45 protein-coding genes (2 of these 45 running past the window's edge) are annotated in these 57,671 nt (G+C 45.6%); 11 read left to right on the plus strand and 34 right to left on the minus strand.

The window, feature by feature from the left end; genetic code table 11:
- A protein-coding gene (locus AC1DFM_RS04505; RefSeq protein WP_477075532.1) for a UbiA-like polyprenyltransferase crosses the window boundary here: on the minus strand, positions 1-402 show its 5' portion. Its footprint begins 465 nt before the window's first position; 402 of the gene's 867 nt are visible here — the first part of the coding sequence; it begins with the start codon at positions 400-402; its stop codon lies off the left edge, out of view.
- An 86-nt stretch (positions 403-488) separates the two neighbouring features.
- Positions 489-1,028 (minus strand): RNA methyltransferase, encoded by a 540-nt coding sequence (locus AC1DFM_RS04510; protein ID WP_477075533.1) that lies wholly within the window; start codon positions 1,026-1,028, stop codon positions 489-491.
- A gap of 46 nt (positions 1,029-1,074) precedes the next feature.
- Here AC1DFM_RS04510 and mutS point away from each other — a divergent pair, with 46 nt between their 5' ends.
- Entirely contained in the window at positions 1,075-3,684 is a 2,610-nt protein-coding gene (gene mutS, locus AC1DFM_RS04515) for a DNA mismatch repair protein MutS (protein WP_477075534.1), read from the plus strand.
- A gap of 72 nt (positions 3,685-3,756) precedes the next feature.
- On the opposite strand, the gene AC1DFM_RS04520 is transcribed toward mutS, so the two are convergent.
- The 5 genes from AC1DFM_RS04520 to AC1DFM_RS04540 all read right to left on the minus strand — a co-directional run bounded on the left by AC1DFM_RS04520 (position 3,757) and on the right by AC1DFM_RS04540 (position 15,276).
- Positions 3,757-5,463: a SusD/RagB family nutrient-binding outer membrane lipoprotein gene (locus tag AC1DFM_RS04520; protein WP_477075535.1), complete on the minus strand. Its 1,707-nt coding sequence runs from the start codon at positions 5,461-5,463 to the stop codon at positions 3,757-3,759.
- A gap of 30 nt (positions 5,464-5,493) precedes the next feature.
- Entirely contained in the window at positions 5,494-8,742 is a 3,249-nt protein-coding gene (locus AC1DFM_RS04525; RefSeq protein WP_477075536.1) for a SusC/RagA family TonB-linked outer membrane protein, read from the minus strand.
- 616 nt (positions 8,743-9,358) lie between these two features.
- The gene (locus AC1DFM_RS04530) at positions 9,359-10,927 is read right to left on the minus strand and encodes a SusD/RagB family nutrient-binding outer membrane lipoprotein (RefSeq protein WP_477075537.1); all 1,569 of its coding nucleotides are present in this window, start codon (positions 10,925-10,927) and stop codon (positions 9,359-9,361) included.
- An 11-nt stretch (positions 10,928-10,938) separates the two neighbouring features.
- Entirely contained in the window at positions 10,939-14,049 is a 3,111-nt protein-coding gene (locus AC1DFM_RS04535) for a SusC/RagA family TonB-linked outer membrane protein (protein ID WP_477075538.1), read from the minus strand.
- Between the two features lie 207 nt (positions 14,050-14,256).
- Entirely contained in the window at positions 14,257-15,276 is a 1,020-nt protein-coding gene (locus tag AC1DFM_RS04540) for a LacI family DNA-binding transcriptional regulator (RefSeq protein ID WP_477075539.1), read from the minus strand.
- Positions 15,277-15,589: 313 nt separating this feature from the next.
- Here AC1DFM_RS04540 and AC1DFM_RS04545 point away from each other — a divergent pair, with 313 nt between their 5' ends.
- From AC1DFM_RS04545 to AC1DFM_RS04575, 7 genes are all read left to right on the plus strand, one after another.
- Positions 15,590-16,462 (plus strand): AraC family transcriptional regulator, encoded by an 873-nt coding sequence (locus AC1DFM_RS04545; RefSeq protein ID WP_477075540.1) that lies wholly within the window; start codon positions 15,590-15,592, stop codon positions 16,460-16,462.
- A 138-nt stretch (positions 16,463-16,600) separates the two neighbouring features.
- Positions 16,601-17,188: an RNA polymerase sigma factor gene (locus AC1DFM_RS04550; RefSeq protein WP_477075541.1), complete on the plus strand. Its 588-nt coding sequence runs from the start codon at positions 16,601-16,603 to the stop codon at positions 17,186-17,188.
- A 113-nt stretch (positions 17,189-17,301) separates the two neighbouring features.
- Positions 17,302-18,315, plus strand: a complete 1,014-nt coding sequence (locus AC1DFM_RS04555) for a FecR family protein (protein ID WP_477075542.1) — start codon at positions 17,302-17,304, stop codon at positions 18,313-18,315.
- A gap of 5 nt (positions 18,316-18,320) precedes the next feature.
- On the plus strand, positions 18,321-21,803 hold the full coding sequence (locus tag AC1DFM_RS04560) for a SusC/RagA family TonB-linked outer membrane protein (protein WP_477075543.1): 3,483 nt from the start codon (positions 18,321-18,323) through the stop codon (positions 21,801-21,803).
- Between the two features lie 11 nt (positions 21,804-21,814).
- A complete protein-coding gene (locus AC1DFM_RS04565) occupies positions 21,815-23,395 on the plus strand; it encodes a SusD/RagB family nutrient-binding outer membrane lipoprotein (RefSeq protein WP_477075544.1) in 1,581 nt (526 codons plus the stop codon).
- Between the two features lie 388 nt (positions 23,396-23,783).
- On the plus strand, positions 23,784-26,897 hold the full coding sequence (locus AC1DFM_RS04570) for a SusC/RagA family TonB-linked outer membrane protein (RefSeq protein WP_477075545.1): 3,114 nt from the start codon (positions 23,784-23,786) through the stop codon (positions 26,895-26,897).
- A gap of 26 nt (positions 26,898-26,923) precedes the next feature.
- Positions 26,924-28,555 carry a RagB/SusD family nutrient uptake outer membrane protein gene (locus AC1DFM_RS04575; protein ID WP_477075546.1) on the plus strand — a complete coding sequence of 544 codons (1,632 nt, stop codon included), beginning with the start codon at positions 26,924-26,926 and terminating at the stop codon, positions 28,553-28,555.
- A 255-nt stretch (positions 28,556-28,810) separates the two neighbouring features.
- Here AC1DFM_RS04575 and AC1DFM_RS04580 read toward each other — a convergent pair whose 3' ends face one another.
- The 3 genes from AC1DFM_RS04580 to AC1DFM_RS04590 form a co-directional block, all read right to left on the minus strand.
- The gene (locus tag AC1DFM_RS04580; protein WP_477075547.1) at positions 28,811-29,620 is read right to left on the minus strand and encodes an alpha/beta hydrolase; all 810 of its coding nucleotides are present in this window, start codon (positions 29,618-29,620) and stop codon (positions 28,811-28,813) included.
- A gap of 83 nt (positions 29,621-29,703) precedes the next feature.
- On the minus strand, positions 29,704-32,022 hold the full coding sequence (locus tag AC1DFM_RS04585) for a M1 family metallopeptidase (RefSeq protein ID WP_477075548.1): 2,319 nt from the start codon (positions 32,020-32,022) through the stop codon (positions 29,704-29,706).
- Between the two features lie 7 nt (positions 32,023-32,029).
- Positions 32,030-32,611 (minus strand): HupE/UreJ family protein, encoded by a 582-nt coding sequence (locus AC1DFM_RS04590; RefSeq protein ID WP_477075549.1) that lies wholly within the window; start codon positions 32,609-32,611, stop codon positions 32,030-32,032.
- Between the two features lie 108 nt (positions 32,612-32,719).
- On the opposite strand from AC1DFM_RS04590, the gene AC1DFM_RS04595 reads away from it, so the two are divergent.
- The 3 genes from AC1DFM_RS04595 to AC1DFM_RS04605 all read left to right on the plus strand — a co-directional run bounded on the left by AC1DFM_RS04595 (position 32,720) and on the right by AC1DFM_RS04605 (position 33,661).
- Entirely contained in the window at positions 32,720-33,169 is a 450-nt protein-coding gene (locus AC1DFM_RS04595; RefSeq protein ID WP_477075550.1) for a DUF6702 family protein, read from the plus strand.
- A gap of 103 nt (positions 33,170-33,272) precedes the next feature.
- Positions 33,273-33,422 carry a hypothetical protein gene (locus tag AC1DFM_RS04600; protein WP_477075551.1) on the plus strand — a complete coding sequence of 50 codons (150 nt, stop codon included), beginning with the start codon at positions 33,273-33,275 and terminating at the stop codon, positions 33,420-33,422.
- Positions 33,423-33,466: 44 nt separating this feature from the next.
- A complete protein-coding gene (locus AC1DFM_RS04605; protein ID WP_477075552.1) occupies positions 33,467-33,661 on the plus strand; it encodes a hypothetical protein in 195 nt (64 codons plus the stop codon).
- A gap of 78 nt (positions 33,662-33,739) precedes the next feature.
- On the opposite strand, the gene flxY is transcribed toward AC1DFM_RS04605, so the two are convergent.
- The 24 genes from flxY to flxB all read right to left on the minus strand — a co-directional run.
- Entirely contained in the window at positions 33,740-35,032 is a 1,293-nt protein-coding gene (flxY, locus tag AC1DFM_RS04610; RefSeq protein WP_477075553.1) for a flexirubin biosynthesis putative acyl-CoA ligase FlxY, read from the minus strand.
- Between the two features lie 12 nt (positions 35,033-35,044).
- Complete coding sequence (gene acpS, locus AC1DFM_RS04615; RefSeq protein ID WP_477075554.1) at positions 35,045-35,422, minus strand: holo-ACP synthase; 378 nt, start codon at positions 35,420-35,422, stop codon at positions 35,045-35,047.
- A complete protein-coding gene (locus tag AC1DFM_RS04620) occupies positions 35,422-37,107 on the minus strand; it encodes a C45 family autoproteolytic acyltransferase/hydolase (protein ID WP_477075555.1) in 1,686 nt (561 codons plus the stop codon). The genes acpS and AC1DFM_RS04620 overlap by 1 nt, the downstream gene beginning before the upstream one ends.
- A gap of 2 nt (positions 37,108-37,109) precedes the next feature.
- Complete coding sequence (locus AC1DFM_RS04625; RefSeq protein ID WP_477075556.1) at positions 37,110-38,627, minus strand: phytoene desaturase family protein; 1,518 nt, start codon at positions 38,625-38,627, stop codon at positions 37,110-37,112.
- Positions 38,614-42,489 (minus strand): 1-acyl-sn-glycerol-3-phosphate acyltransferase, encoded by a 3,876-nt coding sequence (locus tag AC1DFM_RS04630; protein ID WP_477075557.1) that lies wholly within the window; start codon positions 42,487-42,489, stop codon positions 38,614-38,616. Before AC1DFM_RS04630 ends, AC1DFM_RS04625 begins: the two co-directional genes overlap by 14 nt.
- The gene (locus AC1DFM_RS04635) at positions 42,482-43,675 is read right to left on the minus strand and encodes a DUF2062 domain-containing protein (RefSeq protein ID WP_477075558.1); all 1,194 of its coding nucleotides are present in this window, start codon (positions 43,673-43,675) and stop codon (positions 42,482-42,484) included. The genes AC1DFM_RS04630 and AC1DFM_RS04635 overlap by 8 nt, the downstream gene beginning before the upstream one ends.
- Complete coding sequence (locus AC1DFM_RS04640; RefSeq protein ID WP_477075559.1) at positions 43,676-44,035, minus strand: ApeI family dehydratase; 360 nt, start codon at positions 44,033-44,035, stop codon at positions 43,676-43,678.
- 26 nt (positions 44,036-44,061) lie between these two features.
- Positions 44,062-44,685, minus strand: a complete 624-nt coding sequence (lolB2, locus tag AC1DFM_RS04645; RefSeq protein ID WP_477075560.1) for a flexirubin biosynthesis protein LolB2 — start codon at positions 44,683-44,685, stop codon at positions 44,062-44,064.
- Positions 44,663-45,295, minus strand: coding sequence for a flexirubin biosynthesis/transport protein LolA2 (lolA2, locus tag AC1DFM_RS04650; RefSeq protein ID WP_477075561.1), 633 nt, complete (start codon positions 45,293-45,295; stop codon positions 44,663-44,665). The genes lolB2 and lolA2 overlap by 23 nt, the downstream gene beginning before the upstream one ends.
- On the minus strand, positions 45,288-46,067 hold the full coding sequence (locus tag AC1DFM_RS04655) for a polysaccharide deacetylase family protein (RefSeq protein WP_477075562.1): 780 nt from the start codon (positions 46,065-46,067) through the stop codon (positions 45,288-45,290). The genes lolA2 and AC1DFM_RS04655 overlap by 8 nt, the downstream gene beginning before the upstream one ends.
- Positions 46,061-47,125, minus strand: coding sequence for a beta-ketoacyl synthase N-terminal-like domain-containing protein (locus tag AC1DFM_RS04660; protein ID WP_477075563.1), 1,065 nt, complete (start codon positions 47,123-47,125; stop codon positions 46,061-46,063). Before AC1DFM_RS04660 ends, AC1DFM_RS04655 begins: the two co-directional genes overlap by 7 nt.
- Positions 47,126-47,159: 34 nt before the next feature.
- Positions 47,160-48,353 carry a beta-ketoacyl-[acyl-carrier-protein] synthase family protein gene (locus tag AC1DFM_RS04665; RefSeq protein ID WP_477075564.1) on the minus strand — a complete coding sequence of 398 codons (1,194 nt, stop codon included), beginning with the start codon at positions 48,351-48,353 and terminating at the stop codon, positions 47,160-47,162.
- Positions 48,350-48,616: a phosphopantetheine-binding protein gene (locus AC1DFM_RS04670; RefSeq protein WP_477075565.1), complete on the minus strand. Its 267-nt coding sequence runs from the start codon at positions 48,614-48,616 to the stop codon at positions 48,350-48,352. The genes AC1DFM_RS04665 and AC1DFM_RS04670 overlap by 4 nt, the downstream gene beginning before the upstream one ends.
- Before the next feature lie 19 nt (positions 48,617-48,635).
- A complete protein-coding gene (locus tag AC1DFM_RS04675) occupies positions 48,636-49,265 on the minus strand; it encodes a beta-ketoacyl synthase N-terminal-like domain-containing protein (protein WP_477075566.1) in 630 nt (209 codons plus the stop codon).
- Positions 49,258-50,514: an NAD(P)/FAD-dependent oxidoreductase gene (locus tag AC1DFM_RS04680; RefSeq protein ID WP_477075567.1), complete on the minus strand. Its 1,257-nt coding sequence runs from the start codon at positions 50,512-50,514 to the stop codon at positions 49,258-49,260. Before AC1DFM_RS04680 ends, AC1DFM_RS04675 begins: the two co-directional genes overlap by 8 nt.
- 47 nt (positions 50,515-50,561) lie before the next feature.
- Positions 50,562-51,623, minus strand: coding sequence for an SAM-dependent methyltransferase (locus AC1DFM_RS04685; protein ID WP_477075568.1), 1,062 nt, complete (start codon positions 51,621-51,623; stop codon positions 50,562-50,564).
- A 13-nt stretch (positions 51,624-51,636) separates the two neighbouring features.
- Positions 51,637-52,794: a beta-ketoacyl synthase N-terminal-like domain-containing protein gene (locus AC1DFM_RS04690; RefSeq protein ID WP_477075569.1), complete on the minus strand. Its 1,158-nt coding sequence runs from the start codon at positions 52,792-52,794 to the stop codon at positions 51,637-51,639.
- Complete coding sequence (locus AC1DFM_RS04695) at positions 52,791-53,213, minus strand: acyl-CoA thioesterase (protein ID WP_477075570.1); 423 nt, start codon at positions 53,211-53,213, stop codon at positions 52,791-52,793. Before AC1DFM_RS04695 ends, AC1DFM_RS04690 begins: the two co-directional genes overlap by 4 nt.
- A 2-nt stretch (positions 53,214-53,215) precedes the next feature.
- Entirely contained in the window at positions 53,216-53,962 is a 747-nt protein-coding gene (locus tag AC1DFM_RS04700; RefSeq protein ID WP_477075571.1) for a hypothetical protein, read from the minus strand.
- 6 nt (positions 53,963-53,968) lie between these two features.
- A complete protein-coding gene (locus tag AC1DFM_RS04705; RefSeq protein WP_477075572.1) occupies positions 53,969-54,394 on the minus strand; it encodes a hotdog family protein in 426 nt (141 codons plus the stop codon).
- Between the two features lie 75 nt (positions 54,395-54,469).
- The gene (locus tag AC1DFM_RS04710; RefSeq protein WP_477075573.1) at positions 54,470-55,345 is read right to left on the minus strand and encodes an LpxL/LpxP family acyltransferase; all 876 of its coding nucleotides are present in this window, start codon (positions 55,343-55,345) and stop codon (positions 54,470-54,472) included.
- Positions 55,345-55,602: a phosphopantetheine-binding protein gene (locus tag AC1DFM_RS04715; RefSeq protein WP_477075574.1), complete on the minus strand. Its 258-nt coding sequence runs from the start codon at positions 55,600-55,602 to the stop codon at positions 55,345-55,347. Before AC1DFM_RS04715 ends, AC1DFM_RS04710 begins: the two co-directional genes overlap by 1 nt.
- A gap of 93 nt (positions 55,603-55,695) precedes the next feature.
- Positions 55,696-56,922, minus strand: coding sequence for a beta-ketoacyl-[acyl-carrier-protein] synthase family protein (locus AC1DFM_RS04720; protein ID WP_477075575.1), 1,227 nt, complete (start codon positions 56,920-56,922; stop codon positions 55,696-55,698).
- Positions 56,923-56,971: 49 nt separating this feature from the next.
- A protein-coding gene (gene flxB, locus AC1DFM_RS04725; protein ID WP_477075576.1) for a flexirubin biosynthesis SDR family reductase FlxB crosses the window boundary here: on the minus strand, positions 56,972-57,671 show its 3' portion. It continues 29 nt past the right edge of the window; only the last 700 of its 729 coding nucleotides appear in the window; the start codon falls outside the window, past its right edge — the gene reads right to left on this strand; it ends in the stop codon at positions 56,972-56,974.

Consider the following 57,671-nt stretch of genomic DNA (forward strand, 5'->3'; position numbering starts at 1 on the left):
CGTAAAACGCTTGGTATAGCTATATCCCAGCACTACCAGCAAAGCTACCGGCGACAGGAAGAAACAGATACGGTTAATAAACCAGGTGGTAATGATAAAGCCTGCCACATTGGCGATAATAAAAAACATAGCATTTTGGGGAGATATGATACCTGCCGGTATTTCTCTTTTCGCCGTACGTGGGTTCAATTTGTCGATGTCCACATCAAGCCAGCGGTTGAACGCCATGGCAGCACTCCGTGCAAACACCATGCATAATACCACGAGGCCAAAGGTAGCCCAGCTGAAATGCCCACCACCTTTGGTAGTAGCCATGAAGTAGCCGGTCAATGCAAAAGGCATGGCGAAAATGGTATGACTAAACTTTACCAGCGACAAATATTTATTTACCGTTGAGATCATGCGCTTGTTTTAGGTTTTATACAGACAGTTATAAATTAATAAGATTGTATGGCGACTGACAACCTCCGCTTCCCGTTGGCTAAAAGCTAACGGCTGGTAGCTGACAGTTTCACAAAGATATCCCAAACTACAATACCGGTGGTCACCGAAATATTCAGGGAGTGCTTCATGCCCAGTTGAGGGATTTCGATACAGCCGTCTACCAGCTTCATCACTTCTCCATCTACCCCGCTGACTTCATTCCCGAACACCAGTGCCAGCGGCTCTCCGGTAGGCGGTTGGAAGCGATCCAGCATATGGCTGTTTACTGCCTGTTCAATGGCCATTACTTTATAGCCCGCTGCTTTCAGCTCCTGTACCGCGTTTACGGTAGTATCAAAATACTGCCATTCTACGGTTTCCGTGGCTCCCAGCGCCGTTTTATTGATATCGCGGTGGGGTGGCACGGGGGTATATCCACAAAGGACGATGCCTTGCACCAAAAAAGCATCTGCAGTACGGAATACGGAGCCCACATTGTGCATGCTGCGTATATTATCGAGTACCAGTACGATAGGCGTTTTATTGGCCGCCTTGAACTCAGCCACCGTTTTACGGCCCAGTTCATCCATGCTTAATTTTCTCATCACCTGCAAAGATAATAGGATGGGATGAGTTTTATATATTTGCGCCATGGCAAAAAGCAAATCGGAAGAAACCCCGCTCATGCAACAACATAAGGCCATCAAGGCTAAATACCCTGATGCCATACTGTTGTTCCGTGTTGGCGATTTTTATGAGACGTTCAGTGAGGATGCAGTCATCGCTGCCCGGGTATTGGGCATCGTGTTAACCAAGCGGGCCAATGGCTCCGCTTCTTATGTAGACCTGGCCGGATTTCCCCACCATTCGTTAGATACTTATCTGCACAAACTGGTAAAAGCCGGCTACCGTGTAGCTGTATGCGATCAGCTGGAAGATCCCAAAACAGTAAAAGGTATTGTAAAACGTGGTGTCACCGAAATGGTCACCCCCGGTGTAGCCGTGAATGATAAGCTGCTGGAAAACTCCAGTAATAACTTCCTGGCCGCCGTACATTTCGGCCCAGACGTTACTGGCGTATCTTTCCTGGATATTTCCACCGGCGAATTCTTTATCGCCGAAGGCAGTATAGAATATGTGGATAAACTCCTGCAAAGCTTCCGCCCCGCAGAAGTACTCTTCGCCAAACAACAGCAGAAGCATTTTAAAGCCACCTTTGGCACCCGCTTCTATACCTACACCATGGATGAGTGGATCTTTACCACCACCTATGCGGAAGAAATACTGCTCAAACATTTTGAAACACATTCCCTGAAAGGATATGGTGTGGAAGGTCTCCCCGCTGCTATCATCGCTGCCGGCGCTACCCTCCACTACCTGAAAGATACCGAACATCCGCACCTGCAGCATATCACCCGCATGCAGCGCATCAGCCAGGACGATTTCCTCTGGATGGACCGCTTCACCGTGCGCAACCTGGAACTGCTGAACAGCAGCGTGGAAAACGGACATACCCTGCTGAAAGTACTGGATAACACGGTAACACCAATGGGCGCCCGTCTCCTAAAACGCTGGATGGTATTCCCCCTGCGTGATATCAAGGCCATCGACGAGCGACTGGACACCGTAGAATACTTCATCAAAGAAACCGATCTCTCCAAATCACTCACGCATCACCTGAAGCAAACCGGTGATCTGGAAAGGCTCGTCTCTAAAATCCCTCTGCGGAAAATCAATCCCCGGGAAGTGATGCAGCTGGCCCGCTCCCTGGAGCAGGTACGGGACGTACAGGCATTGCTGGCCAATACCCATAACGACTACCTCAAACGCCTGAACGAAAAACTAGACCCCTGCGCCCCATTGCTGGAACGTATTCTCAATGAAATTGCAGAGAACCCGCCGGTACTGGTGAATAAAGGCGGTTGTATTAAAGAAGGTGTGAATGCGGAACTGGATGCACTACGCAACATCGCCAACAAAGGCAAAGACTATCTCTTACAAATACAACAGAAAGAATCAGAAGCAACAGGCATTCCTTCCCTGAAAATAGCCTTCAACAACGTGTTCGGTTATTACCTGGAAGTCACCAATACCCATAAAAACAAAGTGCCGGAACGCTGGATGCGTAAACAAACGCTCGCTAACGCGGAACGTTATATTACCCCGGAGCTGAAAGAATATGAAGAAAAGATTGTAGGTGCGGAAGATAAAATCCAGGTGCTGGAAGCCAAACTGTTTGAAGAACTGGTGTTGGCCCTGCAGGAATTTATTAAGCCTGTGCAGGAAGATGCACAGGTGTTTGCCCGGATCGACTGTCTCCTTTGCTTTGCGCAAAACGCGATGCAATACAAATATCGTCGTCCTAATATCAACGAGGGCTTTGACCTCGTGATCAAAGACGGACGGCATCCGGTGATAGAAAGAGGGTTACCAGCCGGTGATACCTATGTATCCAATGATCTGCAACTGGACAAAGAACAGCAGCAAATCATTATCCTGACCGGTCCCAACATGAGTGGTAAATCGGCGCTGTTGCGTCAAACTGCCCTGATTACGCTGATGGCGCACATGGGCAGCTTTGTACCGGCCAGCAGTGCAGACATAGGGCTCACCGATAAAATATTTACCCGTGTAGGCGCTTCCGATAATCTCAGTGGAGGGGAATCAACCTTCATGGTGGAAATGAATGAAACTGCCAGTATTATCAATAGCATTACCCCACGTAGCCTGGTGATACTGGATGAAATAGGCCGTGGTACCAGTACCTACGATGGTATCTCCATTGCCTGGAGCATTGTGGAATATTTGCATGACATGACCACGCATCGTCCCAAAACATTATTTGCCACGCACTATCATGAACTGAATGAGCTGGAAAATAAACATGGCCGGGTGAAGAACTTTCATATCACCAATATGGAATCGGGTAATAAAATTATCTTCCTGCGTAAGCTGGCAGCAGGTGGAAGTCGCCACAGCTTTGGTATTCACGTGGCCCGTATGGCAGGAATGCCGCCGGAGTTGATTAACCGTGCCAATGAAGTGCTGGCCAATCTCGAAGAAAAACATATTGATGCGCCTTTACAGAAAAATGTAAAGCAACTGAATACGCCTTCGCAGAAGTTGCAGTTGAACATTTTTGATGCGCATAGTGATACTTTCCAGCAGATCAGGGAGAAGTTGGATCATGTGGATATTAACCGGTTAACACCGGTGGAGGCGCTGTTGAAGCTGAGTGAGATTAAGAATATGATTGGATAATCAATTAGATGAAATAAAAAAAGTCCCCCACCGTTTGGTGGGGGACTTTTTTTGTTTATTCACTATGCTAAATTACTGTTTATCCCACCAAACACGGCCGGTGTAGGTGTTTGCATCGTTACCATACTCACCGGTTTTCTGCATATCAGAGATCGCATTTCTCCAGTTAGTCATGTTATCGTTGGTACTAGGCTGAGGCAGTGCCCAACGGCGTGGCACCTGCAGGTTGAGACCCTGTGCAGAAACAAATGGCTCGAAAGGCAGGATACCGCCAACTTTAGGCACATCTGCTCTTTTCCATGCACCCCATGCTTCCCAAGGAGATTTATAATGATTCAGGAAGTTCTGGATGTTGATTTTTTCCAGCAATACTGCACTACTACCGGTAAAGGCTACAGCTGGCATGTTGAAATAATCTCTGATGACACTGGAATCTTTCACAGGCACATAGTCTTTGATATTAGCGTCAGCACCCATTTTATCATAAGAAAACACAGATCCGTAGATACCGTTCTGGTACCAGGCTTCTGCATTTTCACTGATGATACCACGTACAGACAGCTCAGATATCATAAAGCACATTTCCGCATAAGTCAGAATTGGCTGTGTATATCTACCCGGACCATTACCTTCCTGGTTCAGATCGAACAGGCGTTTCTGAATGTTGGAAATGGTATCATGGTTTACAGTTACTTCCTGGCCATTAAAGTGCAATACATAGGTCTTCTTTGCAGTCAGCAATGCATATTCCGGACTTTTGCGTGCGGCAGGGCTTGAAGGCAAGCCTACATAACGCCGACCATTATAAATAGCGCCTGCAGGTAAAGCACCACCTGCTTTCAGGCTATCGAAAGCTGTTTTAGTATAGCTATTCTTTTCAAAGAACAGACCCAGACGAGGATCGTTATTGGCACTCATGTATTCTACCATGTTTTGGGCAGGTACAATCGGGCTACCGTCCATTGACCAGTTACCACCGCGTGCGAAGCCTGACGAAGCAGAAATAAATTTCCACTCATCATTCACGCCTGCAAACAGACCAGCTTTGCTTGCCAATACTTCTTTTGCAATAGGACCAACTTTCTCAGGTGATCTTTTCAGCAGGCGCATAGCCAATTTCAAACGCAAAACGTTTCCGGCTTTCGCCCAGTTGGCCGCGTTACCATTGTAGAAAATATCGCCGGAGCCATAGCTTACCTGATTAGGTAAACCCTGGGTCAACGTACCCAGTGCTGCTTTCAGCTCAGCATCCCAGGTAGCAAACAGCGTTTCCTGATTGTCATATACAGGAGTAACGGTACCACCATAACGGGATTGCCAGGCCTGTGTATAAGGAATACTACCATTAGCATCCGATACACGCCACGCAGAGTATACTTTTATAATTTTGGCTATAGCCACGAGTTGTGCATACTTACCTCTCTCCCCTTCTGGCATCTTCTTCACCATCTCCTCGATTTCTACCAGGTTACGGCCGATATTGCTATACAGTGCACCATAGAAACCATTGGTATTAGTGGGGGTGAACAGTGTAGCCACAGAAGAGTTAGGTGCAGCTGTTACAAACTGCATCCACTGCATTTGATAAGAATAGTTATCGTAAAACCAGTCGAAATCACGATCCACGATGCTTTTTACAGATTGTGTAATCAGCAGTTCCGGTGCGGTGTTATCGCTAATATCCGGACTTTTGTTAAGGTCTTCAAAACCTTTGGTACAGGAGCTCAGCATCATACCTGCCAGTACAACTCCTATCCCCCATTTATTAACAGCTTTCATTTTAATTTTTTTTGTTGTTAAACAGTATGATTAGAATCCTACGTGTATCGTTGCACCCAGATTACGGATGAACGGAACTGCGCCATACTCAGAGAATGCAAACGTAGCGTTGTTACGTACAGCTTCCGGATTGATATGGTTAGGCAGGTTGTTAAACAGGTAACCCAGGTTACGACCTACCAGAGATACGCGAAGGCTGGTCAATTTCCAGCGCTCAATCGTCTTTGTTGGCAGGGAGTATCCGATAGATACTTCACGTAATGCTACATAAGAAGCATCGAATACGGAAGTTTCGCGGATACCGATACCCCAATCACCCTGCATCGCATAGTAATCAATTGGTGCAATCGGATCTATATATCCTTTGTCATATGCTTCTTTGAAAGACAAACCATCCAGTTGAACAGTCTGACCATTTTTAGCAACAACAGTAGTTCCTTTACGGAATACACCATCCGGGATCATACCATTATCATGTTTAACACCTTCTTTATCAGTGTAAGTGATACCACCATGTTCTGCATCACGACCGAATACAGTATTAGCAGTTGTACCACGTCCTGTTCCATATTGATGAGAAGCAGAGAAGAAGTCGCCACCAATACGTGCCTGTACCAGGATACCCAGGGTCCAGTTCTTGTAAGTGAAGTTATTAACGAGGCCGAGGTTAAAATCGGGTGCAATGTTACCCACTACAGAATAGCCACGAACATAGTTAGCGCTACCTGATTCGTAGTTAATCAATGGTTTGCCGTTTGCATCACGGGTAAAGCCGTAGTCAGTCACGAGGTCGCCATAAGCGCCGCCCACCTGAGCAATTGCTTTAACACCCTGATCTTCACCCATGGTAATCTGATTTACACCTGGATAGAGTTCAACAATTTTATTTTTGTTACGGCTTCCGTTCAAGGTTACATCCCAGGTAAAGTTCTTATGTTGAATAGGTGTACCGTTGATCGCTATTTCAATACCTCTGTTTACCATAGCACCCGCGTTAATTCTGCGGGACTTCACACCTGATTCTTGTGTAGTAGCCAGGGCCAGGATTTGGTTAGTAATGTTGGTACGATACCAGGCAAAATCCACACCAATACGGTTATTAGCAAAGCGGATATTGGTACCTAGTTCGATGGTTTTAGCCAGGGAAGGTTTCAGGTTCAGGTTAGGTAAAACGTCACTGTTATAAATGTTAATCAGTGGCAGGTTTTCTCCCTTATAGTTGTTGTTGAAGAAGTCTGAATTGTAATACCCTGTATTGATGGTGAATGGATCAGTATCTCCACCTACCATTGCATAAGAGGCACGGAGTTTACCATAGCTTACCCATGAAGGCATCTTATCTTTCAGGGTCTGGGTAAATTCCCATGCACCACTTACAGATGGATAGAAGTAGGAGTTAGTAGTATGTCCATTGCTGTTTTTCGGATAAGTCAATGCAGAAGACCAGTCGTTACGGCCAGTCACATCCAGGAACAGTTCATTGTTGTAAGCAACGCTGGCTGCAAAGAACAAAGAGTTAATACGCTTACGTGGTAACGGCGCGTTTTTCACCTTAACTGCGTTTATACTGTTACTGAGATCGTACAACTGTGGCATACGTAAACCTCCATCTGTCCAGTTGTTGTATTGTTTACCCAGACCACTGTTCCAGGTTTCCGCACCCAGGGTTAAGTTACCGTCAAACTTCTTACCCATTTTAGGAGTAATGATCGCCAAACCGGTAAAAGTATACTGCGATTTATTTACACCAGCCTGAGAGTAGTAACCATTGCTACCACCGAAGTAAGCGTCTGTACCTGCTTCTTTGCGTTCGTCTGCACTTTGTTCGTTACTGAAGTTAGCTTTACCCACAAATTTCAACCAATCAGTTACGGTTGCATTCAGGGCGAAGTTACCCATCAACAGTGTTTCCTTACGGGTCCAGCTGTTATATTCATTCTGGAAGAAGTAGTCAGCACCCGGATGTGTAGCCAGGTCAGCGCGACCGCCGTTAGCACCAACATAATTTTTCTTTTGTCCCCAGTAGCTTGGATCGTAGTTACGTGGGAAGATGTATACCCATTTACGACCAATATTATAGTTGGTATAATCACCACCCTGACGATCAGGGTTCAATGTTTTACTGGTAGCATAAGTCATCCCAACATCTGCACTCAACACTTTAGAGATAACAGAAGACCCGCGGAAAGCGAAAGTATTTCTGCCAAAGCTATTGTTAGGAGATACGCTGTTGTTGTCCAGGTGGGAATAAGATAAACGGAAAGTTCCTTTATCACTACCACCTTCCATAGATACGTTGGTATTGTAGTATTTACCTGTCTGATATAGATCAGTTACGTTATTAGGTCTTGGAACAAACTTGGCAGTAGTACCATCCAGTAATTCTACGTCACGACCATCCATTTTAGGTCCGAAGCTATATCCACTGGCATTTTTATCATACGTACCATCCTGGCCCTGACCATAGAGATTCTGCAGGTCAATTGGAGCACGGTATACTTTTTCCATTTGCACAGTCTGGCTAACGTTCACGCCTATACCTTTTCTCTGAATACCTTTTTTGGTAGTAATCAGGATAGCGCCGTTGATAGCACGGGAGCCATACAAAGCGGTTGCAGCAGCACCTTTTAACACGGATACAGATTCATAATCATCCGGGTTAAAGTTTTTCAGTACGTTACCGAAGTTTACGTCATCGGCAGTAACATCGTTTTCGAAGATTACTCCATCGATCACGAAAATAGGTTGATCCTTACCGGTAAGGGATTTAGCACCACGCAATACAATTCTTGGCGCCGCCTGCGGACCACCAGCTGCGCTGGAGATATCCACACCAGGCACTTTACCTTGCAATGCAGCAACAGGGTTTACTGAGTTGGTTTTAGCCACATCTGCACCCTTCAATTCAGTTACTGCGTAACCGAGTTTACGTGTTTCGCGTTTAATACCCAACGCAGTAACTACTACTTCGTTCAGGTTTTTGTTATCTTCTTTTAATACGATGTTCAAGGTAGCTTGTCCATTAACAGCTACATCCTGGTTGATAAATCCTATATAGGAAAAAGTGATGGTGGCACCGGGTGCTACCTGAATTTTGAAACTTCCATCGGCGCCTGTAGTTGCTCCGTTGGAACTGTTTTTCTCTTTTACGGTGACACCAGGTAAAAGTGTTCCTTTTTCATCCTTTACGGTACCCGTAATAGCTTTCTTATCCTGCGCCCATGCAGTGATACAGCAGCATAAGAAAAGCAACGTGGTGAGAAGAAGTGATCTTCGCATAGCTTCCTTTTGGTTTAGTGAATTATAACAAGTGAATCAGACACATAAGCAAAAAAGGCACGGAGATTCCGGTACCATCGTTCCCTGCATTGCACAGGAATCCCGATGGTAAATACGTGGTTTCCGCCTTAAACTTTAAAATGGAATTACTCCATTGGCATTAATTGTTATTTTGACATTACGTTACAGGTAAAACGTTTTAGCAACATACCTTAAAAAAAAACTTGTGTTATCTCTCTCACATTTTCTATTCACACCAAGTTTTGCATTCAGTCAGAATATCATTTTCAAACTTAGGGATATTTACGAGAAGTGCAAAAAAGATTTAACAATTTTTTTATTTTCCGTTAATGACTCGTTAAGAAAGTGAAAATACTATCTCACTTCACGAAAATAACATCAAAAATCAACCAGTAAAAACAACAAATAATAAATGTAGGCAATACCTTTATTGCATAGTTTTTTTCCACTCACACCTGTGGAGGGTAAAAGCAAAACGTGGACTCCATTCGCTCAAAACACCTTACTGTATTACGTTATATGGCATAACTACAAAAAGGGTTGCTTCCATTTCGAAAGCAACCCTTTTACAAAAAGCCTGACAGATTCAAAACTCTTATGGTTTATCCCACCAAACCGGCGTCATAAAAATATCCGGTCCCTGTATGGCATTTGATGCTTCGATATTCGTTCTGTTCACATCGTAATCGCTGCGGGGATAACGTAAACGCCGCGGAATTTGCCCATTGGTTTCGTTGTTTTTATAGTTCACCGGCGTGAGTACCGGATAACCACTACGGCGCCAGTTAGCATATGCTTCGTACTCATTCAGGAACGTAGTGATGTAATATTGGGTATTGATAGCCTCCAGCTTATTGGCCAGGGAACCCGCTGCTACAGCCGCTGATTGAGCCGTGGCATACGTGGTAGCGGCTGCGTCGTTATATACAATACTGCTGGAATATAAACTCCATTGCCAGATACCCGACTTCACGCCGGTGATAAAAAACTGTACCGGATCGCCTGCAATCCAGCCCCTGGCCGCTGCTTCCGCCTGCATTAGCTGCACCTCTGAATAGGTGATGAAGATATTGGGAGAATTGGGTTGCGCTATTACTTGCTTTGGCTGCGAATAATGCGCGATGTTAGCATCCCCCGTAGAACCAATACCATACACAGGATCAGAGGAATTATCATAACCATTGGGCAGCCCTTTCTGATTAGCCGGTGTATCATCGCCACCGGGTGTGGAATCCACTTTAGGCAGCTCCGCGATAATTTTCAAACGCGGATCTCCTTTCGTTTTCAACATATTCACAAAGAAGCGCGACAGCTTAATCCCCTGATTGGCTTTACCGGTTTCTGCGCGGCTATTAGTATATACGCCTATTACGTGACTATTGGGATTATCATAATCGCCCGGTGCATGCTGAATATAAAAGACATCTTCATTTGCGGTGAACACCCCACCGGCAATGGCCTTCTGTACCCATTGTTTCGCAGCGGCAGGATCTGATTTCTTCGACAGCCGCATCCCAATACGCAGCATCACAGAATACGCCAGCTTCTTCCACTGTGCGGCCGTACCACCATAACCGGAGATATCACCTGCCACGGTACCATTGACATCAATTGCCGCGGCAGCCTGCTCCAGCTCAGTGGCCAGCCCGGTGTAGATAGCTTCCTGCCGGTCGTATTGCGGTAAAAACACCAGGTCGGGATAGGCTTTATCCGCCTGAGAATACGGCACATCACCATAAAGGTCTGTGAGACGCTGCAATACAATGACCCGCGCAATTTTGGCGATGGCATTGTAATTTTTCTGTGTGGCGTCATTCGCCGTTTGATTCATCAGCGTATACAAAATCTTCGTGGCATTCGGATAAAACGAATTGAAGGCCGCGCCGGAATAGTCATCATTGTAGAGGTACTTATCTCCCACATAAGTTAAACTCAGGGAAGATGTATGCTGTACCATAGGACCACAGTAAATAAGATTGGCCCGCCACGCTTCAAATTCGCCACCGGAAGTAAATATCAGGCCACGGGTGAGTAAAATGCTGGGCGCTATTACCGGCGCCGCAGTAGGATCGGTATTGATCTGCTCAAAATTTTTGGTGCACCCGCCCAGTACCAGCGTAGCCGCTATCAGCACCCCGAGTATTTTATATGTTGATGTAGCCATAATCTGTTGTTTTAAAATTTCACATTCAGGTTTAATCCATAACTCCGGGTCTGCGGATATCCCATTAATTCAGCACCCTGACCAGCACCATTGCCATAAGTTGATTCCGGATCTACGTTGGGAATATCTTTGTAAATGATCCACAGGTTACGGGCAACGAACGACAACGATGCTCCTGTGAACGGTGATTTAGTCATGATCCGGGAAGGCAGGTTGTACGTAAGGATCACCTGACGAAGCTTCACAAAGGCCCCATTATAAATAAATGGCTCTGCTATGTTGAAGGCGATATTCTGATAGTAATCCTGCGCAGGAATTACTTTATCCACATATTTAGTAGGATCTACCGCGTCCTGTGCTTTTACCGTAATTCCGCCTTCACGGCCTTGCAAGGTATTTTTCTGTAATCCGAAATAAGTGGCGTAGTCGTTGGTACCGGAGTAAATTTTGTTACCCCAGCGTGCATCTACTAAAATGCCCAGCGAGAAATCTTTATAGGTGAAATTATTATTAAAGCCCAGTGTATAAGGCGCTACACCGGTACCCCAAATCCTGTAGTCACCCTGGAGTGGTTTGCCGGCGCTGTTAAAGAGAATATTGCCGCTGGCATCTCTCTTAAATGCATACCCTTCTATTACCCCAAAAGGCTGGCCTGGCACCTGCTGTATAGTAGCATTAAACGTACGCACATCCGATACTTTCAGAGATTTTAAGTGGCCATCCAGCTGAATCACTTCGCTTTTATTGTAGGCGAAGTTAGGCGTGATGTCCCAGGTAAAGTTTTTAGTACGTATAGCCGTAGCAGTTATCATCAGTTCTACGCCTTTATTACTTACCTTACCTACGTTAATGAAAGCTGTATTAAAACCAGACGCATTAGAGATCGTAGTTTGTACGATATCATCTTTAGTGGTACGGGTATAGTACGCGAAGTCGATATTCAGTCTGTTATCAAACATCCTGGTTTCAAATCCTGCCTCAAAGCTGGTATTCACATAGGGCTTCAATATTGGATTGGGTACTGCATAAGTATTATCCGGCGCTTTCTTCACATCTGCTACGGGGTAGCCGGTGGTGCCTAAGGTCAATGGATTTTGCACATTGTATGACAGCCTTAAACGATAAGGATCTGTATCGCCGCCCACCTGTGCCCAGGAAGTCCTGATCTTCGCGTAATTAAACCATTTCGGCAGTGTCACCGCATCAGACAGCACAAAGCTCAAACCAGCGGAGGGATAGAAAATACTGTTACTGTTGATGGGCAATGTGGAAAACCAGTCATTGCGTCCGGTCAGCGTCAGATACAGGTAGCTTTTAAAGGCTACTTCCGCAGACGCATACACGGAGTTGATCTTCTTTTCGAAGATATCATTGGTCACTGTTTTGGTACTCAGGTTTGTTTGATCATAAAAGAAGGGAATGTAAAAGCCATTACCGGTAAGGAACAGCTTATCATTCTTATTGTGCATCACGTTAGCTCCTACAAAAGCGGTGAGGCGCCAGTCGTTGTTAAACTGCTTGTCTACGCCCAGCATTACATCCGCATTCAGTTCATAAAAATTCTGCCGGGTTTGATCATTGATTTGGCCGCCCACATTATATGCCGTACCAGTAGGTGTAATGGCAAAGTTGCTGCGGTTATACATATCTGCCCCGATGCGTCCTTTGGCATACAGCCATGGGAGGATGTCGTAGCGTAGTTCTGCGGAATTGATGAACCGGTCTTTTTTATCATTCTGCTCAAAATCATATACGGAGAACCAGGGGTTGGTGATATACTGATTCGCGTTCCAATAGCGTTCAAAACCATTTGCATCCAGCTTACTGTCTTTCAGCGTTTGCACGGCTAAGCTGGTAGGCAACATATACAGCGAAAAATTGGCGTTACCGGGAGAATCTGATACCCTGGGGCGGTTGTAGGTACGTTCACGGATATACTTGGAGTATACGTTGAGCGTAAGCTTCTTGCCTAACAGGGCAGACACATTCAGCGAGAGGTTATCTCTGCGGATGCCGGAGTTAGGTAGAATCGCTTCATTTTTCATATCGGTAGCGCCGAAGCGATAATTGATTTTATCGGTACCGCCGCTCATGCCTACGGAGTTGGTAAAGGTGTATCCGCTTTTATAGAATTTTTTAAAGTTGTTTTTCACCGCACTATAAGGGTGGGTTTTACCATCGAACTGGATAACGGGAGAGCCATCCAATTTGGCGCCCCAGCTCATCAATCCGGTGGACGTAGCTTCTGCCTGGGTTTGTGGTTTCAGTCCGTTGGTGCCCATGCCATAGTCGTATTGCCAGTCGAGGTTTTCCACAATAGGACGATCAACGGTGATATTGCTGCTGAATTCTACCCCAACGCCTTTGCGTTTAGCGCCGCTTTTGGTGGTAATCAGTATCACGCCGTTGGAGGCGCGGGAACCGTACAATGCAGCAGCGGTACCGCCTTTCAGCACAGACATCGTAGCAATATCATCTGGATTGATACTGGAGATACCATCGCCTGCATCCATCCCACCGTATTCATTGGCGGTGCCGAGGTTATCGTTATTGATAGGAATCCCATCTACAACGATGAGTGGTTGGTTATTCCGGTTTTTATCAATAGAGGTATTTCCTCTGAGGATAATGCGGCTGGAGCCGGCGGGGCCTGTAGCAGTGGAGGTAACGTTCAGGCCGGCCACTTTACCGGAAAGGGTATTGGCGATATTGGTAGAACGCGCCTGTGTAAGTTCATCTCCTTTTATTTCCTGCACGGCATAACCAAGGGCCTTCTTTTCTTTGCGGATACCGAGGGCGGTTACCACTACTTCGCTGAGGCTTTTCTCATCTGTTTGCAGTATAATATTAAGGGGGCTGTTATTGGCAGGCACTTCCTGCGTAATATAGCCAAGGTAGCGGAATACCAGTGTGCTCCCCGGGGCCACAGTGATAGAGAAGTTGCCATCGGCGCCCGTTACCGTGCCTTTTGAGGTACCTTTTACGAGGATATTTACGCCGGCAAGCCGTTGGCCTCCGACATCCGTTACATTACCGCTAATAGCCTGTTGTGCCCACGTAGCGGTGGTCATTAACAGCAATAGCGCAGTAAATAAAACAAGTTTAATAGATTTAGCCGTCATGCTTTAAATGAATAAAGTGAAGAATAGGAAATACCATGGTGAGGGACAACAGGATTTAGATGGTTGATGGAAATTCTACATGGTTATTGGTTGTTAGATTGTTTGGTGATAGTACTATTAACACTCCTAACCAAAAAGTGTTGGCAGATAGATAAAAAAAACGCCGGCGTAGTGCCGGCGTTGTCAATAACTTTTATGAAGTATGTTTTACGTACGGGATGAAGACTCTCTGACAATGAGTTCCGGCGCCAATACCACTTGCTGCGAATTTGCGGAAGGGTGATTCAATTCTTTCATCAGTACATCTACAATATTTTTACCGATGGCATGAATGGGTTGGGAAACGCAGGTAATAGAAGGGCTGTGCAGGCGGAACAGATCATGATCATCGAATCCTACCAGGCCAATTTCCTTTCCTATTTTCCATCCCAGGGAACGGATACTTTCAATGCCGGAGATGCCTAAGTAGTTGGTAGCAAAGAATACGGCGTCAATATCTTTTATAGAAGTGAGGAACTTTTTTATTTCGTTGTTGAAGCTTTCCCGATCGAGGTCGAAGGGGAGTCGCTTTACATGTGATTTACTGAAAGACAGTTTATGATCTTTGAGTGCCGCTGTAAATCCGTCCAGGCGATCTTTCATCTGTGTTTGATCAGAAGCGATGGTGACGATCGCTATTTTTTTATAGCCTTGTTTGGCCAGATGGGCCGTAGCATCATAAGCACCTTTAAAATTATCGAGCACTACATAATGGCTGCTTACATGTGGGAAGTAGCGATCCATGAGTACCAGTGGTTTTGCTGCGGTTTGCAGCAGTTCTATTTCTTTGTCCAGGTTTTTGGTGGGGGTGATGATATAACCATCCACCTGTCTGTACTTTAATACTTCCAGTAATCCTTTTGCTTTTTCGGTATTGTCTTCCGTGCTGCCGTAGAGTACTTTATAGCCGTATTTATCTGCTTCGTCTTCCACTACTTTAGCCAGTGAAGCGAAGAAGTTATTGGCAATATCTTCCACTATTAACCCGATGGTTTTAGTTTTTCCGGTGCGCAGGCCGCGTGCAAGCTGATTGGGCTTATATTTAAGCCTGGTCGCAATCTTTTGTATTTTTTTACTTACCTGTTCGCTGATTCTTTTCTCCTTCGCTTTTCCGTTTAATACAAAAGATACCGTGGTAGGAGATACGCCGGCTTGCTTTGCAATATCTTTAATAGAGATCCCTTTCATAGAAAAAAATGCTATATCGATTTAGCCTCGCCTAATTTACAAAATGAAGTTGGAAATTACGTTGTTGTACTAATTATTCCAAGGAACTGCTAAAAACTTATCAGTGGGCTTCTGTCAGCCGTGTATCACATAAATTGGTTATTTTGGGAAGAATGATATTTTTTTAACCACTTTTTACTAATTTGGCATGATTCATAGGACGATCTCAATACTGCACACCTACACAAATCAGGTTCCACTACAGGGGAATAATGGTTATGGTAATAAAGTATAGGACTGCCACAGTAATATAGTAGCTTAAATTAATACATGAATGAAACCCATCCTTATTAAAGTTGGGGCTTTTGCCGATAACCAGATCACTATAATAGAGAGAAGTGATCCTTATTTTAATACGCCTTTTCACTTCCACCCGGAATGTGAGTTGGTATATGTTACGGAAAGCCACGGGAAGAGAATAGTGGGTGATAGCATCGAAAGCTTTGAAGAAGGCGACATGGTTTTTCTTGGGCCGCATATACCGCATGTGTGGTATAATGAGGAGGAATATTATAAGGGAGATGACCTGAAAGCCCGGTCTGTAGTGATTTATTTCCCGAAGGATATTTTCGGGGAGAAATTTTATGGATTGCCGGAAACCAAGGCGCTCATTGAGCTATTCCACCGTGCCCAGCGGGGCATGAAAATCACCGGCGCCACCCATGAATTGCTGAAGCCGGAAATCCTGGCCCTGCCAAGAAAAGAGGGACTTGATAGGATTATTTCCCTGTTGCACATCTTAAAAACATTATCAGAAACACGCGACTGCTACTACCTGGCCAGTACCGGTTATTCACATGCCTACAATGTAAAGGATAACCATAAGATTGACGAAGTTTTCAAATATGTAATGAATAACTTCTCCAAAGAAATATCACTGCAGGATGTAGCCAGCATCACCAATTTATCACCACAATCATTTTGTCGCTTCTTTAAGAACCGCACCAAAAAATCGTTCGTTCAGTTTTTGAATGAAGTGCGTATTGGCCACGCTTGTAAGCGCTTAACAGAAGAAGACTGGTCCATTGCTGAAATTGCCTATTCCTGCGGGTTTAAGAACCTTTCCAACTTCAACCGTTTCTTCAAGGAAATAGTAGGTAAAACACCGAAAGAATACAAGAATGAATTACGCCTGAAGGAAGCATGATAAAAATGTAAATATTTATTATTTGGTTATTTAGTTATTTTAAAAAGTAGCTGCCAAATATGGAATTATCAAAATTTTCTTCTTACATTCAAGGTTAGTAATTATCAACCAAAACACAGTAATTACTACTGTAATTCAATGTACAGCAGTTATTCAGATAACCAGTTAGTATCGCTTCTTAAAAGCGATGATTGCGCTGCCTTCAATGCCATCTACGACCGCTACAGTAAGCTATTGTACCTATTTATACATAGTAAACTGGATGCGGCAGAGATCAGCAAAGATGTACTGCAGGAGCTCTTCATTTCCTTATGGGAAAAACGGCACTCTCTGGTGCTGAAAGAATCGCTCAAAGCATACCTGTACCAGGTAGCCCGTCACAAAATCATAGACATTTACCGCAAAAATGCCACGTACCGCAAATACCTGCAGCAATTGATTGAACACTTCGATGCACAGCCGCATTCTATTACGGAAACCGTGGACAATAAAGCCAGGACGCAGGAACTGTTTGAAGCAATCAACCATTTGCCGGAGCGCATGAAAGAGATTTTTATGCTCAGCCGCTTCGAAAATCTGACCGTAGAACAGATATCCACACATTTAGGCCTGTCTCAACAAACAGTTAAAAACCAGATTACCAAAGCATTAAAGATATTAAGGGCTAACTACGCCAGAACTGACCTTATCATCATTCTGCTTTTCATCTACTTTATCACCGCTTAACCGGTTTGGTGCCGGTGTCCGGTGCAAAAACGTTTAACTACGAAAAAAAATAAGGGTACAATGGTACCTTTTCCACGTTATTACGACTTAAGAACACATAAAACGCCAACAAGGTGGACACAGAACAGATAAAAATATTGCTGGAGCGATATAATCAGGGGAGTTGCTCACCGGAGGAAGCGGCTATTGTAGAACAATGGTTTGAGAATATCAATCGTCATCAGTCTACCTACATAGAAGAAAAAGAGCTTGACCGGGAACTGGATCAGATAAAGTTGCAATTAAACCAGCACATTGCGCCGGCACCTAAAGTGCGACGGATGAATGCCCGTTACTGGTATGCAGCGGCTGCCGCTGCAGTATTATTAGCTGCAGGCACCTTCTGGTTGAATCAATCCACCCAACAAACCGCTACCACTCCAGGCGCCACTACCGCACCACTGGCGGTAAATCAGTCGAACCGTGTGGTCCGCAATGGATTTGTAGAAATTACCACCACTAAAGCACATAAAGAAGATATTACCCTGGAAGATGGCAGTACCATCACCCTCAATGGCAGCAGTAAAATCCGCTACCCGGAACATTTCAGCGACAGCACCCGCGTTATTTTTCTGGAAGAAGGGGAAGCCTTTTTTAATGTAGCCACTGACGCCCGTAAACGCTTCGTGGTAAATGCCGGAGAACTGGCTACCACCGCTTTAGGGACATCTTTCAATATCAGAGCCTACGCTATAGAAAATAAAGTAATAGTAGCCCTGGTAAGTGGAAAAGTAAAAGTAGATCAATTGAATAAAAACGGCTCTCTGATCCTGCTCCCCAGCGAACAGCTCAGCTATGACCGTATATCACTCAGTGTCATTAAAACCAATTTCAATAAACCAGAAGAAATCACCGGTTGGAAACAAGGTTACCTCGTATTCAGAGATGCTCCTTACAGTGAGTTAGTAACAGGCATAGAAAATCGTTATGGTGTCACCGTTATGAATGAAAGCAACAAAAAAGAATGGAATTATACCGGCTCTTTCAAAAATGAAAACCTGAAAGAAGTAATGGATATTATCAGCCTGGCTAAATCACTTTCCTATACCATTAAAAACGACACCGTTTATCTGCAAAACAAAAACTAGTCCATATGAGGGTAAGGCCATGCCCCATGAAATGGTTTGTATTCATGGGGTTAATGCTGACGCTTTTGTTGGCGGGGGGCTTGTACACACCGACTAGTGCTTTTTGGCAAACTCCCGACCCGCCCCCGATTGTCGTCACCATCCAGGTGAAAAATAAAAACCTGGAAGACGTAATGACCGAAATTTCGGCAAAAACAGGGCTAAACTTTCATTACGACAAAGCCGATCTGAACCTGAAGAAAAAGATCACGTTAAATTGCACCAAAACACCCATCGATGAAGTGCTCTTATTAATGTCGGCCCAATCAGGATTAAAGTTTATCCACATCAACAACAAGATCATTGTAGGCGCAGCAAGTGACACCAAAAATTCACCCACTGTAGATCTGCTGAATCATGTATCACTGGAAAGAGACATAACAGGAATAGTACGCGACAATAAAGGCACGCCCCTTCCTGGAGTTACTGTACAGATTAAACATACGAATAAAGGAACCCAAACAAACGCCGATGCTGGTTTTACTATAAAAGCCAGCACCGGCGATATGCTTGTATTCAGTAGCGTCGGCTATCTTACCCGCGAAATACTGGTAGGTACAGAAAACGACATGACGATACGCTTGCAGGAAAATGTGAAAGCCCTCAATGAGCTGGTAGTAACCGCTTTAGGCCTGCAAAAAAGAGCCAAAGAACTCCCCTTCTCCACCCAACAACTGGATGGAGATGATGTGCAACTGGTAAAAGACGCCAACGTTATTAACTGCCTCAGTGGAAAAACCGCCGGCGTCACCATTACCCGCAGCGCTTCCGGTATAGGCGGCTCCGTTAGAGTGGTATTACGCGGCAACAAATCAACACGCGAAAATCAACCGCTATATATCGTGGATGGAGTACCCTACGCCAATTATACCCCTTCCCAACCCGCCGATGTATGGGGGCAATCCCACAACATCATTGGCGCCGGTGGCAGAGATGGCGGCGACGGTATTTCCAATATCAACCCTGATAATATTGAAAGCATCAGCATCCTGAAAGGTGCTTCCGCCGCCGCTTTATACGGCAGCCAGGCAGCTAATGGCGTGATTCTTATCACTACCAAAAARGGTAAAGCAGGCAGAAGTAAAATAGATGTTGCTTCCGACTATACCCTCGAAACACCTTCCCTCCTGCCCTCGCTGCAATACCGCTATGCACAAACAGATCCACCCGGACCGGACCGTGTAGGCAGTGCACAACCCGGCTCCCTGGGCAGCTGGGGACAATCGATCCACGTTCCCGATCACGTCAAACATTTCTATAACACCGGTTCCACCTGGACCAATACCATCGCCTTCAGTGGCGGCACCGAAACCGCGCAAAGTTATTTTTCCTACGCCAACACCACCAACAAAGGCATATTGCCTACCAATAAATTCAACCGGCATACCGTCAACTTCCGCGAAACGTTGAAGCTGTTGAATGAAAAACTGTTAATGGATGCCAATGTATCGTTTACCGCGCAAAACACAGAAAACAGGCTTTCTTCCGGATTATACTATAGTCCGATTTCCGGCTTGTACGTTTTTCCACGGGGACAAGACTTCGACTTTTATAAAACCCACTTCGAATATTACGACACCGGCAGGAGTCTTTATTTGCAGAACTGGTGGAATATACGTGCGGATAAAGGCTGGATAGGCCAGGATGATCAGCAAAACCCGATGTGGGCACTCCAACGCAACATCCGGTTGGATACCCGCTACCGGGGCCTCGCAACGCTGTCGCTGACCTGGCAGCTAAACGACTGGTTAGCCATAAAAGGACGGGCTAATTTCGACAAATCACTGGACCAATATGAACTGGAAGCCTATGCCGGTACACAAATAGTGCTTTCCGGTGTGAATGGACGTTATACCCTGGAAAGAGAATTCAATACCCAACTATATGGCGACCTGATGGTAAATGCCAGCCATAAAATAAATAACTGGCTACACCTGGCCGGTAATATGGGGGCCAGTATTACTGATACCAAAGCACATGAACGTGCTTTCAACGGCTCCAATCCCAATGCCAATCCCGGACTGATTTATCCCAATAAATTTTCCGTTTCCAATATTACCAGTACCTCCATGGATGCGCAGCATAGCGTGGATCAAAAACAATTGCAGGCATTATTTGCCAATGTGCAGGTAGGATTTAAGAACTTTCTGTTCCTGGACCTTACCGGTCGGAACGACTGGTCAAGCACCTTCGCTTTTACTTCTACCATGAATAAAGGCTACTTCTATTACTCCGCGGGCTTGTCGGCGGTATGGAGCGATGTATTTAAAATGCCGGCGCCAATAGACTTCCTGCGTTCGCGGATTTCCTATGCCCGTGTGGGCAATGATATTGCGGCCTATGCCTCCCGGCCGGCGCAGTTTTCCCTGCAAACCGTGGCAGGAGTGAGCCGGGTAGTACTGAATCAACGCATTCTTTATCCGGGTCTTAACCTGGAACCGGAAGATAACAGGGCCTTTGAAATAGGACTGGAAGCACATCTGTTCAAAAACAGGATCACCGCGGATGTTACCTTCTATAAAAATAATAACTACAAACAGTATATGGAAGTCCCCGCACCGCTGGGGATCAAGTACAACACGTATTACCTGAACCTGGGTAATATCCAGAATCAGGGGCTAGAAGCTACTCTAACGTTAATGCCTATACGCAACAAAGCACTTTCCTGGACCAGCACCATTAATTTCGCCGCGAATCAAAACAAAATAGTATCGCTCACCAACTCCAGGATTATTGGCGCTGACAGCAGCAGCATGTTTGTGCTGACAGACTTTGGGGTAAATATGTTTGGGTCTTTTATCCAGGAAGGCGGTTCCTGGGGAGATATTTATTCCAACAAAGAACTAATAAAAGACGGGAAAGGCAACTATCAGCTGGACGCTGCCGGCAAGCTGCAAACCCGTAATGCATTTAAAAGAGTAGGTAATCCCAACCCCGACTTCACCCTGGGATGGAATAACAGTATAGATTATAAAAACCTTAACCTGAGTTTCCTGATAGATGGCCGCTTTGGCGGCAAAGTCATGAGCGTTACACAGGCGGTGCTGGATTGGTATGGTGTCAGCGAAGTCAGTGCACTGGCCCGTGATAATGGTGGTGTAAACATTAAAGCCGTCAATAAAAACGGGACACCATTTACCGGGAAATTGGATGCACAAACATATTATACCACTATCGGCAGCCGTGCCGGTGTGGGAGAAATGTATATGTATGACGCCACTAATATCCGTTTACGGGAATTGAGTCTGAGTTATCGTATTCCTTTAAAGTGGAAATGGATACGCAACGTACGTGCAGGTATCATTGGCAGGAACTTATTCTTTTTTGAACTGCATGCCCCCTTCGACCCGGAAGTATCCATGGGTACGGGAAATGGTCTGCAGGGAGTGGATGTATTCGGACTACCGCCGGTGCGGAGTATCGGTGTTAATTTAAGATTAGGCATTTAAAATACCCTCAAATGAAAAACTGGAACATCATTGCTTTATTCGCCTTGCTCACTTTGGTACTCGCCAGCGCGTGTACAAAAAAATTTGCCGACATTAATACCAACCCATACGACTTTAATGAAGATGAGCTGAGAGCTGATTTTCGGTTGATGGGAGAACCCTTATCACAGGCGCAGTTAAACCTGCTGATTTATAACGACCCTCCCAATGCCCAGCTGCAGCAGAACCTGAATGCAGATGTATTCTCCGGCTATATGATGACGCCCACTCCTTTTGAAGGCAATATCAATAACACCAACTATGGATTACTATACCTGTGGAATAATCATCCGTGGGAAGTAGCGTATGATTTTGTGATGAAGACCACTGATTTTGCACAAACGAGGGCTAAAGATACGTTTACGGATTTCTATGCCTGGGCTCAGATCATCAAAGTAGAGGGCATGCATCGGATCAGTGATCTGTATGGACCTATTATTTATACCCATTATGGAGAAATGAATGCAGAAATGGGAATAGAATTCGATTCCCAGCAACAGGCTTATTACGCCTTCTTTAAAGATTTGGAGCAGGGCATAGATACCCTTACCGCGTATATCAACCGGAAAGCGCCGCAACGTTTTGCGGCATTTGACCTCGTGTACAAAGGTGATTATACGCAGTGGGTAAAATTTGCCAATACGTTGCGCCTGCGGCTGGCGATGCGCATCTCCGGGGTAGATCCCAAAAAAGCGCGGGAAGAAGGGGAAGCAGCGCTCAGTCATCCGTTGGGTTTATTACAATCCGCCCCGGAAGACAATTTTGCGGTAGACATTTCTCCCGTGACCCATCCGTTAAATATTATGTGTTATACCTGGGCGGATGTGCGGATGAGTGCTCCTATGGAATCTTATCTTACCGGCTATAAAGATCCGCGGTTATCTCATTATTTCGTGCCTACTGATGAGGGTACGAATGTATATCATGGTATACGCAATGGCATTAAGATTACTGCGAAAGAAGAATACAGCGGATTTTCGCCGTTGGTAAGACTTGACAACCGGATTCTTTTTATGACCACTGCGGAAGCGTATTTCCTGAAAGCAGAAGCAGCATTAAATGGCTGGAAAGGTGCGGGCAATGCGCAGGCTAATTACGAAGCAGGCATTGCCGCGTCTTTTAAACAATACAATATATCCAATGCCAACATATATGCGAACAACGCCACTAATATCCCTGCGCCATATATAGACCCACAAAATGCAGAAAACAACGTGCCTGTGGGGAATAAGTATTTAAGCACCATCACTATTAAATGGAATGAGAGCGATGGTATAGAGAAAAAGCGGGAACGCATTATTACCCAGAAATGGATTGCAGGATTTCCAGAAGGTGTGGAAGCATGGAGTGAATTTCGTCGTACGGGTTATCCGAAACTATTTCCCGTAGTGATTAACAATAGTAATGGTACTATTCCCAGCGATAAATTTATCCGTCGTTTGCCGATGCCTCAGCGGGAAACGAGTACCAATCTCCTGGCAGTGAAGCGTGCAATTGCCACTTTAAAGGGAGATGACAATGGTGGAACACCGCTCTGGTGGGACATTCGATAAGATTTTAAAAAAAGTTAAAAAAATTTTAAAATACGATAGTACTATTTATAAGTACACACGACTCCTTCTCTGTAGCGCAACATTTCAGCGCTCAATAGCTATGCTACTCTGTAAATTCAGGACGTTAGAAAAAACACATTTCATGTAAGAAAAACGCAAAAAATACTGCTGTGACTGAACCCGGATAATACATTGCCATAGGCGATGAGGCTTTGCACGCTCCTATAGAAAGGTAGCTAACAGTAATACATATACGAAAATAGGACTAAAAGGATGGTGCACGCCATGCTAACGGCTCCGTATTTTCTAAACAAATGCACGTTATCGAAAAATGGTCAGTTTAAATCAATTATACAAATCCCATTTATTAACCAAAAAAAAGGCAAGTATGAAAAAAAACCTACGCCTTATGAAAGTGTGTGCTATGACCGGTCTGGCGCTCACTTCCATATTAGCAGACAGCGTATATGTGAAGGCAGCCGGCAATACGTGGTCGCCCGCATCTTCATTTCGTAGCGCTTATCAGGAAAAGGAAATTGGCGGATCTGTAAGAGATGCTAAGGGAACCTTACTTCCTGGTGTTTCCGTGCAAGTAAAAGGAACCACGAAAGGAACTCAAACAAATAACCAGGGTGCATTCCAAATAGCCGCCAAATCAGGCGATGTATTGGTATTCAGCTCTATCGGATTTGAGCCAACAGAAGTAACAGTAGGTAGCAGTACTACCCTGAATGTGAAGCTCAACGACAATGTAAAAGGATTAAATGAGTTGGTAGTAACCGCACTCGGTGTGAAAAAAGCGGCCAAATCACTCACGTATGCCACACAACGTATCGGTAACGAAGAAATCAGTACCGTTAAAGATGCGAACGTAATGAACTCCCTCAACGGTAAAGCGCCTGGTATCACTATCAGCAAAAGCAGCTCCGGTGTTGGCGGTTCTGTAAAAGTAACTTTACGCGGTAGCAAATCAGCGCAAAGTTCCAACCAACCGTTGTATGTAATAGATGGTATTCCCATGACCAACTACACTACACAACAACCTAACAACACCTGGGGTGGTAACGGTGATATTGACTATGCGCCGGGTCGTGATGGTGGTGATGGTATCTCTAACCTGAACCCGGACGACATTGAAAGTATGTCTGTATTAAAAGGTGCTTCTGCAGCAGCTTTGTACGGTAGCCAGGCCGCCAATGGTGTGATCCTGATTACTACCAAAAAAGGTAAAGCAGGTTTGTCTAAAGTAGATTTCTCCAGCGGCCTTACCCTGGATAAAGTGGCTTACACACCTAAATTCCAAAACTCTTATGGTCCTACCTCAGATGGTGCGCTGCAAAGCTGGGGACCGGCCATTTCCAGTGCACATGATAATACCAAAGACTTCTTCCGCACTGGTAATACCTGGATCAATTCCATCAATTTCTCTGGTGGTACAGAAAGAGCACAAACTTTCATTTCCTACGCCAACACTTCTGCAGAAGGTGTAATGCCAGGTAATGACCTGAAACGTCACAACTTTACGTTCAGAGAAACCGGTAAATTCCTGAATGATAAATTAACGTTAGATGGAAATGTGAACATCGTTACACAAAAGTTAGACAATGGTCCGGTATCTGGTCTGTACTTCAACCCACTAACAGGTTTATATCTGTTCCCAAGAGGGGTGGATATCACACCTTACAAAAACAACTATACCGCGTTTGATAAGACCCGTCAGTTAGATTTGCAGAACTGGCCATACCTGGAAGATTTGCAGCAAAATCCATGGTGGATCGTCAACAAAAATCCGCTCTTCTCTACCCGTAACAGAACACTGGCCAGCATTTCAGGAAAATATGACTTTAACGACTGGCTGTATGTACAAGCACGTGGTAACATGGACCGTACCAACGATACCTATGATGCCAACATTTATGCAGGTACACAGGGAACACTGGCAGGCCCTAATGGCCGTTATATCACCAACAATCAGACCACCACACAAATGTATGGTGACCTGATCGTAAACATGAACAAGTCCTTCGGTCTGTTTAAATTGAATGCCCTCCTGGGAACCAGCATCAACGATATCAAGACTAAAGGTACTTCTGGTGACTCTTTCGCCGGCGATCTGTATGTGGCTAATTTCTTCGTGCTGCAGAACATGAAACCAGGCGGACAGATTAATACACTGCCAGAAAACCACGAACAATTACAGGCAGTATTTGGTAACGTAAACCTGTCTTTCAAAGACCTGGTATTCCTGGACTTCTCTGGTCGTAACGACTGGTCTTCCAAGCTGTCATTTACACCGAATGTGTCTTACTTCTACCCTTCCGTAGGTGCTTCCGTAATGGTACATCAGTTACTGAACTTACCAGAACCAGTTAGCTATGGTAAAGTGCGTTTCTCTTATGCTGACGTAGGTAACTCTGTACCGGTGTATGTAACGCATCCTGTAACCCGTTTAGGTACTGTAGGTGGAACATTTGCCTTCAACAACGTAACTCCTTTCTATGACCTGAAACCAGAAAGAACAAAATCACTGGAAATAGGTACAGAATGGCGTTTCCTGCAGAACAAATTAAGCTTTGACTTCACTTACTATAAAACAAATACCCGTAACCAATACTTCCGTATTGCAGTACCACCAGGAACCGGTTACGCTTTCCGCTTCATCAACGCGGGTAACATCCAGAACTCCGGTGTGGAAATCATGTTAGGTTATAATGTAATTAAAACCAAATCATTCAGCTGGAATACCACCCTTAACTACTCTCAGAACACCAATAAAATCGTAGAACTGGCGCCAAACATTGATCAGTTTGTACTCACTCAGGTAGGAACTAACAGCTTTGGTTCAAATCTGATAAAGGGTGGCTCTTATGGTGATATTTTCGGTAAAAAACTGGTACGCGACGACCAGGGACGTATCGTAATCGGTGCGGATGGTAAACCTCAGGTAACTGCCAACCAATTCATTGGTAACCCTAATCCAAAATGGCAGGGTGGATGGAGTAACAATCTGACTTACAAAAACTTCGCCCTGAACTTCCTGGTAGATGGCAAATTTGGCGGTAAAGTAATGTCCCTTACACAAGCAATGCTGGATAAATATGGCGTATCTGCAGAAACTGGTGACGCCCGTAAAAATGGTGGTGTAGCGATCAATGGCTATAACCCAACTACCAAAGAAGCAGTAACGAAAGTTGATGCTGCTACCTGGTATGGTACCGTTGCCGGACGTGACGGAGCGAGTGGTGAGTACCTGTACGATGCTACCGTAGTAAGACTGCGTGAAGCTTCTCTTGCCTACAATATTCCATCCAGCGTACTGGGACATGGCTTTGTGAAAAACATCCGTGTGAGCCTGATTGGCAGAAACCTCTGGTACATTAGCAAGAAAGCGCCATACGATCCAGAAATCACCATGTCTACTGGTAACGGTCTTTCTGGTGTTGACGTATTCAGTTTGCCTGCAACCCGCAGCTATGGCCTTAGCCTGAATGTTGGATTCTAATGATGTTCACCTTTAAATCAAAGCAGATGAAAAAGATCAGATTCAAATTATATTCCCCGTTGGCTGCTGTGCTTTTAGCGGCTGGCATCATGGGCATGAGTGCCTGTACCAAAAACTTTAAAGAATACAATACAGATAAAACCGGATTAAGTGATGATGACCTGAAGGCTGATTTTAACTTCATCGGAGGTTATTTTCCACAAATCCAGTCTTCTATTTATTTCAACTTCGGTAATACCACCGGTGACTATCAGTTACAGCAAAACCTGAACGCAGATGGTTATTCCGGGTATCTGATGCCTCCGCACGATTTCGTAGGCAACCAGAATAACCTGTCGTACGCCATGATCAGCGGCTGGAACAACTCTACGTTCAATCTGGCCTACAACAACGTAATGGGCCCCATCAATGAAATCAAGCGCAGAGGCGGACAAATCATTGCACCTGATTTCTGGGCCATTGCCCTGATCCTGAAAGTAGAAGCCATGCACCGCGTAACTGACGTATACGGACCTATTCCTTACAGCAGTTACGGTAGCGGTGGTACTACTTCCTCTTATGACTCACAGGCAGATATCTACGATCGCTTCTTCAAAGAACTGGATACAGCCAATACCACGCTGCAGGCATTTGTAGCAGCCAATCCCAGCTTAACACCGTTCGCAAAATTCGACATGGTGTATGGTGGCGACTACAAAGAGTGGATTAAGTTTGCGAACTCCTTACGGTTACGTTTGGCGATACGCATAGCTAAAGTGGACAAAGTACGTGGAAAAGCAGAAGGTGAAAAAGCCATGGACCCTAAAAACGGCGGTTTAATGGAAAATAACAGCGATAACGTACAGGTATCCGGCTTTGGTCTGAGACACCCATTATACACTATCATCACTTCCTGGACAGACTGCTCTATGAATGCTGCGATGGAATCGTTCCTGGTAGGTTATAATGACCCTCGCTTGCCAAAATACTTTGATCATGCCAGCGGCTTTCCCGGCAAATACAAAGGTATCCGCACTGGTGCCGCGGTTAAACCTAAACCAGATTACCTCGCCTTTTCAGTTCCGGCAGTAGCAGAAACCAAAACGTTCACTAACTACACGCCTATACAGCTGATGGTATGCTCTGAAGTTTTCTTCCTGCGTGCAGAAGCAGCTTTGAGAGGATGGAGCAATACAGGTGGTACCGTACAACAATTGTATGAAAAAGGCATCGCCGCCTCTTTAAGCCAGTGGAAAGCAGATCCGATTGCTGTTTCTAATTATGTGAATGATAACACCAGCAAACCGATCGACTACGTAGATCCACTCAATGCAGCCAACAATGCCACTGCCACTACTGACCTGACCATTAAATGGAATGAGGCAGACAATTTCCAAAGAAAGCTGGAACGCATCATCACCCAGAAATGGATCTCCGGTTTCCCTGAAGGACAGGAAGCCTGGTCAGAATTCCGCAGAACAGGTTATCCTAAACTGTTCCCTGTAGTGAATAACTACAGCAATGGTGAAGTAGATACCAAAATACAGATCAGAAGATTACCATTCCCTGCTGATGAGTATACTTCTAATAAGGCAGAAGTAGACAAAGCTATTCAGCTGCTGTCAAAGAAGAAAGACTCTCCGGGAACACCACTGTGGTGGGATGTAGTAGAACCTTGATCTGACACAAATTCTTATTTTGAATCGCGTGCATAAAAAAGGCCGGTCCTGTTGAGGACCGGCATTATATAACAACCACGCGTTTCTTTAGATATTTTCATTTTAGCATTCAATCAACATAGGTCACATTCAAGTTTATAGCCGTTGGTATTCCTGCTGACGGACTTTTTTTAGAGAGAACAAATATTTAACTTTTCATAGGAATTGGACAACGTACATGGCCGGTCTTTTTAAGGACCGGCTTTCTTTTTTTACTTATTGAAAGAAGTGATGAAAGAACAACAACTGATAGGTTACAGCATTACTCCAGTAAGGCCAGTCATGCTGACCTGGACGCTCCGTATAGTCGTGATCGATACCCAGCAGTAATAATTTTTTATGCAGCTCCCGGTTTACATCAATGAAGAAATCTTTCACCCCACAATCGATGGTCAGGGATAAAGTACCCGGCTTCAGCTTTTCCACCTGTTTTATCACCGTATAGTCGGTCCAGTTAGCCCCATCTGGTCCGGGAGGGCCCAGGCGTTTCGCTATATCCCAGTTTTTAGGAAACGGGCGAATATCCGCACCTCCGCTCATGCTACCGGCGGCGCCAAATACATCCGGATGACGAATAGCCAGGAACAACGCGCCATGACCACCCATGCTCAGCCCGGCAATAGCGCGGTGAGCGGGTTCAGGCAATGTCTGGTAATGTTGGTCTATGTAAGCCGGAATTTCTTTGGCTACATAGGTTTCAAAGCGCATAGAGCTATCTACCGGGCTGTCGAAATACCAGCTGGAGTAGGCGCCATCGGGACAAACAATCATCAGCTGGTAAGCATCTGCCAGTTCTTTTACGGCGGGCACCTTTTTCACCCAGTTTGAATAATCGCCGGAGGCGCCGTGTAGCAGGTATACTACCGGGTAGCGCCGGGTGCCGCTTTTGTAGGAATCCGGGGTAATTACCACACATTTATAGGCACGGCGCATTTTTTGGCTGAAAATATCGAGTGTATCAACATTGGCAGCGTTGGCGGTTTGCACCACACATATCAGCAACAAAAGATGGGCAAGTAGCTTCATAACGCAATCATTTTAAGGTATCTGACAAAAAAAGGCGGCTATCATCTGGTATGATAGCCGCCACAAAATATAAAATAGCTTGCTTATTTTGAATTTGCTTTCTTCATGGGGTTGTCACCACTAGATGCACCACGTACTCCTCCTTCTGCTTTAAACAGGTCAAATTTCGACGGAGCCGCTTCTCTTGGCCAGCTGTTATTGCTTTCATCGATATCGGCTGTTTCACGCAAAGGATCGAGTTTAACGGCTACTACTTGTTTATCTTTAGCAAATACCTTCGTTACCTCGTTTTCGTTTTTACGCCAGATATAGGCGGAAATACGTTCGGTTTCTTTGGTACCATCGGCAAATGTCCATTCAATGATGAGGGGCATTACCAGACCGCCTTTGTTGGAGAAGGTAAGCTGATAGAAGTTTTTCTTACTATCGTACAGCACTTTTTCTTCGCGGCTGAGGCTATTATAGAAGCTGTTGTAGGCGGCTTTATCTTCCTGGCTTACTTCAAAGCGGTTCCATTTGCTGTAGAAGTCCTGCAGGCTGGTATCCTGATCTACCGTGTATTTGATGCCGGCCGCTTTATTCTTCTGTCTGGCTACATGATCCATTCCTTTATCGTAGGCAGCCTGCGCGGTTTTCGCTGTTTCTTCCGGATTACCATTCATGCGATACCATTTAACATCATCCAGGGAGATGTCTACCGGTTCGGTACCAAAAAACCAACCGCGCCAAAACCAGTCGAGGTCAACTGCGGAGGCATCTTCCATGGTACGAAAGAAATCTGCCGGCGTGGGGTGCTTAAAGGCCCAGCGGCGGGCATATTCGCGGAAAGCGAAGTCGAACAGTTCGCGGCCCATGACCGTTTCCCGGAGAATATTCAATGCAGTAGCCGGTTTTGCATAGGCATTCGGGCCAAACTGCACGATGTTCTCAGAGTTTGTCATAATCGGCTCCAGCTGATCTTTGGGCATCTTCATATAATCCACAATCTTATGTGCAGGGCCACGGCCGGACGGGAAGTTGCTATCCCACTCCTGTTCCGCCATAAACTGGCAGAAAGTGTTCAGTCCTTCGTCCATCCAGGTCCACTGTCTTTCGTCGGAGTTCACAATCATCGGGAAGAAGTTGTGTCCTACCTCGTGGGTAATCACGCCGATCATGCCATTTTTGGTAGCTTCAGAATAGGTACCGTCTTTATCTGCACGGCCGTAGTTGAAGCAAATCATCGGGTATTCCATACCATTGGCGGCTTCTACGGAGATCGCTACCGGGTAAGGATATGGAATCGTATGTTTAGAGTAAGATTTCACGGTATGTGCTACCACCTTGGTAGAATAGCGGCGATACAGCGGATACGCTTCCGGACCGTAGTACGACATGGCCATTACCTTGTTGCCTTCCACATTGGTGGCCATCGCATCCCATACGATGCGGCGGGAAGATACGAGTGCGAAGTCGCGCACATTCTGCGCTTCATACACCCATGTTTTCGTGTTGGAAGCATTGCCCTGCATCGCTTTCTTTGCCTCGTCGAGGGTGACTACCTCTACAGGTTCTTTACTGGTTTGGGCCTGCTGCCAGCGCTGGTATTGCGCAGGAGTCAGTACTTCTTTATAGTTCTGGCATTCGCCGGTAGCGCCTATGATATGATCTGCGGGCACGGTCATGCGTACACGGAAATTGCCGAAGGTGAGGGCAAATTCACCGCGGCCGGTAAACTGTTTGTTTTGCCAGCCCTGAAAATCGGAGTACACCGCGAGGCGTGGGTACCACTGGGTAATGGTGTACAGGTAGTTTTTATCTTCCGGAAAATATTCATATCCACCACGGCCACCTACGGTCATACGATCGGAGATGTTATACCACCAGGATACTTTAAAGCGATATTTTTCACCCGGCATCAAAGGTTTGGGCAGGTCTATGCGCATCATGGTCTGGTTAACCGTATATGGCAGGGCCTTTCCTTCTGCGTCGGTGATTTTCACGATTTTCACGCCCAGGTCTTTGGTGGATGGCAACAGGCTATTCAACGCAGACAACGTCATTTTATCCGTCATACGGCTTTCGTTGAAGCGTTGGTTATCGCTGTTGGGGTCGTGTTCGTTCTCATCGAGTTGCAGCCACAAATAGGTGAGTGGGTCGGGAGAGTTATTGAAGTAAGTAATGGTTTCTGCGCCGGTAAGCTTTTGTTTTGCGTCATCGATTTGCGCATCTATTTCGTAGTCGGCACGCTGCTGCCAATACTTGGGACCGGGAGCGCCGGAGGCGGAGCGGTACATGTTAGGCGTTTGCAGCATGGTGCCCAGCTGCTCAAAGCGGTTGCCATGGTTGGAGCCAGGATTATTTTGCGCCTGTGCGTACAAACTACTACACAGTACCCCGGCGAGGTAAAGATACTTTCTCATAAACAGTTTAAAAAAACAGGCTTCTCACGCCTTGTATGACCATTAAAAAAGCGATTCCAAATGTTGCAGATGAAAGAAACATATTCCAATCACGGCGTTTTAAATGCCTGATTTTCACGATTCCGGTTGATATCAGCAATATGCACATTACAATAACGATCTGCCCAAATTCCAGCCCCAAATTGAATCCCAGGAGTGGTTTCACGATGTTTGCCTGGCTACCCAGCAAACTTTTCAGATAATTGGAAAATCCTAATCCGTGGATCAATCCAAAAAATAAAGCGTAAAAATAGTTGAGCTGTAGTTGCTGCGGCTCCTCATCGCGGCGGAGGATATTAGAGATAGCCGTTATACAAATGGTAATTGGTATCAGGAATTCCACCAGCGCCGAAGGGACGCGGATAATATGTAACACACTCAAAGCCAGCGTAATGGAATGTCCAATAGTAAATGCGGTCACGAGTACCAACACTTTTCTCCAATCACGCAGTAAGTAGATGGCACTCAACGCTATTACAAACAGAATATGGTCGTAACCTTCCCAATTTATAATATGTTGCCACCCCAACTGAAAATACAACTCGTCCATTGCCCTGCTTTTCTATAATTTTGGTAAGTATAAAGCGTAAAAGTTAATTTTAAAAAAAATTCTAGTCTAGTGGGTTTATTATTATGTAAATGGTGGATAACATTATGGATGGCTGCACTGCACCCGTTTTATGCCAGTGTAACGGAAATTGCCCACAATGCCAATAAAAAAGAACTACAGGTAAGCTGCCGCATTTTCGCGGATGACCTGGAAAATACCCTCAAAGCACAGTATAAAACTTCTTTTGATATCACCCGTCCCGCTAATCGCAAGCAGGTAGAAGGCTACATCGCTGAATACCTTTCGCAACATTTGACCATTACCCTGGATGGCAAAAATGTGCCCCTGCATTTTATCGGATATAAAATAGAAGAAGATGCCGTGTGGAGCTTTCTGGAAGCGGAGAATATACCAACACCAAAGCAGGTGCAGGTGCGGGATAATTTGCTATATGAGCGGCATCCCACGCAAACCAATATGGTGCATGTGTTAGTAGGCGGAGAAAGGAAGAGTGCGAAGCTGGATAATCCGAAGGATTTGGCGGTGCTGGGGTTTTAGGAAGGAGAATATCATTATAATAATCTAATTATCAATTAGATATAAGTATAATTATTTCACAAAAACAACAACAAACAATTATCGTTTTCATTAAATTACATGAATGAAAACAACTACCATCATATCAAAAGAAAATAGGAAAACGCTTGAGGAAATTAAAAGGCTACATGAGGCAAAATCCTTCCTACGTGAATATCTTGCTAAAGGTGGTTTAGCTAAAGATTATCATCTCAGGGCTAATAAGTCAAACTAAAACTTATCCGTCTGTTCCATTTTTTTCTGCTCAAAAACTTCCTTATGATGAATAAAGTAGCCTACACCCCTATTTCTACAGAACAGGAATACATGGCCACTATTCAACGTGTACACATCTTAATGAAAAAAGGAGAATCGAATCTAAACACAGAGGAAGAGCAAGAATTGCAACTGCTTTCTCTGGCAGTAGAAAAATTTGAGGATACCTTTTACCCACTACCCAAACCTACTTGCTAACCAACAACATTAAAAGCACTGCAGCAAGCAGATCAATGTGGTAGAAATTGATTGTGAGCCCCCATTGTCCTAATGTGTTTAATTCCTATTATCCAAAAACTTCACCGGCTTGCGGCTATTCTCTGGAAACTGCATCCGCATGATGTCTTGCTGATTCGTGTATCTCACCTGTGGAATTACACGCAATTTTGCCTGGAGATACGATTTTATCTTGCGGTCCATTTCTTCTGATTCTTCCTTTGGCCAGAGGTRCAGCAAAATTTCATCCGTGCCGAGTTCATTGGAGAATACTTCTACCACAAATTCTTTMACATCTTCCATATCATTCAACAAATCGAAGAGCGCTGGTGGATAAAGGGTAGTACCCTTGTACTTGATCATTTGTTTTTTACGGCCAATTACGGGAGATAACCTGAGCGTATGCCTGCCGCAGCTGCAGGTGTCATAATGATACTGGCAGATATCGCCGGTTTTATAACGCAGCAGGGGCATCCCTTCTACGCCAAGGGTGGTAATGGTTACCTCTCCTTCTTCTCCGGGCGCTACTAATTCGTTATTATCATTCAGTAACTCTACATACAGCAACTCCGGATGATGGTGCCCGCCTTTACCGGCAGCGCACTCTGTAAAGGCCGTCTGCATTTCTGTAGATGCGTAAGTAGAATATAGTTTGATGTTCCACTGCTCTGTAATTTTTTTACCCAGCACATTCAGTGAAAAGTCTGTATTACGGATATTCTCTCCAATACATACCGCTTTCTTTACAGACGTTTGGTTGATATCTATCTGATGTTCTCTGGCATAGGCAATCAGCTTTACAATAAAGGAAGGTACACCTACAATGGTAGTAGGCTTAATACGCTGTATGTTTTCCCATTGCATGCTGGGTACACCAGGCCCTACGCGCAGCACGCCGGCGCCCAGTTTGCGGATACCGTTGTAATAAGCCATGCCCGCCATAAACTGACGATCCAGCGTGAGCATCAGCTGATAAATATCACTATCAGTGCCATCAGCGCAACAAAAAGAAATGTATTCGTTGTAGCTTAAACGTTGCAGATCTTTTTCCGTTAACGGAATAATCACCGGCCGGCCCAACGTACCAGAGGTAGTGGTATATTCTGCTATTTTACTTTTATCTACACACAAAAATTCCCAGTTGTGTTCCTGTAAATCTTCTTTGGTAACAGGGGGAATCAGGGAGAATGCCTCCAGCGATTGAACCTTATCTGCTGCAATACCATGTTTTTTAAACCATGATTTGTAGAAAGGTGAAAACTCACGCAGATAACCCAGCAGGCGCATCACTTCTTTTTCCTGGTAAGCCCTGATGGCTGCTTTCGACTGTAGTTCAATATCTGGTATATACATTCTCCTAAAAATTTATCCTTCAATAATCACCATGGCAACGGCCGCACTTTTTTCATGGGATAAAGACACCCATATTTTTTTGATGCCCATAACCGCATACCTGTTGGCACCATTGCCTATTAAAAAAATTTCTGGTTTGCCTGCTGCATCATTTCGCACTTCAATTTCATCGAAGTTGATGCCGCCATTTCCCCAGCCGGTGCCGAAAGCCTTTAGTACCGCTTCTTTGGCGGCGAAGCGGGCCGCATAACTTTCCGCCCGATTGGTTTGCTGCTCACAATAACTGATTTCAAAAGGCGTGAACACCAGGTTACGGAATCCATCTCCTTTCGCCAGCTTAGCCGCTATGCGAGGCACTTCCACAATGTCTGTTCCGATACCGATGATCATTAGCTTTTCAATTTATTATTACAAAGTGCCAGCTGCTTACGAATATGATTCTCCTCTCCTTTGGTAGCGATTACCTTTGTGAGCGCTGTTTCATAATATTTCTTTGCAGCCGCATATGCTTTGCGTTTGTATTCATAATCCCCCGCCAGCACATAAGTATGATAATACTGCGGATTAGCGGCTACCAAGGCGTTGATATCTACGGTTTGTCCTTCGTGGATCTCATCCCTCAGCTTACGATACGTATTAAACGCAAGATAATCTTTTGACAACAGGAAGCTATCAGCAGGAATAGTCAGCGCACTATCATATACTTCGTGATCAGAAGTCAGACCATGCATGCTGAAAATTTTGTTGAGATCATAGGCTACGTACTCGCCCAGTTGCCATGGCGCCGTAGATACCCATACCAGGCCCTTCTTCGGCTCAAATACGATGGAGTGATGCGCGATCAACTGATTGATGGCCTTTTCATTGCCCATACCAATATCTGCATTGTGTAAACCTCCTCTATCCCGCAGGATACGTACTGTTTTTTGCACTGTATTCGGCCCTTCTTCTTTCATCAATTCCGTCAGTCGTTCATAACGATATTCGGAAGCACTTTCTTTGATTTGCAGTTTATTGGAAACCAGGCTACCCAATGAATCGCCCTGGAAGTGGTTAGTGCAGGTGATAAAGTTTTTGCCGGAGGAATACATATCCATGCCTTCCGGTGTTTTTTCAATAAGTACTGCTTTGTTATCTTCTGCAGAGCCTATCAGGAAAGATTCGGATACAAACATCTTCCGTTTCTTCGCGATATCCCAGGCCTCCTGAATATTTTTTGCATACTGCAATATTTCGCGGGCTACCAACGATACAGGGGTTGCTGCGCCGGTAGGCACGGAGGTTTTAGCCGCGTTGATGGTGACCGTCAGGCCTTTATCATTCATACCAGATACGACGCCTGTAAATCCGCCCCAGGTCACAAACATAAAGTTGTGACCTTTCTCCGGGCGATAGAATACCACCATCTTATCGGCGGCAAACGCATCTCCCATATAAAAATCAAAATTACGGCCAATGATCAGGTTACTGTCGGCCGACAGATCATTCCACGTACCAAACGACGTACAACCCACCAGCATCATGCCCTGCAGGGCATGGCCAATGTCGTGCGCCGCGTGGTAATTCATTAAACGTGCATAGTTACTACCTATATAATCGTAGTTGGGAGAAGCAGAAAATGATTCTCCATAAATTTCTTCTTTAAACTCTTCCGGTACGTGACTGGCTAAATCCCGGTTAAACCAGCCGATGAAGTACTTGAGAAAATGTAGGTAAAAAGTAGATGGCACCATTTTGCTGAATTGTGCCACAAACACATCTTCCTGCCGGCGGATCAATTCTCCGGAGAGCTTTCCGTTAATCACCCCTCTCTCGAAAGGAGCCCCTTCCACATACATTTCGTACAGCCCGCTGTTGCTTTTGCGGAACCAGTTGTTACCTAATGTGTAGGCGGTGCTGTCGAGCTGTGTACGTTGCAGCTGCAAGGCATGCTGATCAGCAATTACCGGTGGCTTCATTTTACTCACCTGTACCAGGTAGATGGCCAGCCCGATAAAGAGCAATAGGAAGATGCCAACAATATATAAGAGTACGCGTCCAAGTCTTCTCCAGCCGCTTCGTTTCTTTGTTTTCACTTTTATGAATGTATTGACTGATTAATTTCATCTACCAGGAAATCCATCCCCAGCAATTCTGCCGAGGTGATGACGCTGCTGATAGTTACCCCTAAAATTCCGTGCAAGTTCAGGTTTTGACCGGTAAGATACAAATTGGATAGCTTGGTACGGGCCGAAACCATGGTCCGTAGCGGATCTGTACAATCTTTTGCAATGCCGTACATGCTGCCATCGCTGGTACCGATGTAATCCCGGTAAGACAATGGGGTGGCCACGTAGTAAGACTGCACACAGTGGCGGAATCCCGGGAACTGCTTCTCCACACAATCTATCAGTTGATTGGCTTTGAGGTTTTTGAAGGCCTCATAGTCGGCGCCACGGCTACCCGGTGTTAATACGGTGTTGAAGGTATCCTGCCACGGGGCCATTTCTTCGTAACGCATATATGTCATTACCGACAGACAATCCGCATATGTTTCATGCCGGGAACTGGCAGATACGTACATGGCGTATGTTTGCGGCCAGGCATCGGTTTGATAGTCGATACCCGCCCAGGCATTATCGGTAGCATGATAGTAATGATTGTAGTTCAGGTATTTGAAGGTGCCCGGCTTTAGCACTACATTCAACACAAAAGCTCCTACGGAGTTTTCCAGGGTTTGCATCCGGTTGCGGTAGGCGCTGCGCAGTGCATCACTGTGAGTAATAGCCATTGTTTGCGCAGGATGCAGGTTGGAAATGTAATGAGTAGCCTGTGCGGTAGAACCATCCTGTAACACAATATGATCTACCCGGTCGCCCACTCCCTGAATAGCGGTGACCGCCATATTGCGGATAATGTCGCCGCCATTATCGCGGATTTGCCGGCACAGCAGTTTACCGATTTGTGAGCCGCCATCCACACATTTCCAGGAACTTTTCATGTAGCTGTTTACCACCAACGCATGTACGTAGAAAGGCGTTTTAGCCTCCACACCAGCATATAACAGGTTATTGCCAGCCAGTACCTGTTGCAGCTTTTCGTTGGCTGTAATGCTACGCAGATAATCGGCGGTATTGAGGTTCAGTACGCTGCGTTTTTCTTCATAGTCGCCGGTACGCAGGTTATATAGCGGAAACTTGCTGCAAACCTCCGTGATCTTATCACAATAAGCGCGCAATGCCACTTCTTCTTCCGGAAAATCTTCCAACAGGGTTTGGATAAAATTCTCCTCTCCCTGTGCCAAACGATATACTTTATCATCGCCAGCGAAACTGATATGATCGAAACCGTTCATATCCATGCGTTTCAGCCGGAGCTTATCGTAGATGCCGAGGTATTGAAATACTTTATATAAATTTTCTCCGGGGGCCAGGCCTCCAATATAATGCACTCCCGAATCGAAGATGACTTTCTCCCGTGAATAAGTTTGCAAACAACCGCCGGTTTGCCGGTTCTTTTCGTATATGCCTACACGATACCCGTTACGGCTGAGGATAGCGCCACATACCAGGCCTCCAAGGCCGCTGCCTATAATGATGACATCATAGTTGCGCATAGTTTTTCTGGGGGAGTTTTTTGATAACAAATATTACATTGGAGGTGTATCGGGTATTGTCTATTTCCTCCGCTACTGCACCATATTTGTTAACCAGACTACGCACATGTGCAGCTGAGAAAAACGACAATTGCTTATTCTTCGTTTTATTAAACCCAATTACCTTAGTTGACATAAACTCTGTAAACTTAGTCCCATCGTGCCTCTTGGAGAGGTCACTATCTCCGTCACGTATTACAATCACTCCTTCAGGCGTCAGTTTGCTAATACATTGCTGCAGCAGCGTTTCCTGTTCTTCCGGTGATAAATAATGCAGCATATCGCTTAAGATAAACGCATCATATAATTCAAAAGGTGTATCTGCAATATCACCATGTATAAATTGGAGCTGTTCCGGCTTATTATAGCAGTAGCTGGCGGTGGCTATTTTATCTTCATCATAGTCAATGCCGGTAATCTGTCTGCCTGGCGCTGTCCAGGTGAGCATATAGTCCATAAAGCCGTATCCACAGCCGATGTCCAGTATACGTCCTTCTTTGGGCAACAGCTGATGGAATAACTCATAACTGCCTTCCATGCGTGTTTTGATGCGCATATACCATTCCAGTACCGGGCCTTTGTAAATGAAGTTATACTTTAGCTGCTCCTGGAAATATTTAGGCACTTCTATTTCTGCACGTAACAACTCGTACTGTTGCTTAAAGTAGCGGCTGATAGATTTCGTACGTGCGCTGTAGTTATCGCCCCAAACAGCATCAGTGGGAGCAATACGTGGCAGATACTTCACCGTTACTGTTCCATCTTTCAACAGAAAATCGCCTTTACTCATCGTATAGGCGGTACCGTGAATAACCATGGGTAATATATCCAGGCCGAGTTGTTCTGCAATATAAAAAGCGCCCTTATGAAAACGCTTGATAGCAGGGTCCGGAGAGCGGGTACCTTCCGGATATATCACAATAGAATAGCCTTCTTTCACACGTTCCCGCAATTTTTCAATAGCTCCTTCTGCCCCATCTGCCACCGGATAATAATCGGCCAATCGCACTACGGCGCCGAATACCGGCGAACGCCACACCCATTGGTTAGTGAGTAAAATCACTTTCGGATGCAGCATGGTAGAAACGAGGATATCCAGGAACGACTGATGATTGCTGATAATCACCGCTGGCTTTGCCAGGTTTTCGTTTGTTGGATTAATAATGCGCTTCTTCACATTCTTCATAATATACAATACACTATGGGTGTAGGCAGAAAGAATGCGATGATATAATACCTTTCCTTTTTCCTTGTTAAATGGATTCAGGCGGATCAGCACGGTGCCGATTACTGTTAATAACAAACAGCCTGTAGTAAAGTAGATAAACGAAAATACGGAGAGTGTCCAGCCTTTAAACGTCCATGGCGCATAGCTTTTGCGCACACGATTGGTGATTAACCAGTTAAAGAGGAATGGAATCAATACCTGCGAAATCAGCACTACCGTACCTATACCAATAATAGATATCAAGGCGATAGATTTCAGCGAAGGATGCTGTGCAAAAATCAGTACGCCCAGTCCCAGCATGGTAGTGATGGCCGACAGGAATATCGACGATTTGAAAGAAGAAAGGGTTTTCTTGCCGGTTTTGTATTCCTGCAACAGCCCGTCCATCATAAATATGCTGTAGTCATCTCCCAAACCAAAAATAAAGGTGGAAAGGATAATGTTTACGATGTTGAATTTAATTCCAAACAGCCCCATGATTCCCAGTATCCAAATCCAGCTGATAGCCATCGGGATAAAGGTGATCAACGCCAGTTCAATACGGCCGTAAGACAGCAACAGCGCCGCAAACACCAGCAGGGAGGTCATCCAGGCAATGCTGTTGAATTCATCTTTAATCACTTCCACTAATCGGTTCGCCGCATATTGTTTATCCAACACCGTAGTACCGGGTAAATTTTCCAATGCGTTGTACACAGCCTGTTTATGCGCCGGATCAACCTTCAACAGGGTGACCAGCGAAGTAGCTTTATTTTTCTGAATGATAAAATCACCGAGATTTCCGCTGCGCAATACTTTCAGCGCATCGGGTGATAATGGCTGGTAAGCAGTATTCAGCATACCCTCAAAAGGATTAAAGGCGGCATTGCTGAAACCTAGCCCGGTTCCTTCTTTACGCAGGTATTGCAGCAGTTGCTGCTTTTTCTCTGCTGTCCAATATTTATTCCAGCGGTCAATTCGTATCTGCTGCTCTTTATTAGATAACAGTAACGCCTGTACGCCGGCATATTTTTTCACGATGCCCTTTGCCTGCAGATCTGCTATTACAGGCATTAGTTGCTCCCCTCTTTCCAGCGCGCCTTCCAGATCTTGCCCGTCAGATACCACGTACACAGATTGAGCAATATAAGAATTGACTGCATTGAGCTGGGCTTCTGCAGTCTTCAGCTGCGGCGTCATATAGTTCATCCGCATCATATCGCTTTCGAAGGATACGTTGCCGGCGGTATAAAAGAATACGATGGTGAGGATAAAAATGGCGCCTACCAGGTACTTATTTTTCTCAGGTTTGTAGTCCGATAATTTGTCGAGCCAGTTTTCTTTATGGGTGTGTACCTTATGTGGTTTGTGTCCAATAACAATCCAATGCGGTAAAAAGATCAGGGAAAATAAAGCAGCGCCTATCAGGCTGAATGCAGCAAACAAGCCTACGTCTTTGAGCATAGGAGAATGTACAAACTGCAGGCAGAGGAAACCGCCCACAGTAGTAAAACTACCGAGTGTCATAGGCATCCCCAGATCATCAATCACCTCACGGATATCCTGCGAATGGCGGAAGTGGTTAAACACATGCAGGGAGTAATTTACCGCAATGCCCAATACCACTGCTCCTGCTCCCATGGCCATGACAGAGATATGTCCTTTCAGTACGTATATCCATGCCAGTGAAAAAAGTCCGCCGAATACTACTGGCAACATCACCAGTACGGGGGAACGTTTTTTCCGGAAAAACAGGGCAATCAATACAATGAGCAACACAACGGTGATGCCTTGTGTCAGGAAAGTATCCTGTCGCAACTGCGTGGCATTACCCACAGATACGGCAGTACCTCCAAAATAAGAAGCAGTTACACCGGGATAATGCTGGTCGATGCTGTCTTTCAGTTTATCCAGTCCCTGCAGGAATTGCGCATTGATTTTTGTGGCACCCGGCGGGTTAGCGGGGGTGATGAAAATCAACACATGCTTGTGATCCTTGGTGATCACATAGTTATCGTACAATTCAAACTGATCATCGTATTGCAGGTGCTGTAATTTCTTTACGCCTATCCACGAAATACCAACAGGATCGGCTTGTATCATCTTCTTCAATACCAGTCCTGCGGGTGATATCAGGGTGTTATAATCGTACTGTAAAGACTTTTGCAGCTGGGCGGTTTCCAGCAGGCTATCTACTTTCGTGTAGTCCTTTTCTTCCAGGAAGATGGGTAAATGTTGTTGTATCACCTGCATCAAACCCATGACCATGGAATCTTCTGCCTGCGATTGAATGCTGCGGATATAAGGCGTCAGTTGGGCGCCGGCAGTGGAGGCCAGGTCAGCAGCATAGGCCGTTAAACTATCTGGCTGTGCTTCTTTTGTAGTATCTTTTTGGGAGATGGTAACAATGAGTTTGTCCGCAAAACGCGAATCCTGGAACACCTGTTGCAGCTTGTCCAGTTTCTTATCCTGTGGCAAAATTTTGGTGATATCTTCCTCCAGCTTTATTTGTGCGGCGAAATACCCTACCAGCAGAAAGCTGGCAATGGTACAAGTCCACAGCCAGCCTTTATGCTTTTCAAAAAAGTTATATATCGCTACAAAAAAGCTACCCATTTTTTTTCTCTTTTCTAAATATTGACAACATTCCCCAACTCACGGCCCACACTACTATTCCGGCTACTATTGCCAGGGTGATAGCCCCCAACACATACTGCAGCATATTTTCCTTGATAGTATCAAAATTAAAACCATCTTTAAATATGAGATCACCGGCAGTTTGTCCTATCCATACTTTACCTGCCAGAAAGCTGGCGAAGAGCACAAACGGCGTGAGTGGCGGCGTACTGATATGTGCGGAAAGCAACACCAGCGCCTTATTTAATTTTAGTTTGATAGATACCAATATCGCTACCAGCAGCTGAAAGCCCCAGATAGGAATAATAGCCATAAACACGCCAAAACCAATAGCAATGGCCTTGCGCATGTTAGATTCATCTGCTCTCAGTACTTCTTCTTTCCACATCTTCTTCCAGTTCTCTTTCTTCAACAGAAAGCGAATAAAATCGCGGGGCTTGATATAAAGGAAAGTAGTGAGTACCAGGAAGGTATTCAAAATGGTGATACGCGTTACATCCCGTACCGGGCGGAAATGCGATACCCTTTCTTCTGGTGGCGGATAATATACTTTCACCGGCGTCCAGTCGACCGTAATCCCTTTCCAGGCGCTGCGCACCAGCACTTCTATTTCAAATTCGTATTTAGTACAGAAATAATGCATGTTGCCCATGCGGCGCAGGGGATACAGGCGATACCCGGATTGTGTATCGGGTCCTTTCAGGCCGGTAGTTACGTTGAACCAGAAGTTAGATACTTTATTGGCGGAAGTACTTTTCCCTGGCATATTTTCCTGGTGCAGGTTACGGGCGCCAATGATGAGTGCACCAGGGCGCTCATCAATCTGTTGCAGCATGTTGGGCAGATCGGTGGCAAAGTGCTGCCCGTCTGCGTCCATGGTGATCACGTAATCATATCCCTGCTGCATGGCATAGGCAAATCCACGGCGAAGGGCAATACCTTTACCACGGTTAGGGCTATACGATACTAATTGCAGGGAAGGAAACTGTTCCAGCACAGCGAGCGTTTCATCGGTAGCGCCATCGTTTACTACAATGACATGGTCGGTGTAGGTGAGGGCGTCCTTTAATACGGTACCGAGTGTGCCGGCATTGTTGTACGTAGGGATTAACACCGCTGCGCGGTGACGTTCAAAGTGTGCGTTATGTGTAGGCTGTGTGGTCACTTAGTTAAATATACCCTGGAACTTCATAAATGTTTTGTCTTCCCGCTTTAAGGTAGCGTTCACTTTCCAACCGGTTTCTTCTGCTTTGTAGCTAACAGTAACGTCTACCAATGGCTGTTTGGTAGGATCTATCATCTGCAAAAATTTCATCTGTATTGCTTTCTTCAGCATCACCTTTTGCTTCACGGCACCTTCCAGCACTTCCGTGATGGTTTGCATCATACATACACCAGGTACTACCGGCTGCTCAGGGAAGTGTCCCTGAAAAACAGGATGGGCCGCATTCAGTTCAATGGTAACGGTTACCTGTCCGGGTTCTTCGTTGTGTGTGGTTACTGTATAAAAATTACCTGCTAACATGTGCTGTGATTATATTGATTTGTATGTTATTTCTCGACTTTCTGTAAAGAGATATTGAATTTGAAATGCTCGTGACGGATAAGAATCGTATCCGGTATACCATTGTTGTAATGCTGCATCCACACGGTTACTGCGGGCTTACGTTTAGAGGATTTCTCTATGCGTACCAGCTGGGTACAGGCCGTATCAGTCATGTAATAGTTGTTCCCTTTTTCAGTGGGCACTACCACATAACGGTAACGGTTATCCGCTGCCACATGCGCCGCGTGTAAATCGGGATGCAACAGTACCAGCGCAAAATCCTGCTTCAGTGTTTTCACTACTGCTTTCTTGTCCATTTTGGCCAGCAGAAAATGCTTGGTAAAATTGCCCTGTTTATCAAATTCAAAATCAAAGAACTTAAATCCCATTTCGTTGGCAAACACCACGCGGGTACTGCTGTCCGGCATTTGCTTGAAGAACAGGAGTCCGCTCAGGTGATGCTTTAAAATGTCTACCTGTGTGCTGTAAAGGGTCGCATTAAACTGCGGACTGAACTGACGGATACAATTCACGTCGCCCGTTACCGGTTTTAATCCCTTGTACACCGACCTGCATCCGTTTGTAAACAGGGCGAGGCCTAACAGGCTACTTAGCAGAAAATACCGCATCCGGGATGTTTGTGTTCAATTGTTTATGTAAAAAGCTGATGGTGGTATCATCACCGGAAGATTCTGCCATCGTAATTTTCGATACGGAATAATCCTGTTTATCTACCAACAGCACAATCGACTTAAAGTATTCCTTCATCACTTTATTCACCGGCTCCAGCTCCAAACGGTAGTACTGGGCGTTTTCGGTGGCTTTGGTGGTGAAGTCGGCGTTGTCCAGTACGGTGCCGCGTACGCAATCGACTGTAATTTTATTGATCTGCTCAAACAGCTTATTGCTTTTGCCCGACACTTTATTTTCCTTCTGTGCATCTTTTATGCGGATATCTTTTCCGTTGATGACCAGCAAGTAGTAAGAAGGCTGGAGGTATTCCATTCTTACTTTATTATCTTTCTTAAACCAGAATTTGCCTTTGGACACTATTTTATCCGACAGCATACTCAGGTTTTTTTCCTGTACAAAATCGCATTGGATGCTTTGTGTGTTTTGCGCCGCTTTTGCAAACTGCTGTTTCAGCGGCGTGATATCTGCCACAGGCTTAAAACCGGTTTGAGCCTGTGTTTGCAGGCTGATCACCGCACACATAAAAATTAATATCCATTTACACATATGCACGCACTTTTAACATTTTATCGATTCGTTCCAATTGATATCCCTGTTGACGGATACCGTAGATGAGTTGTGGTAATATATCGGCCGTTATCTTACAGGTATCATGTAATAAAATAACAGCGCCGGGGGTAAGCTGTTCCAGTATACGGTTCAGCAGTGCTGTTTCATCTTTGGCCACGGTGTCCAGGGAGCGGATATTCCAGCCTACCGGCAGATAATTACCTGCTTTTACCGCCCTTGCCAGGTTCGGATTGGTAACCCCATATGGTGGGCGAAACAGCCGCGGAGTAAGGCCGGTAGCGTGTACCGTTACCGCATCCATCTGTTGCATATCCGTGAGCATATTGCCCGATAGTTTCATATCAAACCAAAAATCATGGGAGTAAGTATGATTACCGATGACATGTCCATCTGCGTATATGCGTTTCAGTAAGCGCTCATTACCACTGATATTTTTGCCAATACAAAAAAACGCAGCAGGCACTTCCTGTTGCTGCAGAATATCGAGTATTTGCGGGGTGTAGGTAGCATCAGGGCCATCATCAAAAGAAAGCGCCACTACCTTCTCGATGGTATCTGCCTTGCACAACACCTTCATAAAAAATCCGGCTTCTATGTTGATAGCGCCGTGAATAGTAGGTGGCAGAAAAATAAGCAGTGGTAATCCATACGCCCAGAAGGGAATGGACAACGCCAGGTACTTGTCCAGGAACACGAGTACCAGGAGACTAAAGATAGCGGCGATATTTACTACTTTATTATTTAACATGCCGTGAGCAATACCAGGGAGTGGTGTGTTCCCAGATGATGGTTATACACTAATACTTTCTTTATTTTTTCCGGCGCCTTTCCGTAAAATTCAGCGGCTTCGGGTAGGTGTTGTTCTGCTATGATGCCGTTGGCCATCCATACGCCAAAACCGGCGGCGGTGGGGTATTCACCACAGAGGTGTTTGAAACAGGCTTCTGCATGGTCCGGGAATAGCGCTGCAGCTACTTCTTCATAAATTTCATCCTGATCTATATCTCCGTTTCTGCCGGTAACAATCAGGTCAATATCTGCGGGGGTACAATTATGTTCCTCCAGGAATTTCATGATATGGCCAATCACCTCTCCTTCCCAAAGTGGCTTGTACAGCGTGCTTACACCCGTGAGTTCTGCTACTGTGCCAGGATCTTTGTTGACGCCCAGTGTAAAAAAAGCAGCGCCTTCGCCGGCAATAGTACCGGTGCTGGGACTGTTGAGCACTTCCATTGTTTTCACCGGCGCTTTTTTATACAAACCAAAGCGCGACAACAAAGGATGGCTATAATTGGTAATTTCATCTACCCCGCCGACCAGGATATGTTTGGCGGAGCCCTCCATCAAAATCATGATAGCATCCTGCAAGGCGTTTTCAAATGAAAAGCCGCGATGCACGAAGGTATTGTTATACCCATTGCAACTCAGCAGCAGGGCTATTTGTCCGGCTACGGTGTTGTGGGTACTCTGTATAAATGCGGTAGGCGTCAGCATTTCTTCCTGCTGGTTCACCATCTTCGTTAAAAACACGCCGGTATCATCGAGGCAGCCATAGGCGGTGCCGGTGATGATCGCATCAGGAGTAGTAATGCCGGCAGCTTCCAGGCTCAGATTAGCAGCACCTACGCCCATTTTCACCACACGACTCATGCGGCGGATCTGCTTCACATCAATCCATTGTTTATAATCCGGATCTACGGTAGACAGGCGAACCTGTTCGTATTCCCGGGGAGTAGCCAGCAAAGGGCCTCCCTGCGCAGTTTCCTGCGGAGATATACAACCGGTGCCATTTATGTAGATATTCATGTAGCTATTAGCTTTTAGCGGTTAGCTGTTAGTATTATGCTCTCGAAAAAATCAAACTGGAGCAGTTGCCTCCAAAACCAAAGGAATTAGACATTACATGTTGCAGGTTGTGTCCAGTGGAATAACTGGTAGCCGGTGCAAAGGGTAATTCTTTCATTTGGTGTTCAAAGCGTGCGTTGGGATAAATGATGCCTTCTTTTACCGCGAGGGCAGAGAATACAGCTTCTATTCCACCGCTGGCGCCCAGCGTATGGCCGGTGAACGATTTAGTGGAGCTCATGGCCGGAAAATGCGGCGCAAAAAGCCTGTTAATGGCAATCCCTTCAGACACATCATTGTTTTGTGTGCCGGTGCCATGTAAATTGATGTAACCAATTTGTTGCGGCTGCAATCCACTCATATCCAATGCTCCCTTCATGGCCAGGTAGTTCCCGGTGCCATCCGGGGAGGAAGCGGTTTGATGGTATGCATCGTTGGCGTTGGCAAAGCCACTCAAACGGCACCATGGCTGCAACTGGGCAGCCAGGCTATCGGATACCAGCACCACATAGCCGGCACCTTCTCCGAGGTTCAACCCGGTACGGGTATCATCGAAAGGGCGGCAAGGCTGCTGATCCAGGATCATCAGTGTATTAAATCCATTCAGTGTAAAACGGGTGAGTGCATCTGTTCCACCGGCAATCACCACATCCACCTTATTATTGCGGATGAGACGGGAGCCATACATCAGTGCGTTAGCACCGGAAGAACAGGCCGTGCTGATGGTAGACACATGATGCCGGATGCCCAGCATATCGGCTACCAGCTCGGTAATGCTGCCGCATTCGTGGTGCGCTACCTGGTGCAGACGGCCACCGCCTGGGTTCGCGAGGAATTCCGGGAAGAAATCTTCCGTTTTATCCATTCCCCCAACAGTGTTACCGGAAATAAATCCCACACGATAATGCGAGATATCGCCCAATCCGCTGGACTGCCACGCCTCACGGGCGGCAATCATGCTCAGCAGCGCAGTGCGACTGATATGTTCAGGCATACGTGCCATGTTGGCCAGTGTGGCATTATCTGCCTTCACTTCCGCCACAGGAAAGGTACCGCGATGTACAGACGAGAGGTATTGCATGGCTGCCATTCCAGGCTTCATATCCCGGAACGACTGCAAACAGGCCTTCAGATCCAGGCCTATACCGCTGATCACCCCACCACCTGCTATCCACACCTTTTCACTCATGCCTTTACGGTTTGCTGTGCAGTAATGTATTCTGCCATGGTGCGAACAGACTGGAAGATTTTTGGTCCTTCTTCCGGATTGGCAATGCGGATATTATAATGCTGTTGCAGTAATACAATCAATTCCAGCGCATCGATAGAATCCAGCCCGAGGCCGTCTTTAGAGAACAGCACCTGATCGTTGCCGATGCTTTCCGGGGTCACTTCCTGCAAGTTCAATTGTTCAATGATCTGCGCTTTCAGATCCGCCATCAACTTTTCCACTGTAATTTGATTAAAGTTATTAACTGATTTTCTGTTGATAAAACGCCTGCAAAGCAGCTGCTGTTAAGGGCTGCGCTTTGTCATGCGGTGTATTTTCCACGAGGAATAATGCTACCTCGTATTGTTGTTCCATTACTTCTACCCAACCACAAATGCAAGCCCGTAAAGGTGTAGTAGCCAGCAATTGCGCCGGATAGGTGCTCATCAGTGCGGTATCAAAGGTATCTGATACAAAAAAAGTATTCTCTCCTTTAAAACCGTGCCGTATCGCTATTTCTCCCATTACAATATTAGGCAGCGTATACACGAAAAGCGCCGGGCTGGCAAAATCTTTCACCGTGGCGTAATAGCGCAAATCTGTATCCAGACTGCTGCTGCGGTTAGATAATACCATGCCTACCTGTTCTGGCGACAATTGCTTTATCGCGGTATCTTTCAATAATACTTCCGCGGCCAGCCAACCTAATTTGCTGAGGGCATCCATTTTATGAAATTTAGGATACTGACCGGAAAAACGGTCGTATCCCGCCCGCAGAAAATCCGGTAACTCCAGCTCCTGCCCTGCTTCCCATATACATTCGCCATTCAGGAATACCTGATGATGGCGGATGATACAACTACCTGTAATGTATGCCGACTCACTATTCAATGGGTGAATTACTTTTTAATTTTTCTGTTAATTCTATTGTTCTGGCCAAACGCTTCAACGCAGTGTCATGATTTTTCACAAACGGATTGCTCATATCCCACACATAACCAGCCAATACCGAGCAAATTTGTCCTTTGATCACCGGGTCTGCATCTTTCTTAAAGAAAATGGTATCCAGGGTTCCTTCGTACCAGGCCATTACATAAGAGCGGAAAGTGTTTACGCCTTGCATGGTAGGTTCCATGTATTCTTTCTCCCAGTCGACTGCTTCCCCTTTCAGTTTTTTGATCACCAGTTTGGCAGMGGTTTGTGCAGACACACAGGCCAAAGTTACGCCAGAAGAGAAAATCGGGTCCAGAAATTCTGTTACGTTGCCGGTCAGCACAAATCCATCTCCATAAAATTTATCGGTGGTGGCAGACCAGGACTGTAATATGCGGGGTTCAAATACCAGTTCCACATCGCGGAAACGCTCCCTGGTATAGGGTTCTGCTTCCAGCAAGGCGCGATATTTTTCTTCGTCGGTACCGGGATATTGTTCAAAAAATTCCGGATCTCCCACAAAACCCAGGGAAGTAACCCCTGTAGCAAAAGGAATGATCCAGATCCACACTCCTTTTTTATGTACTACTGCGGTGATACGGTTAGGTTCATCCGCCATAGAGCGCCGTACATCTACCGTGTGGGCAAACAGGGCTTTACGGGGCTGCAGGTTAGAGTTTTTTTCCAGGTTAAACAATTTGGGAATAACCCTGCCATAACCGCTGCCGTCTACTATAAACCGGGCTTCAATCTGAGATTGATGGCCGTCTTTGTCTTCTACGGTGGTGATGGAATCTGATCCGTTAAAGCGTATGTCCGTTACCGTTGTTTCGTATGCTACGGGAACGCCCATGCTTTCCACGGTATCAGCCAGTGTTTTATCAAAATCTGCACGAGTTACCTGCCAGGTCCAGGTCCATCCCGGGGTAAATTGCTCCTCAAAGGTGAAATCACACACCGCGCTGTCTTTCACAAACTTGGCACCGAACTTCTGCTGAAAACCTTTTGCTTTGATGGCATCAATGAAACCCGCCTCCTGCAATGCATCCATGCTACGGGGTAATAAGCTTTCACCGATTACAAAACGGGGAAATTTTTGCTTTTCCACCACTTTAACTTTGTATCCTGCCTGATGAATAATAGAAGCAGCTACTGTTCCTGCCGGACCTGCCCCTATTACCAATACATCAACTTGCTCAGTTTTCATAAAAGATCGATTTTTTTGGGAGTTGTAGATTATATGATTAAAAGCTTTTACTTCTTTTTACATTTCAGCAACGTATAGTTCATACCCATCTGATCATTTTCCTCGATGATCTGTAATCCGGCGTCTTCAACACATTGGAAGAAATCGTCGGTATGATACATCTGGCTGTTGCCGTTGGCCATCGCGGTAAAATACAGGGATGTCTGCTGCAGGCAGAAGGCGGCAGATTTAAATTGCTGGCGGTTCCAGAATGGTTCCAGGATATATACAATGCCATCTTCGTTGAGCGCTTCGCGGCAACGTTTCAGGATAGATACAATTTCTGCTTCAGAGAAACAATCCAGGAACTGGCTCATCCAGATGGCATCAAAGCCTTGTGGGAAAGGCAATTCTTCATGCAGGATGTTGGCGATATGAAAATGTACGCGGTTTTCAACACCGGCATCTTTCATTTTTTGTTGTGCCAAACCCGCCTGACCTGGTAAATCGAAGATGGTTACTTCTACATCCGGATCTTTGGCGGTGCAGGCCAGTGCCCATTTACCGGTGTTACCACCAATATCGAGCAGACGTTTGGGTTTCTTTTCAAAAACAATATTCAATGCTTCAGGGGTAGCCAGGTCAGAGTAGTAGTGGTCGAAGTCGAACCAGCTTTTACCTACTTCAGGTGGCAGCAATGACAAACCAGGATAGATGGTATCCCAGGGGCCGAGTTCACGCAAACCGGCGGGCTTTCCATCTCTCAGACTTTCCTGCAGGTGATTCATGCCTTTGTAGCAGATATCCTGGGAGAAGTCCATGTTAATGCGGGTGAGCTGATCGTGTAAAATAAAGTAGCCAGTTTTGGTGAGGGTATACCGTTTATCATTTACGATCACCAGTTCCATTCCTAAACCTGCTTCCAGCAATACTCTTACTGCATAACGCGACATCTTGGTTTGCTCGATGATTTCCTCAATGGTGATACCTGCAGAGCGGCTGTTGCTCACCGCAGTTAAAATACCCATATCACGCAATGCTCTGGTAGCCTGGAAAGCAACAGGGGCAAATGCCAGACGTAATGCTGCTTCTTTTGCTTCCAGTGCTGTTTTAGTTTCTTTATTGAACACGACAATAACTTGTTTAGCTGTTAAGATTAAAGACCATGGCTGCATTACATCCACCAAAACCTGATACTGTTTTCAGGAAGTGTGCAGATGGGGTATGCAGCAGGGTGTTATTCACATTGACCGGCATACTTACACCGGAGTTTTCATATCCTTTTGTGGGCAATACAACGCCGGCTTTCATGGCCTGCATGCTGATGATCGCTTCAATGAGTCCGGCCGCACCCAGGGTGTGACCGTAGTATCCTTTGAGGCTATTCACCGGCACCTGTTGTAAACCGGCATGATGCAATGCTTTTGCTTCCATTTCATCATTATACAGGGTGGCTGTACCGTGGGCGGATACAAATCCGATATCAGCGTTGGTCAACCCGCTTCCTTTAACCGCCAGCTGCATCACTGCGGCCAGTTCTTCGCCGGTACGGGAAGGTCCTGAAATATGATTAGCATCGTTGCTGATAGCGCCGGCACCTAATGAAAATGCAGCGTTGTGATGGTTCCTGCTGAGGATAACCGTGGCAGCACCTTCGCCCAGTGTAACCCCGCTGCGGTTGGCATCGAAGGGTTTGCAGGGTTGGGGACTTACTGCCTGGAACGACTGAAACCCGGATAATACAAAGCGGGTGAGTACATCTGCACCGGTGACTACCACATGGTCGTAACGTCCGGATTCGATGAGTCGTTTACCTGTTAAAATGGCCACCAGTCCGGAGATACAAGCGCTGCTGATCACCATGGGCTGGTTGGCGGCCTTAAAATGAGCGGCTACCTTGGCGGCAGTCGTATACAACTGCATATCAGCCAGTGGTAATGGCGCTCCTGCCGGCTGTTGTTCCAGCAAGGCGATATTCCCTTTGGTAGTAGATACCAGCAAGCCGGTACGACTATCCGTTAAAGTAACACCGGTTTGTTGCAGAGCATCCTGTATGGATGCTACCAGCAATTTCTCGAATGTCGTGTATCCGGTTACGTTATACGAAGTGGTATAAGTATCCAGCTGGCCAGGAGCCATCATAGCGCCATAAAACGCAGCAGCGGCATAAGCTGCATCATCGTGCAGTCTTATGCCACTGTTGCCTTGTAACACCTGGTCAAAATTTTCCCGGGTAGTACTGCCTAAAGGCCCCACAATATTATCCGCTACTACATATACCTGTTGCATATTACCCTTCATGATACCAGTCCGTTAGCTTTTTTCCAGTCTGTGAAAAAAGCAGGGGTGATCAGTTGCAGCGTAGATGTTTCTTTATCCAGGAATACCTGTACTGAAGAACCTTTTGCCACTACTTCACCCGTTGCCGGATTGGTAAGAATATACTCAAATTTTATTTTGGCGGCCATGTCATCCACATACCTGGTTTCTACTACTACTCTGTCGCCGTAGCGCAGGGAGCGTTTATAGTCGCACTGTATGTTCACAACCGGCACGGTGTACCCTTGTTCAAAAATATCCAGGTACCTTAATCCGTATTTTTCGCCAAAAGCTTCTCTACCGTCTTCGAAATACTGCACATAATGCCCGTGCCATACTATTCCCAGCGGATCTGCCTCATTAAATCTGATCAGTATGTTGGTGCATGTAGTGAGTGTCATAATTATCCTTTCTTCTTACCTGATTTCTTCGTTTCTTTAGTAGCTACGCCGGTTTTAGCTTCTTTTTTCACTTCTGCTGGTTTTTCTTCTTCTGCGTCTTTAGTATCCGCATATTTGGATTTCAGCTTGCTGTAATCGTCGTTTACGTCATCGAGTACGTCTTTGATGGTAGCCAGCCAATAGTTACGCCAGGCGAAACTCCATCTTTGACCTTTACCAATATAACGTTCTGTCATCAATACACTTTTGCGGTCCAGGTCTATTAGGGTTACCCACATAGCCGCACTTTTAGTGGTTTTGCTCATCGCTTCCATCACTATCATTGCGCCAATACCGTGTTTTCCGGAAAAATCGTACGATTTTACCACTTTCGTAATGTCTTCTGGCTTCAGGCGTTCAAAGTCAGCTGATTCATCTGACTTAATATTGTCCTTGTTAATTCCATCATTGTGCTTATTTACCAGAGTAATGCTGGTGTTATATTTATCACGATGAAATGCGCCGGGTACATCATACTTTTTTTGTTCGTTCACAATGACCTGGTTAAGGGCGGTGAGCTCATGATCTACAATGGCATCCGTTTTTGCGGCTGCATCTCCAATGAGTTTGGCCTGGGTAAAGTCTACCCCCAGCCATGTGAAGGACGAATCTTTGTTTTCCAGAAAGTTCTTCAATTTCTGCGCATGGGCTTCCGTTGCGAACATGCTTAAAACCATCAGGGGAAGGGCGATAAATTTTCTACAGTTCATGTTAATTTATATTATGGGATTGATAAAGATTTTCATTTCGCATTGCGCCATGATACGTCCTTCAAACATCACTTTACCAGTTACCATGGTAGCATTAAATACTTCACCGCCTATTTCGGTGGTGGTTTCAATCATTTGTCCTGCTGGCGGGAGTTCCAGGATTTCCAGGTCTTTCACGGCGCCAATAAATCCCAGGGGAACAGGGCTGTTTTCCTGTTTGGCGATATAGCCAATTCGGGCGGCAGCGGTTTGCGCGATGTTTTCCATCAGGCCGGGAGCGGTGAGCACGCCATTTTCCACAAAAATATTATCTGGTGCAATATGAAGACCAGTGCGGGTTAGCGGGCCATTGACTTCCAGGATACCACTAATCATTACAATAGGTGTACGCTGCGGTATATATGCGGTTATATCATCGGTATGAATAAACATCTGCACAAGTTATTATTAAATATGAAACACGAAATAAATAGAATTATACGAAATTATGAACAGTAAAAACACGGATTATTCCCAAAAATCGTAATAATTAAACCATTGTACAGGATAGCGCTGTACTTTTTCTTCCACATGGCTTACAAAATCCCGGAGCGAACTTTCCACTCCCTGGTTGCGGCGCCCGTGATATAGCCGGGGCTCGGTGGCGAAAAAATGGTAATGGGTAGTGGATTCTTTGAAGGCAAACACTACGGAAACCGGTACCCGGAAGGTAGCGGCCAGCAAAAAAGGGCCAACGGGAAAACGGGCCTCCTGGCCCAAAAAGGAAGTGGTAGTGGTTTTGTTGCCAGGCAGAAAACGATCGGCATGCATACATACCATTTCCTGGTTATTCAGCGCTTCATTAATGGCGTAGATATGTGACAGGTCGTCTTTAATGACGATAATATTCATGTTACGGTCGCCGGTAACGCCCGAGAGGTAATCTTTAATCCGCTGGTGTTCACCATCAAACATCACGATATTAATACGGGTTTGCAGGCGTTTAAAGAGGTGTCCGGCTACTTCCCAGTTGCCCAGATGGGCGCTCAGTAAGATACCGCCTTTACCGCCGGCAATCATTTCACGCAGGTAGTGCTCACCCTCAAATTCAAAGGTGAATTTATTACGGATACCAGCCATCACCACCACCTTGTCGATCAGGGTTTGGCCAAATACATGATAATTACGGTAAAGGCTCAGTAACGTGCGCCACCTCCCGTATCCAATTTTTGTACGGAAATATGCGTAGAGAGGTTTTGAGGAACTCCAGGAAAATGCGAAAAAATAGAAAGCCACGAACCTGAGCAACAGATAAGCTGGCATTACTCCTCCATGCTTCAGCAGGAAAACAAAACAACTATATCCAAACTTGCTCCCTTTTGACTTTCCTTGCCAGGAGGGCATTACACCAGTTCTTTTTGTTGAACACGAGCAGCTACGTAGTCGTAGAAATCCTGGAAGGTGATGATAGACTGGAAGTCTTCCGGATTTACTTTAAATCCAAAGTTATCTTCTATTACTACCACCATGTCGATATAGTCCAGACTGTCAAGATCCAGTGTGGATTTCATATTTGCTTCGGGCTTAATTAATCCAGGGTTTGCTTCAAACTCCTCTACCAGAAACGTATTTGTAACAGCTATTATCTTATTAATGTCCATAAAGTGCGAAATCAGATATAGGTCGTTTTAAAATTTGGTTTTACATCTTAGTTGGTCTAACGATCCTGATCCAGGTGTCAAAGTTAAGAATATTTACTGTCCGTTCCACCCCCTTACGATAAGAGAGGAATTTGTGCCGCCAAAACCGAAAGAGTTCGACAAAAATATATTAAAATTTTTATTAATTGTATTAGTTACAATATTCAGTTTGGCAGCGTCATCATCGGGGTTTTCCAGATTGATGTTGGGGGCAATGAAGCCATCCCGCATCATGATCATGGAATAAACAATTTCACTGGCGCCTGCCATCCAGCATTCGTGGCCGGTCATAGATTTGGTGGAGCTCACATAGGGTTTGGAAGCGCCAAATACCTCATGAATCGCTTTGGCTTCGCTGGCATCCCCTGCCACGGTGGAGGTGGCGTGTGCATTGATGTATTCGATATCTCCGGGTTGTAGTCCGGCGTCTTTCAGGGCAATTTCCAGAGACCGTACCGGGCCGTCCACCGTTGGGTTGGAGATATGTGCGCCATTGGAAGAGAAACCATAACCCAGTACTTCTCCTAAAATGGTGGCGCCTCTGCGTTGGGCAGATTCCAGACTTTCCAGGATAACGGTAGCTGCGCCACCACTGGGCACGAGGCCGTCGCGGTCACGGTCAAAAGGCCTTGATGCCTTTGCCGGTTCATTTTCCCTAACAGAAAATGCCGCAATGGCGTCAAAGTTGCCCATGGCATATACGTTTACTTCCTGGGCGCCGCCGCAGATGACGGCATCCTGCATCCCGTTGCGGATAAACATATATCCCATGCCAATGGCATGAGAGCCGCTGGCACAAGCTGCACTCACGGAAAAGTTGACTCCCCGGAGTTTGAAAATGGTGGCCAGGTTCATATTCACAGTAGAGTTCATGGTCTGAAAAACAGAACCGGAACCTACCAGCATGGTATCTTTCTTCGCCCGCATAATATCATTGGCTTCCACCACTGGTTTTGCGGAGCTGTCGTTACCATATAAAAGCCCGATGGGCGTAGTATCGATATATTCTTGTGTGATACCTGACTGCGCCAGGGCTTCACGGGTGGCCATATAGGCAAACTCGGCCTGTTCTGGCATCATGAGCCTGGCCCGGCGGTCTAATACCCCCTTGAGCTCAGGTCTTTCTATAAAACCGGTTAATCCTGACCGGTAACCAAAAGTTTTCCTCTCTGGGTCCAGCACAATGCCAGATTTACCCTGATACAATGAATCTCTGACTTCCTGCATATCTTTTCCAATGCAAGAGTAGATTCCCATTCCAGTGATCACTACTCTATTCATAAGCTTGTAGCTTTTAGCGTTTAGCCTTTAGCTCAGGATATTGACGCAATTACGTGTGCAACCCTCCATTAATATTCAATACCTCTCCCGTAATATAACCTGCCGCACGGGAAGCCAGGAAAGCAACAGCTTCCGCCACTTCTTCCGGTGTACCAAAACGATTCATCGGTACCTGTGCAGCCAGTTCCTTTTCATTGAGTTCGGCTGTCATATCTGTTTTAATAAATCCCGGCGCAATCGCATTTACGGTAACGCCTCTTTTGGCTACTTCTTGTGCCAGCGCTTTGGTAGCGCCAATTACACCTGCTTTGGCGGCAGAATAATTGGTTTGACCCGGTAACCCTTTGATACCAGACAAAGACACCATGTTAATAATACGTCCGTAACGTTTTAATAACATGCTATTCAATACCTGCTTGGTTACATTAAAGAAGCCATTTAAACTGATGTTCACTACATTTCCCCACTGCGCTTCATTCATCCAGAACATCAAAGAATCTTCGCGAATACCTGCATTATTTACCAGGACTTCTATCTGCTGATCTTTATTATTTTCCACCCATCCGCCCAGCACCTGCTGCACTTCTGCGGCATCGCCCACGTTAAATGGTAACAGCTCACCGGTACTGCCTTTCGCTTTTACCGCTTCCAGGGTTTCCAGTGCTGCCGCTTCATTGCCTTTGTAGTTGATGAGTATGTGATAACCCGCTTCGGCCATTTTTATACAAACTGCCCTGCCTATCCCTCTG

It is taken from the genome of Chitinophaga sp. 05T412 (assembly GCF_056396465.1).

Bases quoted from the DNA above. Each gene is read 5' to 3' on its own strand.
- mutS (WP_477075534.1), top strand. From the start codon at position 1,075: ATGGCAAAAAGCAAATCGGAAGAAACCCCGCTCATGCAACAACATAAG.
- AC1DFM_RS04535 (WP_477075538.1), bottom strand. From the start codon at position 14,049: ATGACGGCTAAATCTATTAAACTTGTTTTATTTACTGCGCTATTGCTG.
- AC1DFM_RS04655 (WP_477075562.1), bottom strand. From the start codon at position 46,067: ATGTTAAATAATAAAGTAGTAAATATCGCCGCTATCTTTAGTCTCCTG.
- AC1DFM_RS04550 (WP_477075541.1), top strand. From the start codon at position 16,601: ATGTACAGCAGTTATTCAGATAACCAGTTAGTATCGCTTCTTAAAAGC.
- AC1DFM_RS04695 (WP_477075570.1), bottom strand. From the start codon at position 53,213: ATGACACTCACTACATGCACCAACATACTGATCAGATTTAATGAGGCA.
- AC1DFM_RS04710 (WP_477075573.1), bottom strand. From the start codon at position 55,345: ATGCCCTCCTGGCAAGGAAAGTCAAAAGGGAGCAAGTTTGGATATAGT.
- AC1DFM_RS04700 (WP_477075571.1), bottom strand. From the start codon at position 53,962: ATGAACTGTAGAAAATTTATCGCCCTTCCCCTGATGGTTTTAAGCATG.
- AC1DFM_RS04720 (WP_477075575.1), bottom strand. From the start codon at position 56,922: ATGAATAGAGTAGTGATCACTGGAATGGGAATCTACTCTTGCATTGGA.
- AC1DFM_RS04525 (WP_477075536.1), bottom strand. From the start codon at position 8,742: ATGCGAAGATCACTTCTTCTCACCACGTTGCTTTTCTTATGCTGCTGT.
- AC1DFM_RS04520 (WP_477075535.1), bottom strand. From the start codon at position 5,463: ATGAAAGCTGTTAATAAATGGGGGATAGGAGTTGTACTGGCAGGTATG.
- acpS (WP_477075554.1), bottom strand. From the start codon at position 35,422: ATGATCATCGGTATCGGAACAGACATTGTGGAAGTGCCTCGCATAGCG.
- AC1DFM_RS04565 (WP_477075544.1), top strand. From the start codon at position 21,815: ATGAAAAACTGGAACATCATTGCTTTATTCGCCTTGCTCACTTTGGTA.
- AC1DFM_RS04605 (WP_477075552.1), top strand. From the start codon at position 33,467: ATGATGAATAAAGTAGCCTACACCCCTATTTCTACAGAACAGGAATAC.
- AC1DFM_RS04665 (WP_477075564.1), bottom strand. From the start codon at position 48,353: ATGAGTGAAAAGGTGTGGATAGCAGGTGGTGGGGTGATCAGCGGTATA.
- AC1DFM_RS04580 (WP_477075547.1), bottom strand. From the start codon at position 29,620: ATGAAGCTACTTGCCCATCTTTTGTTGCTGATATGTGTGGTGCAAACC.
- AC1DFM_RS04705 (WP_477075572.1), bottom strand. From the start codon at position 54,394: ATGTTTATTCATACCGATGATATAACCGCATATATACCGCAGCGTACA.
- lolA2 (WP_477075561.1), bottom strand. From the start codon at position 45,295: ATGTGTAAATGGATATTAATTTTTATGTGTGCGGTGATCAGCCTGCAA.
- lolB2 (WP_477075560.1), bottom strand. From the start codon at position 44,685: ATGCGGTATTTTCTGCTAAGTAGCCTGTTAGGCCTCGCCCTGTTTACA.
- AC1DFM_RS04585 (WP_477075548.1), bottom strand. From the start codon at position 32,022: ATGAGAAAGTATCTTTACCTCGCCGGGGTACTGTGTAGTAGTTTGTAC.
- AC1DFM_RS04640 (WP_477075559.1), bottom strand. From the start codon at position 44,035: ATGTTAGCAGGTAATTTTTATACAGTAACCACACACAACGAAGAACCC.
- AC1DFM_RS04590 (WP_477075549.1), bottom strand. From the start codon at position 32,611: ATGGACGAGTTGTATTTTCAGTTGGGGTGGCAACATATTATAAATTGG.
- AC1DFM_RS04690 (WP_477075569.1), bottom strand. From the start codon at position 52,794: ATGAAGGGTAATATGCAACAGGTATATGTAGTAGCGGATAATATTGTG.
- AC1DFM_RS04540 (WP_477075539.1), bottom strand. From the start codon at position 15,276: ATGAAAGGGATCTCTATTAAAGATATTGCAAAGCAAGCCGGCGTATCT.
- AC1DFM_RS04625 (WP_477075556.1), bottom strand. From the start codon at position 38,627: ATGCGCAACTATGATGTCATCATTATAGGCAGCGGCCTTGGAGGCCTG.
- AC1DFM_RS04630 (WP_477075557.1), bottom strand. From the start codon at position 42,489: ATGGGTAGCTTTTTTGTAGCGATATATAACTTTTTTGAAAAGCATAAA.
- AC1DFM_RS04600 (WP_477075551.1), top strand. From the start codon at position 33,273: ATGAAAACAACTACCATCATATCAAAAGAAAATAGGAAAACGCTTGAG.
- AC1DFM_RS04570 (WP_477075545.1), top strand. From the start codon at position 23,784: ATGAAAAAAAACCTACGCCTTATGAAAGTGTGTGCTATGACCGGTCTG.
- AC1DFM_RS04595 (WP_477075550.1), top strand. From the start codon at position 32,720: ATGGCTGCACTGCACCCGTTTTATGCCAGTGTAACGGAAATTGCCCAC.
- AC1DFM_RS04715 (WP_477075574.1), bottom strand. From the start codon at position 55,602: ATGGACATTAATAAGATAATAGCTGTTACAAATACGTTTCTGGTAGAG.
- AC1DFM_RS04545 (WP_477075540.1), top strand. From the start codon at position 15,590: ATGAAACCCATCCTTATTAAAGTTGGGGCTTTTGCCGATAACCAGATC.
- AC1DFM_RS04575 (WP_477075546.1), top strand. From the start codon at position 26,924: ATGAAAAAGATCAGATTCAAATTATATTCCCCGTTGGCTGCTGTGCTT.
- AC1DFM_RS04510 (WP_477075533.1), bottom strand. From the start codon at position 1,028: ATGAGAAAATTAAGCATGGATGAACTGGGCCGTAAAACGGTGGCTGAG.
- AC1DFM_RS04530 (WP_477075537.1), bottom strand. From the start codon at position 10,927: ATGGCTACATCAACATATAAAATACTCGGGGTGCTGATAGCGGCTACG.
- AC1DFM_RS04660 (WP_477075563.1), bottom strand. From the start codon at position 47,125: ATGAATATCTACATAAATGGCACCGGTTGTATATCTCCGCAGGAAACT.